Raw genomic sequence first — 57,671 nt, 5'->3', positions numbered from 1 at the left:
TCTCTCCGTGCTTCGAGGGTGTTCACTTCAAGCGGCAGCGGCGTCGCGAACCTGTTCGGCCGCGGCATCCAAAAGCGCCTGGGCGAGATCGGGATCGTTGACGACGCGCGATAGCGTCACCGCGCCGACCATCGTCGCGAGAATGGCCATGGCCTTGCCGCGTGAGGCCTCCTGACCGGTCCCGGCAATGAAGCGGTCGAGCACGTCGAGATGTGCCCTGACTCCCGCTTCGAATTCCGCCTTCACCTCGGGGCCTTGCCGGGCGGCATCCGAGCCGAGCGCCACCATCGGGCATCCGTCCAGCTTCTCTCCGCGATGGTCGCCGCTGAGGTAAAACGAGATCACCGCGCCGAGCGGATCGTCAGGGTGTGCCGCGGCCGCGTCCGACCATCGGCCGGAAGCGCTCTCCAATGCGCGCCTGGACGCCTCAACCGCCAGATCCTCTTTTGATGCGAACTGCTTGTAGAAGGCGCCCTGGGTCAGCCCGGCGCCCTTCATCAGATCCTTGAGACCGATGCCATCAAAGCCGCGCTCCCTGAAGAGGCGACTTGCCACATTGATTACAGTTTGGCGGTTCTCGGCAGCCTGTGTGCGACTCACTCGCATCGTGGATCTCCATTTGGATTTCGTTCGACTTCTATATCCAATATGGATTTCAATCGCAATCTATCAATCTGGGTCGGTCGGATTCGGCCGCGAACCGACGAGAGATTTCGGTTTTTGAGATCACGTTCCCGTCATTTCCATAAATTAGATTGCGATCGACCTCTAAAAAACTTATAGAAGTCATACGAAATCTAAATGCAAGGAGACGGTCATGAAGAGGGGTATTGCGGTGCTCGCCGGTATTCTGGTCCCGGCTGGGGTGGCGACCTTTGTTGCTCTTGCGATTCCCGCTCATGAAGCCTCCGCGGTCATCGACCCCAGGCAAGAGCCTCCCATGGTCCGTCTGGTGACGGCCACCCGGGTCGGCGGATCTGAACGTGGTTTCACCGGAACGGTCGGCGCGCGAGTGGAAAGCAATCTCGGTTTTCGCGTTGCCGGGAAGATCGTCGAACGGCTCGTCAATGTTGGTGAGCAGGTCAAATCCGGCCAGCCGCTGATGCGGATCGACGAAACCGATCTCCGCCTGGCAGTCACAGCGAAGCGCAACGCCGCCGCCGCTGCGCGTGCAGTTGTCGTTCAGACCGACGCCGACGAGCGGCGCTACGCCAATCTGGTCAACGACGGATGGACGTCAAAGCAGCGCTACGAGCAGGCGAAGGCCGCATCGGACACCGCCAAAGCACAGCTTGCCGCGGCGGAAGCCGATGCAGGGGTTGCCGAGAACCAGGCGACTTATTCGGTCCTGGTTGCTGATGCGGACGGAACGGTTACCCAAACGCTTGGTGAACCCGGACAAGTCGTCTCCGCCGGCCAGACGGTCGTCCGGCTGGCACAGTCCGGTCCTCGCGAAGCCGTGGTGGCGCTTCCAGAAACGATCCGCCCGGCGATCGGTTCGCTTGCGGAGGCTAGTCTGTATGGAAGCGACGGGCGCCGCCATACCGCACATCTTCGTCAGTTGTCGGATTCCGCCGATCCGCAGACCCGCACCTATGAGGCCCGCTACGTGCTCGATGGTGAGGCCGCGGCGGCACCACTTGGCGCGACGGTCACCATTCGGCTTGCAAGCCAGGACAGTCAGCCGGAAGTCCAGGTGCCGCTGGGAGCCGTGCTCGACGACGGCAGAACGACCGGCATCTGGGTCTTCGACGGTGCGACCTCGACCGTACGCCTGCAGCCCGTCAAGCTTCTGCGTGTGACCAGCGAGACGGCCATTATCTCCGGATCGAAGTCCGGTGACCAGATCGTTTCGCTCGGCGCTCATCTCCTGCACGAAGGTGCTCACGTCAGGACTGCCTCGGACAGCAGGAGCAACTGATGACCTTCAATCTTTCCGCGCTCGCTGTTCGCGAGCGGGCCGTTACTCTGTTCTTCATCCTCCTGCTGGCGGCCACGGGCGTCTACGCCTTCTTCCAGCTCGGACGGGCCGAGGACCCGTCCTTCACCATCAAGACCCTGACAGTCACCACCGTGTGGCCGGGCGCGACGGCACGCGAGATGCAGGACCAGGTCGCCGAACCCCTGGAGAAGCGGATTCAGGAGCTGACCTGGTACGACCGGGTGGAGACGACCACGCGGTCCGGTTATGCCTACATGACGCTGACGCTGAAGGACAGCACGCCGCCCTCGAGCGTGCAGGAAGAGTTTTATCAAGCCCGCAAGAAGCTGGGAGATGAAGTCCGCAAGCTGCCCTCCGGCGTGCTCGGCCCCTTCGTCAATGATGAATATTCGGATGTGAGCTTCGGACTCTACGCCCTTAAGGCCAAGGGCATGCCGATGCGTGAGCTCGCAAGGCAAGCCGAGACCATTCGTCAGGACCTCCTGCACGTGCCCGGCGTCAAGAAGATCAACATCCTCGGCGAGCGTCCTGAGCAGATCTTCGTCGAATTTTCCTATGCCAAACTGGCAACCCTCGGCGTATCGGCAACGGATATCGTTGCCACTCTCCAGCGGCAGAACACGTTGACCCCGGCAGGCTCGATCGACACCGGGGGGCCGCAGGTCTTCATCCGGGTCGATGGCGCTTATGACAGCGTCCAGGCGATCGCCGACACGCCGATCGTTGCTGCCGGGCGAACGCTGAAGCTTTCCGACATTGCCGAGGTCCGCCGCGGCTATGAGGATCCTCCCACCTACATCATCCGACACCAGGGTGAGCCCACTATCATGCTCGCGGCGGTGATGCAGGAGGGCTGGAATGGTCTGGCGCTCGGCAAGGCGCTGGAGGAGCGGTCCGCAGCTATCGCTCGGACACTGCCGCTCGGGATGAGTCTGGCCAAGGTCAGCGACCAGGCCGTCAACATCACCTCGGCGGTCGACGAATTCATGATGAAGTTCGCGATGGCGCTCGGCGTGGTGCTGCTGGTGAGCCTGCTCAGCCTCGGCTGGCGCGTCGGCATCGTCGTTGCAGCGGCCGTACCCCTGACGCTCGCCGTCGTGTTCCTCATCATGCTGGAGACCGGCCGGTTCTTCGACCGCATCACGCTCGGCGCCCTCATCCTGGCGCTCGGTCTTCTCGTCGACGACGCCATCATCGCCATCGAGGTGATGGTGGTGAAGATGGAAGAGGGCATGGACCGCATCTCGGCGGCGGCCTATGCGTGGAGCCACACCGCCGCGCCGATGCTGTCGGGAACACTGGTGACGATCGCAGGCTTCCTGCCGGTGGGCTTCGCGCGCTCGACGGCCGGCGAATATGCCGGCAACATCTTCTGGGTCGTGGGGTTCGCCCTCATCGTCTCGTGGATCGTCGCAGTGATCTTCACGCCCTATCTTGGCGTCAAGATGCTGCCCGCGATCAAGCCGATCGAAGGCGGTCATCACGCGATTTACGGCACGCCCAACTATCAGCGCCTGCGCGCGCTCATTACCCTCGCCGTGCGCCACAAGTTCCTGACCTGCAGCATCGTCGCCGTCGCCTTCGCGCTTTCCGTGGTCGGCATGGGGGGCGTCAAGCAGCAGTTCTTCCCGACCTCCGACCGCCCGGAAGTGCTGGTAGAGGTTCGTCTGCCAGAAGGCACCAGCATCGAGACGACGACGGCCACTGTCGAGAAGCTCGAGACCTGGCTGCATGATCAACCCGAGGCCAGGATCATCACGAGCTATATCGGCCAGGGTGCGCCGCGCTTCTTCTTCGCGATGGCGCCGGAGCTGCCGGATCCGGCCTTCGCCAAGATCGTCGTGCTGACGCCCGACGCGGAAGCGCGCGAGGCTTTGAAGCACCGGCTCCGTCAGGCAGCGTCACAGGGTCTTGCAGCTGAGGCCAATGTGCGAGTCACCCAGCTCGTGTTCGGACCTTACACGCCGTTCCCGGTGGAGTTTCGTGTGATGGGGCCGGATCCCGCGCAATTGTACGCGATCTCCCAGAAGGCGCTCGAAGTCATGCGCAGCGTTCATGACGTGCGGCAAGCAAATCGCGATTGGGGCAATCGCACGCCCGTGCTCCGCTTCATCCCGGATCAGGATCGGCTGAACCTGATCGGCCTTTCTCCAGCCGAGGTGGGCCGGCAGCTTCAGTTCCTGCTGACGGGCATCACGGTGACACAGGTCCGCGAGGACATCCGCAACGTCCCCATCGTGGCACGCAGCGCCGGTGGCGAGCGGCTCGACCCATCGCGTCTGGCGGATTTCTCATTGATGAGCCGGGACGGCCGAGCGATTCCGCTCGACCAGGTCGGCCATTCGGAAATCCGTCTGGAGGAGCCGATCCTCAAACGCCGCGATCGCATACCCGTCGTCACGATACGCTCGGACATCAATGAAGCGAACCAACCTCCGGAGGTCTCCAAGGCGATCAAGACGGCACTTCAGCCGCTGATCGCATCCCTTCCGTCCGGTTATCGTATCGAATTGGGCGGATCGATCGAGGAGGCCACCAAGGCTAACGACGCGTTGGCGACGATCTTCCCGGCCATGATTGCTGCCATGCTGATCGTCATCATGCTGCAGGTGCGATCCTTCTCGACGATGGCCATGGTCGTGCTGACGGGACCGCTCGGCCTTGCCGGCGTCGTGCCGATGTTGCTGATCTTCCATCAGCCGTTCGGATTCAACGCCATTCTGGGCCTGATCGGACTGGCGGGCATCCTGATGCGCAACACGCTGATCTTGACCGAACAAATCAAGGAGAACCTTGCGGCCGGACTTGATGACTATCACGCCGTCATCGAGGCCACCGTGCAACGCACGAGGCCCGTGATCCTGACGGCATTGGCTGCGGTGCTGGCTTTCATCCCGCTCACGCATTCCGTCTTCTGGGGATCGATGGCCTACACGCTGATCGGCGGCACGGCGGTCGGAACGGTTCTGATCCTTCTGTTCCTTCCCGCGCTCTATGCCGCGTGGTTCCGGATCAAGCCCACCGCGGATGATATGCACGAGGTTTCGCACGAGAATCCGGAATCACGACCGGCATTGGCTGCTGAATAAGGCTCCGTTGATCCAGTGGATCGTCCGGTCCGAACGGGAAGAGAGTTCGACGAGGCCCGCGCGCGTATCCTGGGAGCGGCGGACGAGCGTTTTCGCCGAGTCGGTCACTACAGGACGCCGGTGGCCGACATCGCCGCTGAATTACGATGATCGTGCGACGAATGCCCCCCTGCGTGACACTGACGTAAGACGGCATGCAAGAGGACGTTAGCGGCCAAGACGATGGTCGATCTGGCAGGGACTGCCAACAATCGTTGCCTGGGCAAGACCAGCCGCTCCCTGAGTAAACCCACAGCGGAAACTGCCAGGCCTTTACCAAGGCCGCCAAAGCAGTTGTGAGGAGCAGCGATGCGTGGTTAGACGTGGAAGAGAAAGTCCTGACCGTCCAGAGTATTCGCAGTGACGCTCGTCAAGACGATTTCCATATCCGCCGATCCCTGGCTCTGTGCAGCGGTCGAGCTGTTGACGTAGACAATTGCATTCGCGCCGCTCTGAATCCACGCGATACTATGCGCCGCGACTTGGGCACTCCCGGTTACCAATCCTTGGACAACCGACACTCCCGCGATCGCCGAGGTGTCGATGATATCCGCACCATGAACGAAATCGCTGATCGTATCGTGGCTTGCTATCGTAGAGTCTGAAACCGCAGCGAAGACGAATTGGTCGTTTCCCGCTCCTCCTATCAACGTGTCGGCGCCTCCTCGTCCCTGGATCACGTCATCTCCTGCTTGCCCATCCAACGTGTTGTTGCCGGCATCGCCGAAAATGAAGTCAGCGAAAGCTGAGCCCCTGACGGCATTCACGCCGGTGAACGTATCTATCCCGACACTTGCGAGGTCACCGGAGGCCGTTCCGTGGGAGTTGCCGGCTGCAAGATCGACGGTCACCCCATCCAGAGCATTATAGAATGCAATGCGGGTATTGCCGTTACCGGTAATGCCATCATTGCCGTCCATTCCCTCAAACTCGTTGAGAGTCCCGAAATCGCCGGCATTTGCACCCGAGGTACCAAAATTGGTCGCGACAAAAATATCGTCGAAACTGGTCCCGCGGATTGCCTCAATTGATCGAAGAGTGTCTGTCCCGATCGAAGCGTCGCCGGTCACCACGCCCGAAGCCATATCGACTTGAATGCCTGCCGCAGAACCGTCGTTGTTGTAGAACGCCCTGTCGAAACCAGTTTTACCGTCGATGAAGTCATTGCCGCCGCGACCGGCAAAATCTTCCGCTGTACCATTAGGATTGTTAGAGCCGGTGATGGTGTCGGCGAATGACGACGCTGACACCGAGCCAACACCTGAGAAGGTATCGGTGCCGACGGACCCATCGCCGGTTACGGTACCCGACGCGCCGCTGGTGGTGCTGGTCCAGCTATTGAGGCCGAAGGTGATCGTCACGGGACCGGTCGCATTGGCGTAGGTCAGACGCGTGTTGCCGTTGCCGGTGATGGCATCGTCACCACCAAGTCCTTCGAACTGGTTGAAGGTGCCGTTGTTGCCGACGTTAACAGCGCCTGCGAGGCCGTAGCCCGTGGCCACATAGGTATCGGCAAGGTTGGTTCCCTGGATAGCCTCGATCGAACGCAGCGTGTCCGTGCCGATCGAGGAGTCGCCCGTAGCCGTGCCGGTCGCCATGTCAATGCTGACACTGCCGGTCGAAAGATAGATGTTGTGGTAGCTGGCGGCATCGAAGCCGCCGCGCCCGTCGATCGTGTCGTTGCCGCCAAGTCCGGTAAATGTCTCGTTGATGCCGCTTCCCGACAGGGAATCGCTGAACATCGTGCCCATGATGGCATTCACGCCGGTGAACGTATCGCTTCCAACCGAGGTGTCCCCGGTAGCCGTGCCGACTGCTATGTCCACCACAACGCCCGCGGTCGCATTGTTGAATCCGATGCGCGTGTTGCCGTTGCCGGTGATGATGTCGTTGCCGCCCTCGCCGGTGAACTCGTTGAAGGTCCCCAATGACCCCGAGTTCGTGCTGGTGCTGCTAAATCCGGAGGCGTTGTAGGTATCAGCAAATTTGGTGCCGCGGACAGCTTCGATCGACACAAGTGTATCAGCACCAACCGTGGCATCCCCTGTCAGGGTGCCAGCAGCGAGATTGACAGCGATACCTGACGTCGTGGTCGGATCGTTGTTGCAGTCGACGCGGTCGAACCCGCCGCGACCGTCGATCGCGTCGTTGCCAGCGAACCCGGCAAATACCTCGACCGTACCGAATCCATTGTTGCTTCCAAAAAGGGTATCGGCGAACGAAGAGCCCCAGACTGCGTGGATCCCCAAGCCAACAAACGTGTCGTGACCAACGGATCCATCTCCATCCGCCGTTCCGGCTAAGATATCGACAGTCACACCGGCGGTCGCGCTCACATAAGAAACCCGCGTCAAAGCCGCGCCCAAAGGGTTCACGGCACCTAGAATGGTGTCATTGCCGCCCCGACCCTCGAACTCGTTAAACCCGACGGGCGTACCGGGAGTACCGGTGGCTCCCGCGAAACCGGTCGCATTGAACGTGTCCGCAAAATCACTGCCAACCGCACCTTCGATCGCGACGAGCGTATCGGTACCCACTCCCGGACCGGATGCCGTGCCAGCCGCAAGGTTGACGGAGATCCCGCCCGTGGCATCGGTGTAGACAGCGCGGTCGAAATCGGCTCCGCCATCGAGCAGATCGTTGCCGCCAAACCCCTGAAGCCGATCATTTCCTGCAAGACCGGAAATTGCATCTGCTTGGCTCGTTCCGAGCAGCACATCCGAGCCGGAGGTGCCGTTAGTGACATCGGGAAAGATGAAGTCGCTTTGCTGGAGGCTTGTTACACCAACCAACGTCAGCGTATTTCCACTCCCGAAATTGATTGTGGTATTGCCAGCACTCACCGTCGATCTCGACTGAACGTCTGCGAGCGTGAAGATGCCGGACAACCCTGTCAGATCGATGGTGTCGCCCTGGGTACGATCGAAGTCGGTGATGGTGTCTGCTCCGCCCCCATCGGCGTAGACGAAGGTGTCGGAGCCGTTCCCGCCGGTCAGGGTATCGGCGCCGCCGCGGCCGTCGATCCGGTCGTCGCCATCCCTCCCGTCGAGCGTATTGGCGTTGGCATCGCCGAGAATGACGTCGGCAAAAGAAGAACCGCGGACGGCATTCACGCCGGTGAACGTGTCTGTCCCGGTGCCCGCGGCGTCACCAGATGCCGTCCCGTGAGCGTTGCCGGCGGCGAGGTCGACGGTCACCCCATCCAGAGCATTGTAAAATGCGATGCGGGTATTGCCGTTGCCGGAGATAGTGTCATTGCCGGCCATCCCCTCAAGCTCGTTGAAAGTACCGAAATCGCCGGCATTGGGCCCGGAGACGCCGAAATTGGTCGCGACATAAGTGTCGGCGAAGGCCGTCCCGCGGATTGCTTCGACCGATCGGAGGGTATCCGTTCCGATCGCAGCGTCGCCGGTCACCACGCCCGAAGCCATATCGACTTGAATACCTGAAGCCGAGCCATCGTTGTTGTAGAAAGCTCTGTCGAACCCACCCTTGCCGTCGATGAAGTCATTGCCAGCGCGACCGGCAAATTCTTCCGGGGTGTTGTTTGGATTGTTCGAGCCGGTGATGGTGTCGGCAAACGACGACCCCGATACCGAGCTGACACCGGAGAAGGTGTCGGTGCCTACAGATCCATCACCAGTTGCGGTACCCGACGCGCCGCTGCTGGTGCTGGTCCAACCATTGAGATTGAACGTGATCGTCACAGGGCCGGTTGCACTGGTATAGATCAGACGGGTATTGCCGTTGCCGGTGATGATGTCGTTACCGCCCATTCCCTCAAATTGATTGAAGGTGCCATTGTTGCCGACGTTAACGTAGGGGAGGCCGGTGGCGGGATCGATCGCCCCGGTGACTCCGAAATTAGCCGCGTCATAAGCGTCGGTGAAATTAGTGCCCTGAATGGCTTCGATTGAACGCAAGGTGTCGGTGCCGCTCGAGGCGTCGCCGGTCACCGTTCCAGCTGCAAGGTGAACGCTGATCCCACCCGTCGTGAAGGTGAGGTTGGCATATTGCGCCGTGTCGAATCCACCTTTTCCGTCGATAAAATCATCCCCGGCAAGGCCCATGAAGTTCTCGTTGGCGCCGCTGCCCAAAAAGTTGTCGGCAAACATCGAGCCCACGACGGCGTTGACGCCGGTGAGTGTATCGGTTCCCACCGAAGCGTCGCCGATCGCAGTGCCTGCCAGAAAATCGACCGTCACGCCGGCGCTTGATTGCGTATATTGGATTCGGGTGTTGCCGTTGCCGATAATGGTATCGTTGCCGCCCATGCCTTCGAAGTTGTTGAAGGTGCCGCTCGATCCGGCATTGGTGCTAGTGCCGCTGAAACCGGTGGCATCGTAAGTATCAGCGAAGTTGGTGCCGCGGACGGCTTCCACCGAACGCAGCGTATCGGTCCCAATCGTCGCATCGCCAGTGACGGTTCCGGCTGCAAGATTGACGCTTACGCCCGTGGTAGTGGCGGCATCGTTGTTATAGACAGCGAAATCATAGCCGCCACGGCCGTCGATCAGATCGTTGCCGGCACGAGCGTCATATTGCTCGAAAGTGCCGTTGGGATTATCGCTGCCTCGCAGCGTGTCTCCAAATGCTGACCCAATGACCGAATTGACGTTGGTGAAGGTATCATTGCCAACTGACGCATCGCCGTTCGCCGTTTCCGCGCCGAAATCAACGACGACTGCCGCTGTCGCACTGATATAGGAAATCCGGGTCAGTCTCTCTCCGGAAGGATTGATCGTGCCGGCGATGATATCGTTTCCGCCCATGCCTTCGAAACTGTTGAAGCCAATTGGCGTACCAGGCACCCCGGAATTGCCGCTGAAGCCGACCGCCGAGTAGTGATCGGCAAAGTTGCTGCCCTGGATGGCTTCGATACCGATCAACGTGTCGGTGCCGACACCTGGACCCGTCACGGTTCCTGCCGTCAGATCGGCGGTGATGCCGCCGGTCGCGTCGACATAAACCGCTCGATCGACACCCGACAAGCCGTTGATTATGTCACTACCGCCAAAGCCCTCGAATACATCGTTTCCGGCAGTCCCGGTCAGGGTGTTGTCGCCGGCGTCGCCGAGAATAGCGCCGGGCACGCCCACCAAATAGACCACTGCGCCGCTGGTCGCGGTGTTGCCGGCCGCATCGCTCACCCGTGCGGTCAGCGCGTTCGGGCCGTTGCTGAGCGTGACCGTGGTGCTCCAGCTGCCGTTGCCCTGCACGATCGCGGTGCCGATCGTGGTGGTGCCGTCCAGGATGGTGACGGCTGCGCCCGAATCGGCGACGCCAACCGTGCCGGTGATGGTCTGGCTGGCCTGGTTGACCGGCCCGCCCGCGCTGGTGATCACAACCGCGGGTGCTGCCGTGTCCAGCGTGAAGCTCAGCGCTGCAGTCGTCGAACTGTTGCCGGCGGCATCGCTGAACTGCGCCGCGACCTGCTTGGTGCCATCGGCTCCGAGATCGCCGGCGGTCACCGTCAGGCTGACGCTACCTGCCGTCACGTCGGCCGGCGTGATCACATGCGTGACCGGATGCGCCAGCGGCGAGTCGCCCAGCAACAGCTGAACCGTATCGCCGATCGCAGCGGTCGGGTTCAGCGCCACCGTGAAGCTCGGCGAGGTCGCTGACGTGATGTTGTCCGTGCTCGAGCTGCCGCTGTCCGATCCTGCCGTCAGGTCTGGCGAGCCGCCGGTCGGCGCTGCCGTATCGAGCGTGAAGCTCAGCGACGCCGAACCGGTGTTGCCGAAGCTGTCGGTCTGGCTCGCCACGATGCTGTGCGCTCCGTCCGCCAGCCCGCTCGGCGTAAACGACCAGGCGCCTTGCGCATCGGTGGTCACCGTCGTCGCGATCGGGCTGCCGTCGATGGTGAAGTGCACCACCGTGTTGGCAAGGCCGGTGCCGCTCAGCGCCGGGTTGGCGGTGATATGGTCGGTGGCCAAGCTGCCGGTGTCGGCGACCAGGGCCTCGGTCACGGCCAGGCCGGTGGTGCTGAGCGTATAGACCACTGCGCCGCTGGTCGCGGTATTGCCGGCCGCATCGCTCACCCGTGCCGTCAGCGCGTTCGGGCCGCTGCTGAGCGTGACCGTGGTGCTCCAGCTGCCGTTGCCCTGCACGATCGCGGTGCCGATCGTCGTGATGCCGTCCAGGATGGTGACGGTGGCGCCGGCATCGGCCACGTCGACCGTGCCGGTGATGGTCTGGCTGGCCTGGTTGACCGGTCCGCCCGCGCTGGTGATGGCGACCGCGGGTGCTGCGGTGTCCAGGGTGAAGCTCAGCGACGCCGAACCGGTGTTGCCGAAGCTGTCGGTCTGGCTCGCGACGATGGTATGCGCTCCGTCGGCCAGCCCGCTCGGCGTAAACGACCAGGCGCCTTGCGCATCGGTGGTCGCTGTGGTGGTGCTGAGAACACCATCGATCGTCAGATGCACCACCGTATTGGCGAGCCCGGTGCCGCTCAGCGCCGGGTTGGCGGTGATATGGTCGGTGGCCAAGCTGCCGGTGTCGGCGACCAGGGCTTCGGTCACGGTCGGGCCGGTGGTGCTGAGCGTATAGACCACCGCGCCGCTGGTCGCGGTATTGCCGGCCGCATCGCTCACCCGTGCCGTCAGCGCGTTCGGGCCGTTGCTGAGCGTGACCGTGGTGCTCCAGCTGCCGTTGCCCTGCACGATCGCGGTGCCGATCGTCGTGGTGCCGTCCAGGATGGTGACGGCTGCGCCCGAATCGGCGACGCCAACCGTGCCGGTGATGGTCTGGCTGGCCTGGTTGACCGGTCCGCCCGCGCTGGTGATCGCGACCGTCGGCGCCGCCATGTCGAGCGTGAAGCTCAGCGACGCCGAACCGGTGTTGCCGAAGGGATCGGTCTGGCTCGCGACGATGGTGTGCGCTCCGTCGGCCAGCCCGCTCGGCGTAAACGACCAGGCCCCTTGCGCATCGGTGGTCGCCGTCGCCGCGACCGGGCTGCCGTCGATGGTGAAGTGCACCACCGTGTTGGCAAGGCCGGTGCCGCTCAGCGCCGGGTTGGCGGTGATATGGTCGGTGGCCAAGCTGCCGGTGTCGGCGACCAGGGCCTCGGTCACGGCCGGGCCGGTGGTGCTGAGCGTATAGAGCACTGCGCTGCTGGTGGTGGTGTTGCCGGCCGCATCGCTCACCCGTGCGGTCAGCGCGTTCGGGCCGCTGCTGAGCGTGACCGTGGTGCTCCAGCTGCCGTTGCCCTGCACGATCGCGGTGCCGATCGCGGTGGTGCCGTCCAGGATGGTGACGGTGGCGCCGGCATCGGCCACGTCGACCGTGCCGGTGATGGTCTGGCTGGCCTGGCTGACCGGTCCGCCCGCGCTGGTGATCGCGACCGCGGGTGCTGCTGTATCCAAGGTGAAAACAACAGGTACGCTCGTGGTAACGTTGGAGCTTGGGTCCAAAGCCACGATGCTGTGGTCGCCATCACCTGCCAGAGTGACTGCCATGCTCCAAACGCCGCCAGAGCCAACAGTAACCGTTCCAATTTGCGTGGTGACGCCGTTATAAGTGTCGTACAGCGTCACTGTGCTTCCAACGAAGGCGACATCAACCGTTCCGCTGATCGTCTGATTTCCATGGTTGATTGGACCGCCAGCGCTGCTGATAATTACCGGTACGAACGAGGTCACGACAGCAGCTTGCGAGGTGTCCAAAGTGGGGACGAGCGGCTTCGATGCGGACGTAGAATCTCCCGTGATGGAAGCGAGGGTCACAAAAATTGGAGTGATCGATCCGCCACCGGCTTGGCCCCTCATGTCGTCTGCAACAACAGTAGTCGGAGCCTCGGTAGGTGACGGGGGCGGGCTCCCAGCGAACTTCTGCAGCGACTTTGTATCGGCATCTCCTCGCTTGCCGTCGCTAGGTGCCGGAGTATCTGGAGCGATTTGCTTCCCGATATCGTAGGTCGTCAACACCTGCTGAAAAGCGCTGAATTCCTGCGCAACCTGGCCTGGGCTCTTACTGATGGATTGGGTGATCACCTCGAAATTGGCAGTTGGGGTGATGGTCAGCGATGGACCGTCGCTGGTAACTATCCCGATTGGATCCCCCGCGGTACAAACCCCTTGAAGCAAGTTCGTTGGGACGCATTTGAAGACCTGCACGGAATGAACCTGACCGTCTTGCTGATCGGCAACGGACACCGAGACCTGCCCATCCACGGCATCGACGTTAAGAAGGACTGCCGTCCCGCGAATTCCAATCACGGCAGTCGGCGTCGCGACCTGCATGTCACCCGTTTTGGCAACCTGGCCAGCGACAAAAGTAGCCGCACCCTGGACGAGCGTGAACAGCGAATGGTTCGAGCCACTCGTCAGACTAACTAAGGTGCCGCTCGCACTAGTCTGATCTTCATACCCCAATTGGTTCAACATGAAGCGGGCGTTGGCACTCAGGTTGAACGTTGTGCCGTCAATCAGAACGAGACCGAGGTTAGAGCTACTTCCCGTTTGCACGACATCGTTCTGATAGACGACATCCCCATTGTTCGCCTCGATAGTAACGCCGTTGCGAACGATGCTGGCGCTTCCGGTTATGGTCGCGACATGGCCAATCACCTTTCCAGCGGCGGCATTTCCTCCGGCTTGCGCAAAGGTTTGATGGCCGGTGAGGGCTTCAACGACTCTCGCATCGAGCACCGCGCCATCCGCCGAGCTGAGCGGCGAACGCTTCTCACCGAGAAAGTAATGGGGAATCGTGACCCGATGGTTAGGATCGGAAATGATGAGATCGTGGCCCGAACGTGCATATTCCCCCGAGAACAGGAGATGCGCGTTTGGAATGATGAGTGCGTGAGTTGGGGCGGGCTCAGGGAAACTAAAGGGCTCCCAAGCCACCTCAGATCCGGCAACATCGGACTTTTGGCTTAATGGGGTATTCAAGCCGTCGCCCCATTCATGAATTTGCAAATTAACTAATTAAACATTAATAACCATATTAACAACACTTCGCAAGTTAATTGAAACGAGCTTTTACGGGCGGCAGTGGATTTGTTTGAAGTCTGTAGTCATTCGATACGCGATAACCGCGAGCCGGGATTGGCGAGAGCCGCGCTTAGGTATCAAAATTCAAGCTGACATATGCTGGATCTAACTCGCATGGTACAATCGCGAATATTTCGCCGCCTGGACCTGTTCGAGGTACGCCGTCAGCTGGTGCGCGCGCGCAACCGGCATTGCAGTAACGGGGTCATTGTAAGGCGCATTAACGGCCTGCTATGCCGAATTTACCACTTGGATGCCATCGATCCCAGCCAAGGTGAGCGGATCCGCAAAGCTGTTCAAGTTGCCCTCCGAGACACATCCGAAGGTTAGTCTGAGCTAAGTCTCCGGATCAGAGAGGCCACCGCTGCCCAGCCTGTCTTTCAGCTTTGGAAGCGACAGCAAGCGCGCGGGGGCGTCACGGCGCATTCTCGCACGGCCGAGAATTGCCGGCCTTTAGCACCGGATCCGATTGGCCATGATTCGATTGGCCATGCCAGCTATGAGTTGTATATCGGCCCGTCTCCGCTTGCGCAGATACTCGCCGCCGCACGGATCTCTGTGCATCCCCGCTGGCGGTGCAGTGGCGCACTGAATGTCGGATAACCACTGTTAGCTTTATTCTGCGGCGTTGAAGCTGGGCAGGCAGTTGCAAGCCCGATTGGCAACTTTGGCCTCAATGGCCATCTGAAGCGACGAGGCAGACAGGCGTGCCGTGGCCGATTGTTCTTCGGTCAGGCGTCTTTCAATGTACTGCCGCTCAACCTCGGTTAGCGTCGTTTGGAGCAAGCGCACATAGCGCTCAATGTTCTTCTGATGTGCGCTCAAACGAACAATTTTCTCGTCGATCATCTTCCATCCCAGCGGGCGCGAGTGCAATTGAAAATAAACGTTGAAAAAACAGATTTAAATATCTTAAATTAATATCGATGATTTAAAATGGCAGATAAATCTCTGCCCGTCAAGAAAAGATAGCTTCGATGAAATCGATCTACTCGCAGTCCTAATCCTGTTCGCGTTTCCACCGTCGCGCCGCTCTATTCGCCTCCAGCGCTGGCTCAGCAAAACGCGTCCGCTAAAGCCAAGGTCGCTAAGAAGGGATGCAGGCCGGGCGCAAAATACGCCTGCTACTAAGTAGTGTCGCTATTGCCACCTCTTCGCCGGTCCGAAGTAGCAAATGGGAGCACGAAACAACGGCCGCCGCGGGTGAAAGCCGCCGGGAATCCTTGTTGGAAAGCGCTGATGATGAAAGCGGCAACCACCGCGTTCGGTGCTTTGGTCAAGAAACCGTTGCCCTGAGGATCGGATCGATTTAAAATTTGGTGCAGGTGCCAGCGATGCAAAAGCCTCTCTCAATCAAGGATCAATTTGTTATTGGTTCTCGCATCGAGGTAAAGCCCTCTGCGGGACCACGGTTGTCTGGCAGAACTGGGACGTTGATTGGTGCAGGATATCATCCCAAAAGCCTTCGTATTGTATTGGACGGTTCAAAAATACCGATAACCCTTCACTTTGCATACGTAGCAATCGTAAGTCGGTGATTCTGCGGAGCGCAGTCCTCTGCGCTGGGAAGATCCCAAAAGGTGTTAGGCTGGCGATCTGCCAATCAAGTAGGCCAGCATCCTGATGGTCAACCACAAGACCGCGAAGTCGTTGGGAATAGTCGTCCCCTCCTCAGTTTTGGCTCCTTACCTTAGTCGCAGGCGATCGAGCTTGCGAATGCGCTTGAGGTGCGCAAACAGCATCTCGATATTCTTCCGGAGCCGGCGCGAAGTGCGGCCCTCCCATGATTTTGCGATCTCGCGCGCCAACCGGGGCAACGATAGACGTCCCCGACGTGATCATAGGTGAAGTCGTCGCGCGAGAGGATCCCGTCTGTACGGGCCGACTTGTCGAAGACTGGAACGTGCGGTTCGATGCCGTGCTCATAGACGAGCCAGGCAAGCATCTCGGCCGAGCCATAGCCGCTGTCGACTCGGATAGAGATCAAACCTTGAACCGGCAGAGCGAGCGCTACGCCCGGGAGGGCATTGATCTGAGCCTGTCGACACTGGCCGACCAGGTCGGCGCCTGCGCGGGGGCTCTGCAGTCGCTCTATGGGCTGATTGTGCGACATGCCTTGGCCGCCGAGCGGCCGAATGGCGATGACACCACGGTGCCGATCGGCCGCTTGCGCTGGAAGGACCTGACGATCTGTGTCTGAGCCACCGCCCTCTCGGCCGCCAGTTCGTCTTCGGTTGCGGTCGCCTCCATCTCTTCGAGCTGAAGCTCCATCTGCTCCAGGAGACGTGCCTTGCGCTCCGAGCGGCTGCCGTAAATCTGGCGATGCAGCTTCTCGATCTCGAGCTTGAGGTAACTGATCAGGGCCTCGGACGCCTTGGCATTGGCAGCTTCCGCCTTGGCGCTCGCCGCGACTGCTTCCGCTTGGAGGCGCGCGGCGCGCTCCGCGAGGCGATCCGCAAGCTCAAATCCTCATCCGACCGATGTCGGCCGCCACGTCTCTGGTGGGGGCCGACAGTCGATCCCGGACAGCAGATAGCCGAGCTGCGCCGATGAGATCGTCACCACACCCTCGGCGGGGCTGGGCCAGATGAAGCGACCCCGCTCCAGGCGTTTTGTGAACAGGCAGGCGCCCTGGCCGTCATGCCAGATCACCTTCAAGAGATTGCCGCGACGACCGCGGAAGCAAAACAGGTGACCGCCTAGTTCGCAGACTACAAACCTGATTTTACCCGGACGGGAATGCGTTTGGACGAAACGGTTGTTCGTCGCTCGACCTGCGCCTTCGCGTCCAGCACCTTATTGCCAGCTCCTGCGGCGCGCGGCCGGCTTACCTGGTCCGAAAGGCTGGTGCCCTTGCCGGGCGTTCCAATCGGCAGACCATTTCCTTCGGCCCGTGCTGCTGGCGGGGAGATGTTTCGGGTGGACGACGGGCCAATGATCAGCTGGTCCTCATTGCTCGTGCCGGTCCCAAGCGCGCCGATCGGCAGACCATTTTGAGCGTGACCGACCCCGGCATTTCTTGCGGCCTGGGCTGCCGCCCGCGACTTCGCCGGCGTGGCGGGCTGAACGTTGGGATTTCTCGGTTGGCCGTTAGTGCCCAGATTTGCGCCCGTGGCGGTGTCTTTCGTCCCCATTCCTGGGGGCGCTGACGGACCAACGTTGCCTGCACTCGTCCCCATCCCAGCAGGCGCCGACGGGCCAGCGTTGGCACTGTTCGCTCCCGTCCCCGTGCCCGCACCCGCGGACCCCGCATTTGCGCCGCCTGCTTGCGCCAGGACCAAAAGAGATGAACTCGCGACGATCGCGGCGAGAACCAAAGGGATGGCATGAGACATCGGACAATCTCCTTGGCCGAGCCATTAACTATGACAGGGGAACGAGGTTCCTGTTAGCCCTTGCTCTTTCAGCCGCCACAGTGCAGGCCGAAAGCCCAAATGACGCATCGGTTTGCTTTTGCGGTAGCAAGATACGCAGCCTTAGACGTGAAAAAGGTCCTTAAGGTCAACTATTCGCAGTTGCGCTGGTCAAAACAATTTTCGTGTCCGCCGTAACTTGCGTCCCTCCGACCGCAAAACACCTCGGTGGATCAGTTGATCCTTGAGGCTCATCGCCATGATGGCTTTGACGCTCAATTCCGCCTCCGCCTGAAAAAGTCGACCGCATCAAAATGCTTTGAGTGGAGTGGTAGAGTTTAAACTCAACCCTCTGCAACGACGCGTGCGCAAATGTGCTAACAGGGGCAACGAGCCACGTCGCACAACTACGGGCCGCGAGGCCCGTGCGCTGGTTGCGCTGCGAATCCTTTGCGCAGCGTCAAGGCTGGATGGGCGGGATCACCCTACGTATCACCCGTAAAACTCCCAAGTGTTGGCAGCTACAGGTTCAGATTGACTTGTCTCGATCCTCGGGCCCGCAGCATGAAAACACCGAAGCCGAAACAATGGACGATCAGCGAGATCCACCAATTGATCAAGCTGGCCCGGGATGGAGCTGGCGCATCAAAGATAGCGGCGGAGCTTAGCCGGCTACGCTGGTTCGGTGAGACGAATGGCGCGGGCGAACGGAATAGTCCTTAAAAAGTAGGGGCTGCCCTACGGCCGTATAGTAAGCCATGGTCTTGCCGCGCAAAGCGCCGCAGAGCAGGTGGCTCACTTTCCGCGCCACCGCCAGCACGGACTCGCCGATGCAAGCTCACGTCATGTCCTGCGCGATTTTGGTCAGGGCCTTGATGTCCTTCGGAAAGCGCGAACCGCTGAAGCCCCGGTCCGCATGCAGGAACTTGGTGCCAATGCGATTATCGAGATCGATGCCGCGCGCCACCTCCTCGCGCCGGGTATTCCTGCGGAGAACAGGACTCCACGGTATCCGTCCGGTGAAGGCCGCCTTGCCGAGTGAGGCGTGTTGTTGAGAACTGTCCTTATGGACAGTGATAGGCGCAGTGCCCAAGTCGAACGGCTCGAAGTAGTGGATACAGGCCGGCGGCGGCGCCGGTCCGAGGATGAGAAGCTCAAGATCGTCCTGGAGAGCTTACAGGCGCCGCGCCAGGCCGCGGCGACGGCGCGGCGATATGGCGTTTCGCGCTCGTTGCTGCTGCGATGCCGGCGAGCGTTTCGTCCCGAGCCGACGGATGCCGCAGATCAGCACACGAGCTTCATGCCGGCGATGCTGGTACCGGAATCGGGGGCGACGCCTGGTCCAGAAGTGGTCCCGTCTTCGCGAAGGGGTTTTAGGCAGAGCGTTAGGCAACGCGAGCGCTTCTTACGCCGCCGTTGGTGACGTTCGTAGAGGCGCTAAGGAGATGAAGGCAAGGGAGCCAGCGTTGGGGTGGACCGGTCGCGCTTCGATCATCGGGAGCGGCTTCGGGACGCAACGTTGCCCCATGTTCGACCGCGGCAAGGAAAGCGCGGCCTTCGTCCGTGATGATCCATGCGCCCTGCTCACGCGCCACGAGCCTTTGGCCAAACAGATCGAGGTTGGGAGCGAATTCAGCAAGCCGCTTCATACGCAATCCCATTCCGGGCCGCTCGTATAGAAGATCGCGGGAAGGTCGCGATAGGTGAGGGGGACCTGTTACCGTCGAACGGGACACGCCCCAGGTTGCACGCCGATCTCCCGCGAAGGCACGGGGTGACTGGCTGGAAAACCTACGCCAGCGCAGGCTTAAACAGGCGTTCGGCATTCAAACGAACTGCCGCCGCTGACCGCAACCTCAACGTGCTAAAGGGATACCGAGAACGAGTGCTCTCACCATGCGTTGAAGTTGGCGACGAGTTGCTTGTCCAAGGACAAGCTTTCCATGCCACTGGAAAGCAAAATACCGCTTCGGTTATGGTGTCCACTCCCGGGCATGTTTCGTTTGTGGTGCAAGAAGTGGCCGATCTCGTGCGCCATTACACCAATGAACGCTTCGCCAAGATCGAACACGGGTGGATTACCCTGGTCAACAACCACGAATACCTGCTCATCAGGCAGATACTCCCCAGCCGCCTCAGTATCCGTTGCATCATAGTCGCCGACGAGAAAGCAGGTGAGATCGGCGCCGCGCCTCTTCAATGGTACGATATCCTTTCGAAAAACATCCCGCGAAATTTTTGGTCCCAAGGCTTTCTGGACCGTAATCCATTTGGCATCGACCAGCGTGAAAAAGATATTGGTCTGAGCCCCGAACACCCAGTTCAGCCTGGTGAGGAACCATGGCACGTCATCCGGCGTCCATTTCGTGGCGTTGACCACTTTGCCTGACTGATCGAGGTGCTTGAGGAATCTGAACGCGATGGTGAAGTCTTTGCGCGGCAGAATGGCGACCTCCAATTTGATGGCCGTGTTGCCGCGCGCGGCTTTGAGTTCGGGAATACCGACACCTTTGGCAACGACCTTGAGGCCGCGCGCACTGCCGTCCGGCCGCGCGGTGCCATATAGCGCTGTACGCAGGCGCTGCAATTGATCGTCGCGCTCCTGGCTTTTTTGCTCTCCATAGCGAGTGTTGATGTATTCCTGAGCGACGCGTTCGACTTGCTCGAAGCGCACATCCTCAACCTGTAACCGATCGCGATCATACGATAGGCGAACGTCCTTGCTGTCGCGCAGGCAGACCAGGTTGAAGCCTCCCCGAGGAACGATCACGAAGCTTTGCGCCGCGTACACACCAGAATCCTGCAAGAACTGAGCGAAGCTTGCCATAGCTTTCCCCACCCTTAAATCACGATAGTGTCGCGTCCGGTCCGCCGCGCCAGGGATAACCCATCCGTGATCATTGCTCGCCGGGCTGGGCCAGCAACATACTGGAAATTAGCCATGCGGGGCAATGTGCTGGCGTCGATTTTGCGGTCTGGACTTCGTTGGCGGCTGCGGGGGCGAGCGAGTTGTACGTCGAGTGGAGGCTATTCTGACGGTGGATGTCGCTAGCTATTAACGCCTTATGGCGATGACGGGCGCGGCGCGCTAGCGACGCAGAAAACCGTCTGCCAAGACGTCGTAGACCCAACGATTGCGAGCCACGGCGGGCGCATCGTGACGAGCGCCGATGACGAGTTGCGGCGCATTGGGTATACTGGCGATGCGTGCCGCCTGCTCTTCGATGGAACCATGCCTGGCGTTAGCGACACATCGAAACGCGAGCAACACAACTGCCGATTTTCATCGGGGGGCGTCAGATGCTTTCGGCTGGATGCGGGCCGCACGTGAAGGAGATACTGGCAAATCTTCCCGACTACACCGACCGAAGTCCAGTCAGGAGTAACCCGCCGTTTCTTTTGCCGGAGCCTAGCCGGACTACTATTGCTCGACCACGCAAGGGAGATAGGTCATGCCACTGACCGAAGGCGACGTCCTGGACACACTCAGTGACTCGGTAGCGCTTGGCATCGAGTTTTACGTCGACAAGATCCATATCAAGGGCGAATACTTGACGACAGTTCGCGATCACATTCGTGCCGGAAATATATTGGTGAAGGGCGGAACTCAGGATCTCGCCTTCTACGATCAGGCTACGGATGTTCTGTTGACGCAGAAGAAGTCGCCTCCCGCAAATGATAGCGATCGGGCGCTGCTCCTGCATGAATGCGTCCACGCCATGATCGACGTCTATGATCCCGACGGCGCTGTTACGCGCCACATGGGCGAACTGGCGGCCTACCTCACTCAAACGACATATAGCGTTCGCTGGAATCCGTCGTCTAAACGCAGCGGCACCGCCCCCTGGGACAAATTCTGGGGCGACCTCTACGCCACGGTGCGCGCCAACAAGCTCGACACCAGCGCGGGCAACGGCGTCCGGATCCCGTCGGCGACGCTCGAAAATCTGCGCCGGCAACTCGCTGCGCTGCCTTTTGTGAACTATGGAAATTTCGCCAAAGAAGCGACGGGCGTATCGGATGGGCTGACCCGCAGGAACTTATTTCTGTCCAGCGATGAACCCGTGTCCATGCGATCATCGAGCGTTTCCCACGAAGCTTATGTTGATCCGAGCGATGACTATTTGATACGCGCCCTGATGGAGGTCTACGCGAGCACCGATGTTAGAGGCTATGGCAGCCGCCTGCGCCGGCTACGTCGTGATTTTCTCTATTGCTCGCTGTCTCGCGCCCATGAGCTCGGGAAGAGGTTCTCGGTGCGGAAGCGTGGAGACCGGCTCTCCGAACTGTTTCACGATCGCCTGTCGCATGGCGGCCGCGCAATTCTTCTCCGTGTGCTTGCGCTGCGAAGCTGACCAGCACGCCGGACAAGTCGGAAAAATAATCTCGAGAAGACGAATGCGCTACCGCACCGCGTCGGATTCTCGGCGTGGTCGTGCATCATTTAAGCAGACTCCGGATCACTCCTTTGCAGCAGATTCTAGTCCAGGTGCCTTGCGCGCAGATCTTGAAGGTCCTTTTTCAATGCCACCAGATCCAGCCCGCGAGGAAAAGTGAGGCGTCCAGAGCGGATCACGAGCCGGACGTACGGATAGCGCTCCTCGGCAAGCATCGGAGAACTGATCTTGTACTTGTGCCAATCTTCAACGATGTGTGCCTGTTGCTCGACGTTGTATGAGTCCCAGGAATCGCCCGGCGTGTACTCGTAGCCGGCACCGATTGTCTGCGCCCAGAAGGAGCGCGCCATCGTCCAGTTTGAATCGTTGAACGCCTGCCACACGTGGGTCATTTCGTGCACGAAGAGGTCGCAAATGCGACCGAAGTCGTCGCACAAGAGGCCGAAGGTGGGGCTAGGCGATGCCATGTTACTGAACGCGACATTGCCTAGATTGATGGCATACCGCATGCTTGGCACCATGGGATTGCTTCCCCTAAAGAACGGTCCATCGTTGGTCCACGGTCTTCCGCCTGCTCCCAGGCCATTGGTAATCGCAATTGTCTCCCACGGCGGCAGCGTCGGACCAAAGACGTTGCGCGCGAAATCCCGTTCGCTGACGTCCAGCACGCGCGCGAAGTCGGGTCGGCTTCCTTCACATGCCGGCGGGGTCGGAGCTGCTGGGGTGGGCGCAACCGGTGGAGTGGGCGCAATCGGCGGGGCAGGCGGCGTACCCGGCGGCAGATAGATGAATCCCCCTCGCCACCCGCCTTTCCCGCCGGTCGTACCGGAAGAGAACGCAAAGTTCTGGCGGTCGGGCGACATCGTGCGGCAGCCTACATACTCGGCCAGGTACCAGTTCACCTGTCGTGTGGCTTGTTGGAAATCGCGCTGTTTGACGAGCTTGATGCCGGGAAAATTGAACTCGATGAGGTCCCAGGGGTCGATGCCGATCCGCTTGGCGAGGGATATCCAGGTCTCGCCTGCCGTCACCGCATGCCGGAGTCCTGATGGCGGTACATAGCTTTCGACGACAGGCTTCAACGGCCTTTCCTGGTTCGGCAATGTAAGACCTCTCTGCTGAGATCGCCGCTACCTCGAGGCGGTTCGATGGGTCCATTCATTCGGGCCACGAACTGGCCGTGGCAAATCGAGGAGCCTCATTCGTAGCTTGGAGGCGTAGACACGGAGCAATGTCGAACGAGCAGTACTTGCTTTAGCGCCGGCCTTTTGACTTCGAGCCGAGCAGATCATGCGTGCCGCTGACGCTCACGGTTCCGGAGCACTCGAAACCGCCGAAAACTCCGCAGGAGCCGGTGACCGTAACGCGCAAGTCTTTGCGCTGGTACATGTCGACTGAAATGCCCAGGCGCGAAAAGTCGTTCGCGCTGTTCGGCAGGATCAGGTCGATGTGCTCCGCCGCCCATTGCGGTATATGCTTGTTGCTCTTCCAGAACAGTTCATTGCCGGCGTGATGCACGAAGTTCGGCCCGACCGTAAGGGCACCGTCCACGCCCTCGAACACGAAGCCCGTTTCGTCGATGTGCACGTTCACCCGATCAGGTGCTACTGCGAAATGCAGCGAGGTGATGTCCTGGGGCTGCGGGTCTTTGCCGAATTGCGAGCCGTAGGCATCGCTCCATTGTCCGCGGTCGCGTCCGAGCCCGAAGCCGTGCCGGCCCGGGAGATCCCGCGTTGAGAGTGGCTTGTCGGACAGCTTTGGGCGCCAGATCTCCCGAAACCCCTTGCCGATCGTTGCCGCCATCGACAGATCGAGCGCCCAATGCGACGCCTTCTCCGGACTTTGCCCTTCGGCGAACGCGTCGAATCCGTCCGTCGTCTTGGCAATGCGCAGCTTCTTGATCAGCTCTTCCCAGTCCTTTGGCAGGAAGGTGACGCCGTCGAGCGTGGTCGTCGCGGCTGCGACACCATACTTCTCGAGTTGGTGTCGGATGTAGGGCTTCTCGTCATAAAGGCGCACATTCGGGTTGGCGCCGGCAAAATAATTCTTCAAATCGATCTGCGGCCGCAGCATGGTCAGTCGCGCCGCGATCTTCCGGTAAGTGTCGGTCGTCGTCGGATCAGTCGTCGTCATGGGGCGCTCTCCGCGGCAATCCTCGCCGCAGATTGGTCTCGCCCGGACGGGTTCGGGTTCAATGCCGGCTCGTTCGATGAAGCTGGCGCCCGGCCCAGGTCATTCGAAGTCATGTCGCGCCAGCGCAGTGTTTGAACCCGCCGATCGGAAACGGCGACCACCATCCGGGGGGTAGTGTGAACAGTGAGGACGGTCAATGTCACTGCGGAGCAGGGTATTAGACGTACTCAATGGCCCGGCGGTCGCACGCATGCGCTTACGCTTGAGGTCGTGTCGGTGACGGGCCGGCTGGACGCGGCCTATATCGTCCACGAGAGCCTGCATGCGGCATACGATCTGTTGCGCACCGGCCTTGATGCCAATGCGGAAGAGGCGTCTGCCTATGTCTGCACGGCGCTCTATTGCCGCATGACAGGCCTGCCCCGCCCTCGCTGGGCCAACGGACCGATCTACGCCAATGCCGCAGAAGTCGCCCGAACACTGCTGTCCCAGTATCAGAAGGGCGATCCCGGGATTCCCCGGGTCGGGGAGCATGAATGGAAGATGCTGCGCGCAGGTGTTGGCTTTGATCCGGTCTATACCAGCGGACCCGGCGGTATTCTCACGGGATGGCTCCTCGGCCAGCAATATACCCACGACGGCTAGATTGCCGGGGGGCGCATCCGTTTCAGGAAATGGCAGGACCTTCCAACTCCTGCCGTTCATCGCCAACGGAGCCGTGCGCTTGAGCGCGTCACGCGACCAGCAGGCCCAGCTTGCCTACCATCGCAAGCGAGCGTTGAACGCTTTCTCGCGTTGACAGCAGCAACGGCTCGGCTGGCTGCCCGGCTCCATCCTTCTGGTCTATCCGGATGGTCGGGCCGAATTTTTCGGTCATTTCGGCCGTGATCTGGTCGATGGTCCGCGCACCGTCGAGCAGTTGCAGGAAATCCCTGGTCCGGTCGTCCTCCAACTGCACTGTTTGGTGGAGGAGGTTGGTGACGAGCGGACCTGTTTGCGCTTGTCTTCGCGCGAGCAGGCTCGCCTGCGGATGCTCGGTAGCTTCCTTCACCAAAAAGGGACGCGACAGCAGGAACGAAACCTCGCCGCTGCAAGCCAGGATGAACATCGCCTCAGTCAACACCTTTTGGTCATCAGCTGCCTGCTGATCGCCCAGCAGCGCGCGGGCGGCATCGAGCAACTCGTCAAATGATAATGCTCGCGGCCAAGCTCGGCCGAGACATAGATACGCGGCCTTCAAGAGCGGATTGGTTACCGTGACCCTGCTGCCGTCCTGGTTCTCGAATTCCATCGCGGAATCGTCGGTCACGCAGGAGTCGGAATGGATCGGGTTGGTCGGGCTCAGCAAATGGAACCGGGTAACGAAATCGAGGTCGATCTGGCGGGATAGCGAAATGCTGTCGTGGCAGAGCAAGGTGCGCCGAAAGCCGTTGCCGTCGATGAAGTCCTGATATTGATCGCGCGCCATGAACTCGCTTTCCGGGAAGCGCTGCAGTGTTGCGCGAACCTCCTCGGAATAGCCGCCAAGATAGCGTCGTGAGAAATCAGCGTCGCCCAGATATTGCAGGCCATGGCGGCTTGCGTCTTCGGCGACCTCATGCAGCAGGAAGGCCTCGGCGCCATCATCGAGATCGTCGTGAAATAAAAGCTCGTCGGGGGACTTGAGGACGCGGTTGTACTGGTCGCGCATAACCGCGCCGTGCACCGAGTTGGGCTTCGAGCCGTCGCTCAGGAACTTCAGGATCGCGCGGGCCTGTCCTACCTTCTCCTTCATATCGGTGAGGCGGCGGGTGTGATACCGCATCATGTCGCGGGCCATATCGCGAAGGTGCGAGAACGGGTGCGCGTTATAGCTGACGTAGCACACCCCGCGCGGAGCCAGGTTCTGCTTGAAGATCATCATCATCTTCTCGCGCACCGCCGGCGGCACCCAGGAATACACGCCGTGCGCTATGATGTAGTCGAATTGCCCGAAGCTTGCGTCGACATTCATGATGTCGCAATGGAGGAGCTTGATATTGCTGAGACCCAATGTGGCGAGATTTTGCTGGCCGCGCTCGATCGTCACGCGGCTCAAGTCGACACCGACGAACGTGCTGTTTGGATATTGAAAGGCCATCGGCAACAGGTTGCCGCCAACGCCGCAGCCAAGCTCCAGCACCCGGCAACGCTCGACTGGAGCCGGCTCCATGCCGTAAACGGCGGCAATGGTAGCAAGATGGTTCGGATGAGTGAGCCCGTAGACGTGGCCGGGGTAGTAGACTTCGTCGTATGGCGTGGGACCGGTGCTCGGGTGGCGATGCTCGGTTTGAATGTTCATCGTCCTCAATTCCACGAATATGCGAACTTGTCGTTCTCGATCGAGACCCGCGCTTGCTTGACTTCTTCCTTGGCAAGGGACTTGCTGAGAAATTCGCGCGACAGCTCCGGGAGCAGGGTGTTGGTGATGATATTGTCAATCATTCGCCCGCCTGAATCCGGATCGTTGCAACGCGACACAATGTGCTCTACGACCGCGTCATCGTAGCCGAAGGACGCGTTATGATTGTCGCGGAGGCGTCGTCCGATCCGGTCGAGCTGTAACCGAACGATCCCGGCGAGCATCTCGTCGGATAGCGGGAAGTACGGTATCGAGACGATGCGTCCGAGCAGTGCTGCGGGAAACACCTTTAGCAATTCTGGCCTCAGCACCTTGGCGAGCTCTTCCGGCTCGCTTCGATACCGCGGATCGCGCGAGAGGCCCATGATCAGATCGGTGCCGACGTTGGTGGTCAGGATGATCAAGGTGTTCTTGAAGTCGATCCGCCGCCCGTTGCCGTCCTCCATGGTCCCCTTGTCGAACACCTGGAAGAAGATCTCGTGGACGTCGGGATGAGCTTTCTCCACCTCGTCGAGCAGGATAACGCTATAGGGCTTGCGCCGAACAGCCTCCGTGAGGCGTCCACCTTCACCATAGCCGACATAGCCGGGAGGTGCTCCCTTCAAGGTCGAGACGGTGTGCGCTTCCTGGAACTCCGACATGTTAATCGTGATCATGTTCTGCTCGCCGCCGTAAAGGGTCTCGGCAAGCGCTAGGGCGGTTTCGGTCTTGCCCACTCCGGACGGACCAGCCAGCATGAACACGCCAATCGGCTTCGACGGGTTGTCAAGCTTGGCGCGGCTGGTCTCAATCCGCTTGGCGATCATCGTCAGCCCATGAGACTGGCCGACGACGCGCCGGTTGAGGATCTCCGGTAGCTTCAGCACGGTTTCGATCTCGTCGCGCATCATCCGGCCGACGGGGATGCCCGTCCAATCAGAGACAACGGACGCCACCGATTGCTGGTCTACATGGGCATAGACCATCCGCTTTTCCGGATTGATGCTCTCAAGCGTATCGAACTTTCCGCGCAGCTCCGCGCGCCTGACAGTCGGATCTTCGCCTTCTTTGGGCTGGGACAGAATTGCCCGAGTGCTCCGGATATCCTTGACGAGTTCCTGCTCTGTGGCCCAATCGGATTCGAGGTTTGTCTGCTTGTCCTTCAGTGCCGCAATGTCCTGGTCGATCGCCGTGATGCGGTCGCTGTCCTCAATCCCAAGATCGCTGTCGCTGACGAGTGCTGATCTCTCAGCTTCACGAGCGGCAATCGCAACGCGTGCATCCTCGATCAGGGCCGGCGTCGCGCTCTGGCTGATGGCCACGCGTGCCGAGGCGGTGTCAAGCAGACTGACCGCCTTGTCCGGCAACTGCCGCGAAGGAATGTAGCGGTGGGACAGGTTGACCGCTGCGACGATTGCAGCATCCGAGATGCGAACGCCGTGGTGCTTTTCCATCGGACCGAGAAGTCCGCGCAGCATGATGCAGCAGGTCTCCACGTCCGGTTCGTCGATCTGGATCGGCTGGAAGCGTCGTGTAAGCGCGGGATCTTTCTCGATATACTGGCGGTATTCTGCCCATGTGGTGGCAGCGATCGTGCGCAGTGTGCCACGGGCGAGGGGAGGTTTCAGTAGATTGGCCGCATCACCAGTGCCGGCCGTGCCGCCGGCGCCGATAAGTGTGTGGGCTTCATCGATGAACAGGATGATGGGGGTAGGTGAGCTCTGGACCTCGTCGATCACCGACCGCAAGCGCTGCTCAAACTCACCTTTCATGGAGGCACCGGCCTGCATCAGGCCGATGTCGAGCGCACAAAGCCTTACGCCGCGGAGCGGTGGCGGCACGTCGCCGGCGGCGATACGCTGGGCGAAGCCCTCGACAACTGCGGTCTTGCCAACGCCAGCCTCGCCGGTGAGGATTGGGTTGTTCTGCCGCCGACGCATCAACACGTCGATCAGTTGGCGGATTTCTTCGTCCCGGCCAAGGATCGGATCCATATCGCCCGATTTGGCCTTGGCGGTGAGATCCTGGGAGAACCGGTCGAGTGGCGTCGTTCCCTTGGGACCCGCTTGGGCCGCGCCTTCCGTGCTGGCACCGACCAGGCCCGAACCATCCATCGGCCGCATGGTCTCCTCGTCGGAGCCGGCCCAGACGGCGCGGCGCTCCGCGGCTAGTGCGTCGACGTTGACCTTGGCAAATTCTTGCGAGAGGTTGTTCAGCGTGCGACGAATATCGTTCGATTTCAGGCCTGCCACAAGCAGATGACCGGTGCGGATTTGGGTCTCGCCAAAGAAGAGTGTGGCATAGTGCCAGCCGCGATCGAGCAGATCGATGACCGAATTGGCGACGCCCGGCATGTCGGTCTCGTTCTTGCGAAAACCGTTGATCACGCCGGCAAGGTCGGACAGCAAGCGCGCCCGGTCGAGCTTGTAGTGATCGACCGAGAGGCTGAGATCGTTGCGTTCCTGCTGCAGGATGTGAAACAGCCAGTGCGCAAGCTCGACGTTTCGATTGCCGGCGCTCTTTGCGTGGCGCAAGGCCTGTATGAAGGCATCATAGCCGGCCCGGTTCAGCTTGCCCGTTACAGCTTCAATGCTGATGTCGGTCACGGCGGCTCCTCCTGCTCAATTCCTCCGCGGATGCTTGCCATCATGCGGAAATTGCTTCAAATTCCATAACATTAGGCGATCAGCGCGATGGATAGGTTCAAATCGCCGCGGCATTGACTGCGGCGCTCCGGCCGGCTCTCAATCGCTCACCGAGCTGAAAGCGGGCATCGCGGCGATATTCTTCCGTGGAGGCCCAGTTTGGCGAGACCCAGGTGGTCCATCCAAGTCGCCCACTCTGTCCAAGCCTGACCGGCACGACCTCTCCCGCCGGAATGGCGAGCTCGACCTCCCACTCCAATTCATCACCGATATAGAAGAAAACGGCGTCGGCCAGTGGCTCCGACAAGTTGGGGGTTTCGGTCGGCAGGAATTGTTCGTACTGAGCAAAAGTTCTGACAAAGACCCGAACTCTGATCTTGTCCTCGACGCTGAACACACGCGACCCGAGAAGGGCGTCATGACCGAGCCTCGCATGCGTTCCGCCGAGCCGGCTGCAGTGACTTGGATCGAATGAGAGCCAGGTGCCGACGAATTCGTCGATCTCGACTTTGACTTCGAACAGTCCTTGCAGGAACCGAGTCAACCGTGATGCACACTTCGCCCGGGGCGCGACCAGTCCAGCGAAGCTGAGCTTCGCCATGTCAGGTACCGTATCGCGATCGGCGAAAACAGCGGAGCCTAAGCCGGTGAAGGAGCCGACATAGGCGATGAAGCGATCCTCCGCGGGGCGGTCATGCTGCGCGATCGGGCGCGCATCGGCCCAGGCACGAAAGAAGAGTTGCAGGAAGCGTCCGTTGAGGAGATCGAGAAAGCGCGGGAAGGCGTCATCACGCATCAGCCACCAACCGAGGCTTTCATCGGTGGTGGCGATCGGCAGCGCGCCCTGCGGCCCCAGAAGCCCGAGAAATTTGACGAGTATCCTGAGCCGGCCGGCATGGTCCTCAACCGCCGCGAGGTTCGAGGCGGGGAACTCCAGATAGGGCACCTGGCCGAGGTCGACATATTCGTCGCGACGAGCGGCACTGTCACCGATCCGCGGTCGATCCGGGTTGGCGCGCTCGAACTGGCGCAACGTATGGAAGAAATCGAAACGCCAAGGTTCGGCCTTCATCTGCTCGATCAGCGTCATAGCGGCCTCCGCGTGCCCATGCGCGGTGGCCATCGCATGATCTCGCCGCGCTCCGGCGTCGAGACGACCGTTTGGGTGAAGGTGTTGAAGCCGGAATAGTCGGCGAAGAAGCGCTCCAGTACCGCACCCAGCAGAAACACGCCGCTGCCCTCGAATGCTTTCTCGTCAAGCGTGACGGTAATCTCCAGGCCCCGTGCTGCACCGCTGCCGGTGCGCTCGCGGACCCTCCGCACGACAGGACGGCTTTCTATGCTGCGTACGCCGCGAATCTTGCGCTCCGTGGCGTCGTCGAACTGGTCGGCGAACAAGGACAGCATCTCGCGCAGCGCTCCGGCGTTCTTGCCGCCACCGCGTTCGACGAGGCCAAGATAGTTGAGGCTGAGCATGTTGATCAGCCGCCAGCTGACAACCCCACTGTTGGCGATTTCGCTGCGGCTGCGCAGTTGGGCGACCACCGGCTCGCGTGGCGGCGTGGGACCGGCGACGCACATCAGATCAAGGGAGGTGTCGTCCAGCAGGCGAAAATCGGCGCCGCCCTGGCCAACCGGCAAATGTTCGGTGAGATGGCGATTGGAGCAAAGAGCCCGAACGCTCAGTTCGGCAACGGAGCCTTGGCCGCTCAATTCACCGGGCTCGAGCAGTGACAGGAACATGTCCGTTCCGGTGTAGTCGGAGGAGGCTCCGTATGTCTTCTCTTCCACTGTGCGGCGCCGAGGTAAGCGGCGGACGGTAAAATAAAGCCCGTCGACCGATCCGCTGGTCCGGTCGACGGCGGCCGAATAGAGCGGGCGCACGGGCCGCTTATCCTTCTCTGCCGGAAGGTGCGCGTAGACTTCGAGCACCTGGTGCGGTTCGTATTCCAGATAGCGGCTGCGATCTGGCACCACATGGTACTCGTAAGTATTCGACTTGACGGGAATGCGATCGCTCGTCTTCTCGAACAGATTGATCGCCGGCGCAGTATAGAGCCTGAAGGTCTCGGCGCGCACCGAGGCGGCAAGCCGCGAATTGTGCTCATCGAATGCGAAGACAATATCGATCGATTTGCTGCGCAGCCGCGACATCACACTGCGAAGTCCCGTCAAGTTGATGCCGAGGAACTTGCGTGGAAACATGAAATATTCCCGCAGCAGCTCCGAGCCGCGAAAGATCCGGTTATCGTTGGGAAAGAGCGACTCGTTTTCGTCGAAGCCAATTTGCTGCACGCAATCATGGGGCGCACGAGCCACCACCGGATCGCCGAAGTCGTCGAGATGGCGGAAGTAGACTCCCTCGCAATTCGAGATCAATTGCTCGTAGAGCGCGATGGCGTCGGATTCTGCGCCTGACAGGTAGATCGGAAGTTCGCTAACGCGGCAGCCTGAGAACCAGGTTTCCGGCTTGGCTCGGGCCTCTGCGTCCGGCAGTTCCTCATCGAGCCGGGCCGCGGTACGATGGGTCAGCGACAGCTTCAGCCCCGCGATGACGTCGCCACCGACCGGGATCCCGAGCGCCTGCAGAGCGCCCGCTGTTGAGAAATACTCCGCGCTGGTGACGTCAAACGGCCAGAGCACGATGTCGCGGCAAAGTCGAAATCGGCAGGAAAGACTTCGTTCTCTCTCGCGGTAGGTCGCGTCGAAGTAGGCGCCGCGTACAATCTTCCTGCCGTCGCGCAGTGCCGGGTCGGCATAGGGTGGCCGTGCGGTGACCAGCATGGCCGATGGTGTCGGCGCAAGATAGTTCGGTACCAGTTGCTCAAGCAGGTTTGCAGTGAATTCCGGGAATTCGTGCTTGAGCTTGAGCTGAACGCGGGCGGCAAGAAACGCGGCGCCTTCCAACAGTCCCGTGATCATCGGGTCCGAGCGGTCCCGGATCAGGCCGCCGAGGCGCTCTGCGATTCCTGGATATTCTTCGGCGAAATCTCCCGCCTGCTCGTACAGCAATGACAGTTCACGATTGTAGAAATCGAGGAATTCGCGATTCATGCTAAAGTCGATTGATCTGGATATCGCCGCTGTCGAGGTCGACGTCGGCGACAAATTCCACGGGGACGTTGAGCGGCTCAGCCTTGAGGTCGGCGTGAACGATGAAGCGCAGCTTCAGCTGCTCAGGACCAACCGAGCCGTCGCGACGGACCCGGATCGTCTTGCGATCGAGTCTTGGCTCGTACGTCGTCAGAGTCTCGCGCAGGGCGCCGGTGAGTTCGTCGTCCGTTACCTCGTCGATCGAACGGTGGGCAATATCGGGGAAGCCGTAGTTCAGGATCGAGGTTCGAACGCTATCGCGCCCGCTCAGATCCAAGGTCGATTCCAGAGCAATGGTATTGAGGAGCGTTTCAAGGTCTTGGGAGACCTCCCGCCGCAACAAGGTTTCCGAGATCGGAAAGCGGCCTGCGCTGCGCCGCCCGGCAATGACCCGCTCACCGAACTCATCGCGCAGATTAAGCTTCTTGCGCGCATCGCGTGCGTCATGGGCCGCGCGAAATGCCAGCATTAACGGGGGAGAGAGCCGATCCCTCTTTGGAGCAATGGTCATTTGCCGTCCCCAAGATGCCAGGCCCGCTATGCCCTTTCGCGGAGCATCAGCTGGCCCCCAGAATGATGTCGCCTCGGCAGGCGGTCAGGCCCGCAACAAGTCCCGCCGAGACGTGCAACCGCAATTGCACCGCCTGGCGCCGGTTCGCGCTAATCGGAACCGGCGCAAGGTGAGGGGCCGACAATCAGGCCCATTCCTTGTTGGCCGGAACGTCCCAGCCAAACACCGGCGCAGCTCCAGCGGCACCTTTTTCCGACTGGGTCTTGTAGGTCATCTTGACCTTCGCGAAGTTCAGACTCACGTTTTCCGTGAGGCGATCTTCGCCGTGCGATCCGCCCGTCGATACACTGGTGACCAGAATGTGTTTCATCTCGATCTTGAGATACTCCAGCGGATTTTCACCCGCCTTGCGGACCGTGAGGATCGCCGTGTCGATATGCTTGCCGTTCGCGCAGACCTTGAAAAGCTCCGGCGTGGCCTTGTCGACGAAGTGCGTAAAGTGGAGATCCTGGACGTTGACCTTGCCGGCGCCGCCGCCCGAACCGCTGTGGAAAGTGCCAGTCTGGCTCTCGCCGAACGACCAGCTCAAAATATCGATTTCGTCCTTATGCTTGTCGTCCAGCGACTCGCCCTTGATCGGATCGAGTTTCAAGAAGATATCGACAGCCATAGCGTAGTCCTCTCAAATTTTTTGCATGTTTACGGTTGCGATGTCACGGCGTCAGGAACCGGGGCCGGGCAGGCGTGAAACCAGACTGAGGCCGACGTCCATCGCCTCCAATTGAAAGTGTGGACGAAGAAAGAAGCGCGCGTTGTAATATCCCGGGTTCTCCTCGTTTGCGATGACTTCAACCTTCGCAGCGGCCAGCGGCTTGCGCGCTTTCTGAGCTTCTGACGAGAGGGCTGGGTTGGCATCAACGTATTCATTGATCCAGGTCTGCAGCCAAATCGTCAGCTCATCCTTCTCCTTCATGGATCCGATCTTGTCGCGAACCATGCACTTCAGATAGTGCGCAAAGCGAGACACTGCGAACATGTAGGGCAGTCGGGACGAAAGGTTGTCGGACGCGGTTGCATCCACGCCCTTCTCGCCGAAATATTTCTTGGGCTTGTAGAGCGACTGGGCGCCGATGAAGGCGGCCTTGTCGGTGTTCTTGCGATGGATCAGCGGGATCAGGCCCGCCTTCGCAAGTTCGTGCTCGCGGCGATCGCTGATGGCGATCTCTGTCGGGCATTTCAGGTCGACGCCGCCGTCATCCGTCGGGAACGTGTGCGTCGGCAGATTGATGACCTCGCCACCGGACTGCACCCCGCGAATACGCGTGCACCAGCCGAACTCCTTGAAGGCGCGATTGATGTTGACCGCCATCGCATAGGAAGCGTTGATCCAGCCGTATTTGTCGCCGGTGTGGCCGTCGGTTTCCTCTTCGAAGGCGAACTCTTCCACGGGCTCCGATTTTGCGCCGTAGGGGAGGCGACCCAGCACGCGCGGCATGCACAGGCCGAGATAGCGTGAGTCGTCCTGATCGCGCAGTCCCTTCCATGCGGCATATTCTGGTGTGTCGAACACCTTGCCGATGTCACGAGGATTGGACAGTTCGGTCCAGGTGTCCATTCCCATCAGCGTAGGCTCAGCGCCGCTGAAGAAGGGGGCGTGTGCGGCGCCGGCGATCTTGCTGAGATCGCGGAGCAGTTGTACGTCGGTTGGGAGGTGGCTGAAATAGTAATCGCCGATCAGGCAGCCGAATGGCTCGCCACCCAACTGGCCAAATTCATACTCGTAGATCTGCTTGAACAGCGGGCTCTGGTCCCAGCGTGCATCGGGATAAAGCCGCAGATTCCGATACAGCTCGCTTTTGGAGACGTTTATCACCCGGATCTTCAGGTTGGCGTCGGTCTCGGAATTGAACACGAGGTAGTGGAGGCCGCGCCAGGCACTTTCGATCGCCTGGAACTCGGGTGTGTGAAGAATCTCGTTCATCTGCGCAGTCAGCTTCTGGTCGATCCGCGCGATCATCTCCTCGATGGTATCGAGCACGTCCGACTTGATGACGCTCGAGTCTTTCAGCGCCTCTTGAACGAGCGTGGATACCGCGTTTTCGACCTCGGTCGCTGCACGTTCAGTGCGCGGTTTGAAGCTTTGCTTCAGCAGAGTGGCAAACTCGTCAGCTTCGACGGTCTTGACCTGGGTGGTGCTCTCTTTGTGGACAGCTTCTTTTGCCATGGTCCCCGTTCCTTCCTCAGTTCTCGGTGCCAGGTTCGGTTGACTGGCTTGTCGCGCGTTCCCGAAGCGCCGCCATCAGTTGAGGATCGGCGAGAAGTTTTTTCAGCTGGTCCTCGGCGGCCACCTTGCCGTCCATGTACCGCAGCAGGTTGGCAAGTTGTTCGCGCGCCTCAAGCAGCTTGGCGGTAGCCGGCACCTGGCGGGCGACGGCCACTGGGGTGAAGTCGGCCATCTTGTTGAAGCGCAGATTGACCGAAAGTTTTTCATCCGATCCATCGCTGAGACGGTTGGCGACACGGGCCGTCACGCCGGGCTGGATTGCCGCCATGCGGCTGTCGAAATTGTCCATGTCGAACTCGAGGAATTTGCGCTCCTCGACCTTCGTCTTCTCGACGCCAGGGTTATTGCCGGAAAGGTCGGAGAGGACGCCCATGACGAACGGCAGTTCTATCAGTCGCTCGGCGTCATAAGGATCTTCGTATGTGATGTGCACGCGCGGTGCGCGGTTTCGCCGAATGAATTTTTGACCGCTGTCTGTAGCCATGGTTCCCTCACTACGAAATCGCTTTAAACATCGAATTTGCGCGACGCAGATTGACTAGGGCGCTTCAAGTTGCTGCGGTCGGCAAACATCTTGTGTCCAGTTAGTGCCCTCGAGCGAAAGCTCGGTTCAACGCGATCTGTCGATTGTTTTAAGCGCTCCCTCCGGTAAAACATCATTCAAAAGGCTGAGGAAATCTCGTTGTGCAAGGTCGCGCGCGCGATCGACCAAAAAGGGGATGGGGCTCGACGGCTCTGCGCTTCGGAAAAACGACGCCACCTTCGTCAGCAGGCCCAAGGCTTGCGCTCTGCTTTCTACTGAAATTTCAACATCTTGAATGCTGCTATCGGCGGTCGATGAAAGCGAAGTGGCGAGTTCCGCCATCCGCTCGATCGGCAGGTCGAAAACCTTGTCGCGCCCGATGTTGATCGCAGCGCTCTCCACGTGCGAAGGCACAAGCATCCGCATAACCTCAATAAATGATTTTCCCACCATCTCCTGCGCCTGACGCACGAGGAGCAGTGCGGGGCTGGACGGTTCCATTCGGGCGAAATACTCGGCCGCGGCTGCAAGCGCCGCGGATGCCTGCGCGGATGAAGCCAACACCCTGGTCGTGTCTGGCGGTGCCTGTGCATCGACGGGACCGACAGCTTCGGCAGTTGGGGCGATCGCGGCCGGATCGCGCAACGCGACAAGACCCGCAAGCCAGGCAGCCATGCCGTTAACCATGCCGGAGAGCCTGTCGAGGCTGATCGGTTGCCTCGAGTTCAACTTCTCGTGCCAGGTTTGCCTAATGCCGGCGATTTCCGCAGCGACCGCGGAGCACCGCGCGCTGGTTGCCTTGAGGGTGTCGAGATCTGTCTCGCTGACGATGCGCTCGATGGCCGCCAGATCAGGCCCATCGGCGTCGGCGTCGCCGGCGGGAATTTCGCCCATGGCGACTTGATAGGCACGGTAGTTGAGGTTGCCGTGTCTACGGTTCTCGATCAGGGGAAGGAACTGCAGCGGGTTGATGACGGTCGGGAATACGTCGATTGCTTCGACCGTGACGGCGCGAAGCGCGTAGTCCCCATCCTCGCCTTTTGGATGCACCGCTTCCCAGTGCTCGCTGAGCAGCAAGCTGGTCGCCTTCAGGCAGCACAAAAAGCCGTCGAGATCGCGGTTGAGGATTGAAAATTTGGCGAGCAGCAAGTTCAGGCGCAGGTCGCGGGTACGCGCAAGAAGGGGCTCGGCGGCGGCAAACTGGCCCGCAAAGTCGACTGCCTTTGGATCGAAGCGCCCACGCTCACCATTGGCATTGACGACCTCGAAAAACGACATCGGGAGCAGGGATTCCGCACTTGCGAAGAAGTTGAGGTACTGAACGTCTCCGATAGCGTCGAGATCCGGTCCGCAGGGATCGTCAGCGGCAATGGGCTGCGTCAGGGAGGCGATATCAAGCATACGAAGACCATCCATCCGCTCGGTCACGGCCCCGCTGCTGGGCCCGTGACGACTTCCGGATCAAGCAGCGGATCGTGATCCGAACATCTCTTATGAGTCAGATGCCTGCTGATCTTGGTTCATTCCCGAAGATCATGCCATTTTTGCGTGAACCGGCAAGCGTTTGGAGCCGACTACTTGATGGCTGGGGTGGTTCTTTGCGCGGCTGTTGAGGAGCGTGAGAAGGCCCGACCCCGGGGCTGACGTCCCGGCACTGCCAGTGGCGTGCAGGATTTCCGTGGTTATTGCATCACGTTTGATCAGCTCTGCGCTGCAGGTCATTCGATCGGAGGAGGGAGTTTAAGCCCACATGGGCCAGCTTACTCAGGATACCCGTCTCTGCGAACTCAAGACACCTCTTGGCAAGGACGTTCTGGTTTTTGCCGGATTCGAAGGCTCGGAAGGTCTCAGCGAACTGTTCGAGTATCGTATCGAGTGTCTCAGTGAGGATGCCGACCTCGACTTCGACCGTGCCATCGGTCAGCAGTGCACGTTGACCATAAAGCTGCATGAAAAGGAGCGCGAGTTCAGTGGCATTCTGACGGAGGCCCAGTGGCTCGGGGTGAAGAATGATTATTTCAGCTACCGGATCGTGTTGAGGCCCTGGCTATGGCTGTTGTCACGGACCACTGATTGTCGGATCTTTCAGGACAAGAAGGCGCCCGACATCATCAAGGAAGTCTTCAACGAACGTGGCTTTACCGATTATGAATCCAAGCTGACCGAAGAGAGTTCCTGTCCGAAGCTGGAATACTGCGTTCAATATCGCGAGACCGACATAAACTTTGTGTGCCGGCTGATGGAGCAACACGGCATCTATTACTTCTTCAAGCATGAGGGCGGCAAACACACGCTGGTGTTGGCGGACTCCAAATCGTCGCACAACCCTGTCAAAGGGCTTGCCACGATTCCCTACATCCCGTTGACGGGTGCTGATCGTCGAGGCGAGCAGCACATCTATGAATGGGTCTCGGAGCGTCGTTTTCGTACCGGCAAGATCGAGCTCAACGACTACAACTACCAGAAACCCAACGCGCAGATGATCAGTGACGCCAAGGGCTCCGAGCATTACACTCGGTCGGAGATGGAGTTTTACGACTATCCCGGGAAGTTCAAGGAGAAATCCGACGGCGAGCGCTACGCGAAGATCCAGTTGCAGGCAGAGCAGGCGATGGATCGGCGTCGCCGCGGCAACGGCGACGCCGTCAACCTGTTCCCCGGCGGGCTGACGAAGCTCGAAAAGCACTCCAAGGACTCGCAGAACGTGGAATATCTCGTGGTGCGAGCCACGCACTCGTTCTCGATCGAATCTTACCGCACTGGCGGTCCCAGCGACGCCGGGCAACATGTCTATTTCGGCAGCTATGAGTTTCTGCCAAGCGATCGGCCGTTTCGAGCGCTGATGATGACGCCGAAGCCAAGGATCAACGGCATCCAGACCGCCAAGGTGGTGACCAAAGACGACAATTCGAACGAGGAGATCGACGTTGAATCGCTGGGCGAAATCTATGTTCGCTTTTTCTGGGATCGGAAGAAGAAGCGATCGTGCCGGTTGCGCGTGGCTCAGGTTTGGTCTGGTAAGCGCTGGGGCGGTCAGATCATCCCGCGCGTCGGACAGGAAGTCGTTATCGAATTCCTGGAGGGGGATCCGGACCGGCCGCTGGTGATCGGCACCGTATACAACGACGAATACAAGCTACCCTATGATCTGCCGTCGAAGAAGACGATTGCAGGATTGAAGTCCGACTCCACCAAAGGTGGCGGCGGATTCAACGAGTGGAACTTCGAGGACAAGAAGGGATCCGAGAAGATCACGGTCCATGCTGAGAAGGACCACGACGTGACGGTCCGCGACACCGAGACGCGGACTATCGGCGAAGCTGCATTCGGCGGTGACACGCGCAAGACCACCCTCAAGAAGGGCAACGATAAACTCGATATCGAATTGGGCGGTCAGCACATCACGCTGGCCATGGACCAGTCTGTCAATGCGGGCATCAGCATCACGCTCATGGCCAATGCCAATATCACCCTGCAGGTTGGTCCCAGTCAGATTATCCTGACCCCGGCGGGCATCGTCATCAACGCACCGACGATCGCCATGACAGCGCAGGCTGGCATGGCGCTTGCGGCCGGCGGTCCGCTGGTCGCTCACGGCACTCCAACCCTTGTTGGCTGACGGTCATGGGGCAAGTTCGGTTCGGCACGGTACAGGATCTGTTTCAGGCCTATCCCTTGGCGCGTTATGATGTCGGCAGCGCCGACGCTGACAAGCCTTCGCTGGATTTTCTTCAGGAGGCCGCCGACGCGCGGAATTGGCACCGGGCCGTGTCTTACTGCGCCTATCTGCTCCCCAGGCGCGTGGCAATTGCCTGGGGATGTCGCTCCCTGCGACGGATGTTCGACCATTTCGACGCCAGCGATAGCAGGTCGCTGGACATTGTGGAGACCTGGGTCCGGCAACCGGACGAGCAGTCCCGGAACAAGGCGCTGGCTGTCGGCAATGCCAACGATCCTGAGCAGCCGGCGACGTGGTTGGCGCTGGCGGCCGGCTGGTCCGGCGGAAGCGTGGTTCCCCCGGAATTTGCACCCGTGGAAGCCAAGCCAGATCAGGCCGCGCGGGCGGTGCGTGCAGCCCTGCTGATTGGCCTCTGCCGGCTGCCCCGAGACTCCCGGGGCCGGATAATGACGTCATGCCTGGAGGATGGTATTCAATTGGCACGCGGCGAACCGCGCCCTCCGCGCTAACGAGACGATGTGATGGTGCTTCGCTTTAACATCGAGAACGAACCGAATCTTCCGGACGGCGGACCTGTGTCGTTTACGGTCACCGGCAGGCGTTCGGTCGATATTGGCCGGGACCGTCATCTCGACTGGACGCTGCCGGATCCGGCGCGGACGATTTCCGGAAAGCATTGCGAAGTGCACTTTCGCGACGGCGGCTATTGGCTGCACGATGTCTCGACCAATGGCACCTTTCTCAATGGTGCCGACCAGCGCATGCGGGGGCCGCACCGCTTGCGCGACGGCGACCGACTCACGATCGGCCACTACATCATCGGAGTTTCGCTGGAGGATGAGGCTGGCGGGCGCAGCTCTAACCATGAGGCGCAACTGCACCAACCCTCGGTCCAGCAGCATGCCGATTACGGAGAGCTTTGGACGGCCGATCGTGACGTTCCGCCGCCGATCGATCCACAACTCTTGAGGAAGCCACGCGAGGCTGCGCGGCCCGTCAATCCGGAGTTCTTGGACTGGGCGGCGAGCGTCCCGGCGCCGGGTGTGGACCCATTCCGACGGTCATCGCTGGCGTCTCCATACCAACCGTCCGGGCAGGACGATGACGTGAACTGGGCAGCCGGTCCGGTCAGCGCGCCGAAACCGCAAGTCGAGCGCCCGCCAGTCATGCCGACCCCACGCCGGCCGTCGGTGTGGACCGATGATGAACCAGCCGCTGCCCAGCCGCCAGCATCGCCATCACCACCGCGGCCGCAGGTTGAGGCGCCGCACCCGGCGCAAGTCGCAGATGAGGGACCTGTCACGGCCAAGCCAATCGGCGGTACCGAGTTCGCGCGGCAGGTGGCGCGCGCTGCAGGATTGCCGGACAATTTCTTTGCCAGCAAGTCCGATGTCGAACTCGCCGAGCAGCTTGGCATCATCTTGCGCATGACCGTGGATAATCTGATGGCGCTGTTGCAGGCGCGAACCCAGGCCAAGCGGCTAACCCGCAGCACCAGCCACACCACCGTCCAGGCCCTTGAAAATAATCCGCTGAAATTCTCGCCGACCTCGGAAGAGGCGATGCGCATTCTGTTTGGGCCGCCGACGCGTAGCTATCTCGACGCACAGCGCGCCTTTGCGCAGGGCTTCAGTGATCTCAAGTCGCATCAGTTGAAGACCTACATGGCCATGCAGCACGCTGTCCATGAGCTGATTGCGGGCATAGATCCCACTCTGATGGCGCGCGAACTCGAGCTTCAGCGTGGCGCAAACTCCTGGCTCGGCACGAACAAGAGCAAACTCTGGGACGAGTTCTTGACGCGCTGGAAGGCGCATCTTGGCCGCGACAACAGCGCGCCGATCGAGACGTTTATGTTGCATTTCTCTGACTATTACGACCGCGGTGACGAACCCGGTTCAAGGTAAGCTATCGGCGATCACGCGGTTGCCGACAATTTTTAAGTGGATGTAGGAATGTCTTGGTACAGCAAGGTTTTCTGGTCGGAAGGCCTGTTTCTGCGGCCGCATCATCTGCAGCAGAACGACCGCTATATCGAACACTTGCTGGAAAAACGCGTTCGCTACACGACACCGTACCCCTGGGGCTTTGCCCAGCTGGAGATCGATAAGGATCTTACCGAACAAAGCAAGTTCGCGGTGCGCAATGCGTCCGGCGTCATGCCGGACGGTACGCCGTTCGATATCCCTGCGGACAGCCCAATTCCCGACGCGATCGATGTGCCGGAGACGGCCGCAGGCCAGATCGTCTGGCTGATGATGCCGGTCGCGGCACCAAACACCCGCGAGATCGACGAAGATCGCACCGACAGCGCCAGTCGTTATGTTCGTACTTCGGAAACCTTCATTGACTCGACCTCGGCGCTACGCATCGAGGAAGAGATCGACATCGCTTATCCGCGCTTGTCGTTCGAACTGCGCAAGACCAGCAAGCCCGGATACATGGGCCTTGGAATCGCGCGCATTCTCGAGGTGCGCGACAAGAACATCCTGTTCGACGACAAGTTCGTGCCGCCGATGCTGGTCTGCGCCGCGCATCCGATCATCGATGGCTGGCTCAACCGCGTCATCGGCTGGGTCGAGACCAAACTAGACGAGCTGGCGCGTTACGCGGTCGATCCGTCATCCGGCGGTGGGTTGCAGAGCGTCGACTATCTGGTGCTGCAAGTGCTGAACCGCACCATTCCCGTGCTCACCCATTTCCAGCGCTCCGGCAGCGTGCATCCCGAGCGCCTGTACGAGGAATTGCTGAGGTTCGCGGGTGAGCTTGCCACATTCGCCACGGCGGAAAGACGGGCGCGAAACTATCCGGCGTACGATCATGACGATCTCGAGAACGTCTTCACGCCCTTGGTGAGCGACATTCAGGACTTCTTGAGCGCGCGGCTGGGCCGGCGGGCGATCCGCCTGGAGATTATCGAGCGCGCACAGAATGCGTTCGTATCGCCGATCCGCGATCGAGCGCTGTTCCGAAATGCGACCCTGGTGCTGGAAGTTGCCGCACGGCGGCCGCTCGTGGAGATCCAGAACGATTTCCCGCACCTGTTCAAGGTCGGGCCGAACACCAAGATGAACGAGATCGTGCACGCAAACTTGCCGGGCCTGACGTTGGCGCATTTGCCGACGCCGCCGCCGCATATCCGGGCCATCACGGATCACGTCTATTTCTATCTCGACCGCAAGTCGCCGCTGTGGCCCGAGTTCAGCACGGCGGCCTCGATCGGAATGCACTTCTCCGGCGACTGGCCGGAGCTTGAGCTGTATCTTTGGGCGATCCTGGAAGACAGGCCATGAGCGACAGGGACAAGCCGGTCAATCCTTTCGGTCGGGGAGAACGGACGATCATCCGTCCCAATCCCGGCGGGAAGTTGCCGCCGGCGCCGACCTCTCAGCCTCCGCCGGGCGAGGGGCCTGCGGCACGTCCGGCCTATTCGCCATCCCCCGTACCTTCTCCCGGCGCGCCAGCGCCACCACCATCCTTTTCGCCCGTTCCGCAGGGCTCGAACTACGCCTCCGCCCCGACCAGCCATCCAGCCGAGGAATGGATCTCGACACCCGCGCAAGGCCAGGTGCCGCAACCCATGTTGCCGCCAGGGCCGCCGCTGCGCGTTGACGATCTGGTCGCGCCAAATGCCAATCCGGTGATGCGCGCGGCGGGCCCGTTGCTGCAACTGCTCGGTCGGTTGCGGGTGGCGCTCATGCGCGCGTCATTCGCGAGCCTGATGGAGCAGGTCGCAGACGCGCTCAAATTCTTCGAGAAGGACATCCGTTCGGCGGGCATTTCCGAGCACCAGGCCAACACCGCTAAATACATCCTGTGTGCCACTGCCGACGATATCGTGCAGCACATCCCAACCGAGGAGCGTCACGTCTGGACGCAATATTCGATGCTGAGCCGGTTCTTCGGCGAGCGCGTCGGCGGCGTCCGTTTCTTTGAGATCCTCGACCATTTGAAGGTCGATCCCCTGGTCAACTATCCGGTCCTCGAACTTCAGCACGCCTGCCTTGCGCTTGGTTTTCAGGGCATTCATCGAACGTCAGGGGGCGGACTTGCGAACTTGCAGCTGATCCAGCGCAACCTCTATGAATTGCTGCGCCGGGTCCGGCCGAAGACGATGAGTGACCTGTCGCCCAACTGGCGCGGGCAGGCGCTGGCGGGGCGCCGGCAGCGTCTACGCGTTCCGGTCTGGCTCGTGGCGGCCGTCGCCGCCGCGCTGCTGACCGGGTCCTATTTCGTCCTGCGGACGCTCCTCGCTGGGCGGGCAGAGAATGCTGCCGAGGTGGCGCTCGCGCTCCATCCGGCCGGCCCGATCGAGCTCAAGCGCCAGGTCGTTGCACCACCGCCGCCACCGCCGCCTCCGCCGCCACCGGATCGCATCACCCAGTTGCAACGCATCCGCAACGCGCTCGCGAAGGAGAACACCGCCTGTGCCATGACGGCGGACCAGACTCCCAGTTTCATCGTGATCAGGGTCTGCGATCTGGCCTTGTTTGCATCGGGCCAGGCGACCATCCTCGACGGCTTCAAGCCGATCGCCCTTCGCGTCGCAGCAACCCTCGACAAGGAGCCGGGACGGATCCGGGTTGTCGGCCATACCGACAGTTCGCCGATCCGCACAGTCCGCTTCCCGACAAACTTCGAGTTGTCGGTCGAGCGCGCCAAGGCGGTTGCCGCGGCACTGAAGCCTGGCTTGACCGATGGTTCGCGCGTCGACGTCGAGGGCAAAGGAGCCGATGCACCAATCGCCAGCAACACGACACCCGAGGGACGCGCCAAGAACCGGCGCGTCGAGATCTTTATCGAGCGCAGCGAATAAGCAGATACCGCCGGGTCAGGTGGTTTGCGACAGGTACGAATAGATGCTTGCCAAGGACATTCTCCGCATTGTTCTCTACGGACTCGGGCTCAGCTCGCTCGGAGCGGTGATCTATTTCGCCGGTCCCTTCATCGCCTTCGGCGACTGGCGGCCGCTGGAGAACCATATCGTCCGGCAGATCGCTATTCTGCTGCTCACCACGGCCGTGGCAGGCTTCGTCGGCTTCAATCTGTTCAAGCGGCGCAAGGGTGCCAAGGAGATTGCCGATGGCATTGCTGGTGCAGACCAGCCCGTCAGCGATGAACCGGTGCTCAAGGAGCGCATGAAGGATGCGCTCGCGACGCTGAAAACCGCCAGCGGCAACAAGTCGGGCTATCTCTACGATCTGCCCTGGTACGTCATCATCGGTCCGCCCGGCGCCGGCAAGACCACGGCACTGGTCAATTCCGGGCTCAAATTCCCGCTCGCGCGCGGGGCGACGCCCGCGGCGATCGCAGGGGTCGGCGGTACCCGCTACTGCGATTGGTGGTTTACCGAGGAGGCGGTGCTGATCGATACCGCCGGCCGCTACACCACCCAGGACTCCAACAGCAAGGCCGACAAGGACAGCTGGCTGGCGTTCCTGGACATCCTGAAGAAAAGCCGATCGCGCCAGCCGATCAACGGCGTCCTCGTCGCCATCAGTATCGAAGACATCCTGACGCTGCCGAAGCAGGAGCTCGCACTTCATGCCGACGCCATCAGGATGCGCCTGCTTGAGTTGCATCAGAGGCTTAAGGTCAGCTTCCCGGTCTACGCGCTATTTACAAAAGCCGATCTCGTTGCCGGCTTCACCGAGTATTTCGCCTATCTGGGGGAGGCCGGCCGCCGCCAGGTCTGGGGTGCCACGTTCCAGACTGCCGACAAGACCCAGAATCTGGTGGGGCAGATCCCGGTCGAGTTCGACCGTCTGCTGGAGCGCCTGAGCGAGGAGACGCTCGACCGTCTGCAGGACGAGCCGACGCCCCAGCACCGCGTGCAATTGTTCGGCTTTCCGGCACAGATGGCGCGGCTCAAGCCGCAGATCCACGATTTCCTCAACCAGATATTCGAGCCGACGCGCTATCACGTGAACGCGAACCTGCGCGGTTTCTACTTTACCTCGGGTACGCAGCAGGGCACGCCGATCGACCAATTGATCGGGTCGCTGGCACGTACGTTCGGCGCTGAGGAGGTCGGTTCCGGATCCTATTCGGGCACGGGCAAGAGCTTCTTCCTCGCCGATCTGATTTCCAAGGTCATCATCGGCGAAGCCGACTGGGTCTCGACAGACCGTGCCGCGGTGCGCCGCGCGCTCATTCTGAAAACCGCGGCCCTGTCATTGATCGGCCTGGTCTCGATCGGGCTGATCGCAGCCTGGCTGATGAGCTACAAGCGGAACTCCGATTTGATCGAGCAAAGCCTACAGGCGGATAGCGAATATGCGGCCGCCGGCGCACCACTTATCAAGCAGACGCTGATTGCCGATCATGATCTCGACAAGGTGCTGCCGCTACTCTATCGGCTGCGCAATGCCCCGGCAGGCTATGGATCGCGCGGCGGGTCGGTGCCTCTGTCGGCTCGCTACGGGCTCAGTCAGCACGCCCGGCTGCTGTCGCCCTCGAAGGCGGCCTATCATACGGCGCTTGAGCGCATGTTCCGGCCGCGCCTGCTGTATCGCCTGGAGGAGCAGCTCAATGCGCGCATAAACGAACCTGCCTTCGTCTACGAGGCGCTCAAGGTCTATCTGATGGTCGGCGGCCTGCAGTCGCCAGACCGTGAGCTGATCCGCTCCTGGATGCAACGTGACTGGGCGGATAACCTCTATCCTGGCGCCACCAACGCGGAAGGGCGGCGTCTGCTCGACGAGAACCTCGTGGCAATGTTCGACCTCGAGACCGAACAGCAGCCGCTGGTCGAACTCGACGGCCGGTTGATCAAGCAGGCCCAGAGTTCCTTGGCGCGCCTGAGCGTGTCGCAACGCGCCTATGAGTTTCTGAAATCGGAGGCTCGCGCATCGAACGCTGGCGACTGGATCGCCAACCGCCATGGCGGACCCGACATGGGTGTTGTGTTCGAATCCACGACGGGGCGTCCCTTGGACGCCGTGCGGGTACCTGAGTTCTTCACGTATAACGGCTTCCATCAGAAGTTCGTTGCCCGGCTGTCCGGATTGTCTGAGCGGATGAAGCGGGAGCGATGGGTTTTGGGGGAGGCCGGCCAGCAGTCGGCCATCGACCAGCAGTACGACAATCTGGCCGGCGATCTGCTAAGCATTTATTCCAACGATTTCGTGACGACCTGGCGAACGGCGCTCGGGAGCCTGCGCCTGAAGAAGCTGCTCGCCGACAAGCCGAAATATGAGGTGCTGCGGGCGCTTTCGGCGCCGACCTCGCCGATGCGGCAAATTCTGGAATCGGTACGCGACGAGACGATGCTAACCAAGGAACGGGCGAAGCCGGCGAGCGCTTCGGCGCCAGCTGCCGCACCGGCGCCAGCACTCTTCACGAATGCCCAGGATGGACCGCCTGGCGCGATGATCGAGGCACAGTTCAAACCTTACCACGCGGCGCTCGAAGGCGAGAGCACCCGTCGGCCGATCGACTCGACGATCGCGAACCTGAACGACATCGCGCAGAACCTGACGCTGATCATCGAGAATCCCCAACTGACCGCACAGGCCACTGCTGCGCTTCAGACCCAGGTCGCAGCGCTCCGCAACAATGCCTCGCGGATGCCGCCGCCATTCTCCGACATGCTGCGAGCAGCAGCCGCGGAGTTCGAAGGCAGCATTGCGGCTTCAACCGCCGGGCAAATCCTTCAAACGTTGCGCGATCAGGTCACGCCGGTGTGCCAACAGACCGTGACCAACCGCTACCCGTTTATCCGCAGCAGCAGCCAGGAAGTCCCGCTGGCGGATTTTGCCAAATTGTTCAGTCCGAACGGCGTGATGGACAAGTTCTTCACCCAGTACCTGGCACCTTATGCCGACACGTCGCGATCGGACTGGGCTTGGCGAAAGGAGAGCCCCGTTGGTCGGTCGTTCTCGCCGGATACGCTCAAGCAATTCCAGAATGCGGCCTATATCCGCGACGCCTTCTTCCAGACCGGTGGCGGCGTACCGGCGGTATCGTTCGCGATCCGGCCGCCTGGAGCAGCCGGGCCAGGCGTGACCGTCAAGACCGAGATCGGCGGCACCACGATTACGAGCCCAACCACACCGGGACCAGCGACCTCCTCCTTGTTCGGCGGTCCGCAACCTACGCCACCGCCACAGCCACAGAGCAACTCGCCAACGACGGTCCTTTGGCCGGGCCCCGCGCCGCGAACGGCAATTTCAGTCAGTAACGACACCGGCCCGCCATCCGTGCTTGAGCGCATTGGCCCCTGGTCGTTGTTTCGGATGCTGGAGGCGGGCTCGTTAGTGGTGAAAGCGGAAACGGCCAGCGCGACTTTCATCGTCGCCGGGCGCGAGCTTAGCTATCAAATTTCGACTGGATCGTTGCGCAACCCGCTGAACTTGTCAGTGCTGCGCGAGTTTCGTTGCCCGACCGGGATATGACCATGCGTTGCGGGCTATTCGGCAAAATCGGCGCAAAGCGCGATTTCATCGCGATCGCGACGCCACGCAGCTTCCTGGAAGCCTGGGAGCCGTGGGTCCAGGCTGCGCTGTCAGCAAGTCGCCACCAGCTTGGCCCAGGATGGCAGCAGGCCTTTCTGACCGCTCCGGTCTGGCGGTTTTGGCTCGGCGCCGCGATCTGCGGCACGACAGTGGCGGGTGCGATCATGCCCTCGCTTGACGGGGTGGGGCGATACTATCCCTTGACTCTGCATGCGGTGACCGGCGAGGCCGTCTCGCTGCCGCCGCCGAGCATTGATCCGCAGGACGACTGGTTCGGGCAAGTGGAGGTGTTCCTACTTTCGACCCTGGATGGGGCCGCAACCTTCGAGCAGATCTCCGATGCATTGGATCGGCTTGCGGTGCCACGACTGCAGGAGACCGTCGCCGGCGATCCGCCGATCACTTCGCTTGATACTGCGGCAATGGGGAGGGCTTCGGCGGTCGACGCCTTCGCGGGGTCGTTTGCAGCACTTTGTGCTGCCAACCCGCAGGTCTACGCCGCGGCGAGCTTCTGGTGGACCGCCGGAGGTGAAGGCTTTCCGCCAATGGCGCTGAGTTGCCGCGGATTACCAGATCCGTTTCACTATATCACGCTGCTGACCGGTGATCTCGGCCTTGCGGCATCCGGGAATGGATGAAGCGCGATGGTGCATATTCCGTCCTTGTTCGATGTTGGTAGCGTCACCCATGCCGGACGGGTGCGGGAGCGGAACGAGGATTCATGTTTGGTACGAACCGACGTTGGCTTGTGGGCGGTCGCCGACGGTATGGGTGGTCACGAGGCCGGCGATCTCGCCAGTCGCATTGTAGTGCAGTCGCTTGACGCGATCGGCACGCCAGAATCAGCCGCAGACCTGTTGGCGGAATGCGAGGAGCGGCTGTTCAGCGCAAACCAGCAGATACTGGCGCTAAGTCATGAACGACAGGGTGCCACCGTTGGGACCACAGCGGCGGTTCTGCTCGTTCGCGATAGCTACTATGCCTGCCTATGGGCGGGTGACAGCCGGGTCTACCTGATCAGTCGCGGCGCAATTAGCCAAGTGTCGCATGATCACAGTGAACTGGAGGAACTGATCGCCGAAGGTGCGCTGTCGCGCCAAGACGTAAATGATTGGCCAAGCAATGCCATTACTCGTGCCGTCGGTGTCGCCGATGATCCAGAATTTGAGGTGGTGACAGGCCCGGCCGAACCGGAGGATATCTTTGTCGTCTGCAGCGATGGCCTGACCAGGCACGTACAGGACGAGGAGATCCTGCAGCACGCGGCTACGCGACGCGCCCAGGCGGCTTGCGATGACATGCTCGCGCTGGCTCTTGATCGTGGCGGACTTGACAACGTGACGATTGTGATCGTGCGATTGCTGACGCCACGATCTCAGGAGGCGACAAGATCTCCGCTCAATCGGGAGCCGCAACCATGACCCCGAACGATCCGTTCCGATCGTCCTATCAGGGCATGCCGCCCGGCACCCGTCTCAACGGCATTTACGAAATCGAAGCGGTGATCGGCGCGGGCGGCATGGGTGAGGTCTACAAATGCCGTGAGATCCAGACTGGATCGCCTGTTGCGGTGAAAATGCTGCTGCCCGACATGGTTGAAAACGAGGCGGCGCTCGCGCTGTTCCGTCGAGAGGCCGCAGCACTTCACAATCTTCCGCATGATGCGATCGTTCGCTACTTCCTGTTTACCGTGGAGCCGGTGCTGCAGCGACCATATCTCGCGATGGAGTTTGTGAATGGCCGCTCGCTCTCGAACATGCTTGACGATGGACCATTGACTTTCGAGGCGCTGATCAAGCTGATGCAGCGCGTCGCATCGGGACTGGAGGCTGCGCATGGGCACGGCATCATCCATCGCGACGTTTCTCCGGACAACATCATCGTTCCGCTCGACGACGTCAGGCGGGCCAAGATCATCGACTTCGGCATCGCCCGGTCGACCCAGATGGGTGACAAGACCATCATCGGCTCGGGCTTCGCTGGCAAGGACAACTACGCATCGCCGGAACAGGTAGGGTTGTACGGCAATGACGTGACGGCGAAATCCGATGTCTACAGCCTCGGTCTTGTGCTGTTCCATGCGCTGACCGGACAGAAACTCGACATGGGCGGCAGCCAGTTTCAATTGGTGGAGAAGCGCCGGCGAGTGCCCGATCTCGGCGCGGTGGATATGCGCATCCGGCCTTTGCTGGAGCGGATGCTGCAGCCTGATCCGGCATTGCGCCCGACCATGGGGGAGGTCAACAGCTGGACGCCGGCCGGTTTGGCCCAGACGCCGGCCGCGCCGTTATATGGCTTCGATCCGCTGCGGCGGCCGGAAAGCGCGGCGCCGGCGCCGCAGGACAGGATGCCGTCGACCGCGCGGAGTCCGCGCAGCCTCCGGCTGGGGGCGGGCGTCGCGGCTCTGTTGCTGCTGGTCGGCGGCGGATATGCCTTCTACAAGCTGGTCTGGTCAGCGCCCGGCACCGCGGTCTTGCCGCCGCCTCCGAAACTCGCTGGAACAATGGTGCCGCCGAAGGTCGAGCCCGCAGGACCGCAGCCCGGACGCCAAGAGCCGGAGAAGTTGTCCGCGCAGCCGACAGCGACGCCGTCTCCGGCACTCGATGGGCCAAGGCGAACTGAGCGCATCCGCAAATACGTGGCCCAATATTCCGGTGGTGACTGCTTCTTCGTCTTGCCGATTGCCGTGAGCCCAAATGCCGCTGTCATCGAAGGGTTCGGTGTCTCGACCGCCCCATTCGACACGTTCGACAAAGCGTTTCGGCGTGAGCAGGGTTTCGAGGCTTCGATCGGCGTCAGGCAAGTGACCCAGGCGCAATGCCCAGCCGTCAAGTTCTTGAGTCAGATCGGGAGCGATCAGGCGCGAATGCCACGTATCACCCTGTCAGCGACAGAGCTGAAGGGAGGTGAAACCCTCAATGGGACCATTGAGAACTTTGCCAACCGCGTGGTGGAGTTGCTCATGGTGTCGGATCGCGGCGAAGTCCAGAGTCTGTCTTATCTTCTGAAGCCGGGCATCGACTCACTTTCATTTACGCTCCCGACAGCGCGCGCGAGCGGTCCGCAATTGCTGTTGGTCGTGGCGGTCCCGCAGGTCCTGGACTCATTGCGCCAGCCGCGACCGATGGCTGCCGACACGTTCTTCCTGCAGGCGCTAAGCGAGGCTCAGCGCAACAAGTTGACTGTCATCGCGGCCGCGCGCTACGTGCTGCTCACCAATTGACCGGCACGCTCAGAATATTCCGATCACCAGGATTTTCAGGTCGGCATCCGGCTTGAAGTCGCTTGCCGTATATTCAAGCGTGTTTCCAGTAGCAGACGATGCCTTTAGCCGCCCAGGACAGAAGCTCACCAACCGGTCGCTGCCGCCTGGGTCGATAGTCAGCTTGAATGACCGGATCGGTCCGGCCCAATTCGCGCCGGTCTTGAGCACGTATGATATGCGCCGCTCCTGCAAATTCGCGCTGTTGATCTGGTTACCGCCCGCGCGCTTGTCGAGCTCGGCGAGGAACGCATCCTGGACGCAGTATTCTTTCCGGTAGCGCGCGACTTCCTGACCAAGTGCGCTGCTGCGGCGCAGGTTCGAGCGTAGAATGGTGTCAGGACTGGAGCCGACGCTCGGCCGGTACTGGTGTTCAACCGTGACGGTGCGCATGGGCGGAAACACCTGCTGGCGCACAGCCGAGGTCTTGATAACCCAACCCGGCGCATACTGCTGGCGACCGTTGTCAGTCATCCCGGCCGGCATCAGAAGTCCGTCGTCCGCGAGCCGGGTCCGGGTCGCCGCGGGCAGATCGCTTACCCGGATCTCGCGGCCACCAATCGGCAGCAGCGGCAACTTGAGTTCGCGGAGCAGGGCACTGACATCCCTGTTGCCAACCATGGCGCGCTGATCGACGGTCAGCGGCGCCGGGCTGCCATCGACCTTGGTCTCGAAGTCGACGAAATTGATCGGATCATTTGACGGCAGTGCAATGTTCTCAGCCTCCGACAGATCGATGTCGGGCAGCGGAAAGGCAACGGTAAGCGTGACCGGCTTGGCGGTGACGTTGGTGAATTGATAGCGAACGCTGATCCTGTCGAGTGCGATACGAAGGTTCTCGCTCTCCATGCTTACGTCATTGGTGCGTACCAACTTGAGCCCGCCAATCGACAATTCCGCAGCCGAGTCGTTGGCGCGTGCCGGCCAGCCCGTCGCAACCAGCAGCGCGACCATCAAGGCCCGTATCCGGAACGACGATCGGGTGGAGGGTGCGTTTGGCAAGCTAGTCTCCATGCGGCGTCGCAGCATTCGCTGGCTCCATCCGATGCAGGTCAATCGATCGGCTGATAAAGATCGCCCCACTCGGACTTCCAGACCCCATCTGGATCGCACACTACGAGCGCGAGCTTTACGTCGTTTGCCAGCCGCACCGCGCCTCGAAAAGCATCCTGAGCTGGTAATTGCGCGCTGACCTGATCGGTGGTCAGCCGTCCCCGGCTCGCGGCGGCCGGCAGCACGATCGATCCGGAGGCGCCATCATTGTCGCGCTTCAGGAGCAGAGTGATCGCGTCGGGCTGGATTTCATTCACTTGCTCAAATCTGTTCCGGGCCATTGTTTGCACCGCAAGCTGAAGAAATTTCGGACAATCACCGTCCAGTGATAGAATTGAACGTGATTGAGTTTGCTCACCACTAATTGACGCGCTGCATCAACGACATCTCCGATTAGTCGATCCGACGCGGCGATCGGTTCGGGGTACATTGAGGCGAATATGCTTCGTCCAAATTGTTGGATCTGGGTCTTCATCGTTGGCGCTGGCATTTTCGGAACCAAGGCCCACGCCGATGACACTGTCGTCCGCAGCTTTGCCGGCGGTTCGGCTGCTTCAATGGTTGGCATCGTCCCAGCCAGCGAGGACGTGGAACTCGCGGGACCGCAAGCACTCAGCGCCGACGGGCAGGGTAACCTATTTGTGCTCGATCAGATCAACGGTCGCATCCTCCAGTTTGACCCGAAACAGCCAAATTCCGATCCCGACGTCCTCAAGATGCCGAAAGACGTCCAACCGACCGATCTCGTCGTCCACAACGACGACATGATGGTTTGGGACGGTGGCGTACGGACGCTGAAGGCAGCGCCGGGGCAGTCCACGCGCGGCCTTGGTGGTGATGTGATCCAGCTGGAGGAGGTCTCGAGTCGCGGCGCGGACGATCGGGTCGCCGTCTCCGCTTTTGCCCAGATGGGATCACAGGCGCCCGGCAGCGCGACCGACTTGCTCGACCAGAACACCCGCGCGGCCATCATCAAGACGACGCGGCAGCCTGACCGGCAATATGTGGCTACCCGAAGCAAGGGCTCGGTGATCGCCGACATCATTCCGGACAAGGGCAATGCCAGCGTACGGGTCGAGATACAGACCATGGTCACCAACGAGACGATCGGCCAGCTCGGCCTGCGGGTGCGTAATCAGCTCGGCACGGTAGAGTTTCTCGAGGTTGACAACAGTGACCGCTTCTACGTGCTGGCGGAGGACGTTCCACCATCGGGAAAGGCTGCCTCCACGTTCGTCGCGCGCTACGCCGCGAACGGGCGTCTCGAAGGAATCTATGAGCTTCCTCTGGAAAATACACCGCTGACCCGGCGGTTCGTAACGGTTTCGGGCGATGGCGATGTCTATTTCCTGCGGACCAAGCCGGACGGCATTGAAGTGGTTGGCGTCGGCTTCAGGCCTCTGACCAACGCTTCGACTATCGACGTGCGGCCGCCGCGAACGTCAGCCGCGCCGGCACCGCGATCCGACGTCAAATTTGACGCGGCGGCCGCCGTGAGGCCGTCCAACCGCCAGCAGGCGATCGAGACAGCGTTCGCGTTCGAGGGCATCCAGTGGAAGCTGACGCAGGCGAACTACGGCAACGATCCCGACAGCCAATGCAGCGGCTTCAGCCGTGTTCGTCGGCCGTGGTATCTGCAGGGAAAAATGAACCAGGAGGTGCGCGGCGTACCCTATTGCTGGGGCTGCCACGGTTCGCTCGCGAACTTCCGGCAGCGAATCGAGAGCGGAACGCTGGCTGGCAATGTGTGCACTCGCAATGCGCCACGGCCGGATGTGGCTGGCGTCGACTGTTCGGCATTCGTCAGCGCCGCGTGGGGGCTCTCCGTCCATTATACGACTGCCGCTATCCCCGCGATCGCAGCGCCCGTGGCAAATCCTTGGGACCTGAGGCCCGGCGATGCGTTCAACAAGCCGGGCTCGCATGTGATGTTGTTCCTGCGGTTCACGCCTGATCGCAAGGCCGAGGTCATGGAATCCTCGACCGGTGGCTGCAACGGCCGCGTCTGTCGCAACGTCTATCCGTTGGCGAGCCTGCTCGCGCGCGGCTATGTTCCGGTCCGCTTTCGGGCGTTCGCGGACGATCAGACGACGGTTTCAGCGGGCGCCTATCAGGACACCCAACCGCCGGCGGGCCGTAAAACGGCAAGCAAAAGGCGCTGAACCCAGTGTGTCTCCAGAGCTACAAATTAGGTAGGCATGATGTCGAGGTGGATCACGATGCGGATGCCCAGAGGACTTGATTGCGGGATCGGGCGGCTATGCGCCACCATCGGGCTCGCTGCGTTGATCGGACTGACAATCCCGCAGGCGCATGCGGCAGGAGATTTGTCGATCAGCAATCCAGACGGGGCGGCGGTGCGCGCGCTCGTGATCGGGATCGACGACTACCAGCACGTGCGCAAGTTGAAGGGTGCGGTCGCTGACGCCACGGACATCGTCACCAGCCTGAAATCCATGGGGGTTGGTGACGTCGTCGAACTGACTAACGCCCAGGCCGACAGGGCAGGCGTCCTGCGCGAGATCAGTGCACTGGTGGAGCGGACCAAGAACAACGACCTCATCTTTCTGTCGATCGCCGGTCATGGCACCCAGGAGCCGGAGCGCGTCAAGGGCGCGGAGCCGGACGGCATGGAGAACGTGTTCCTGCTGCCAGGCTTTGAAATCACGCCAGCCGGGTCCGTTGAGCGTGTTCTGGGCAGCGAGTTCAACCATTTCATCCGGCAGTTCGAGCTGCGCGGAGCGAGGGTGATCTTCGTGGCTGATACCTGTCACGGTGGCGGTATGGTGCGCGATATCGATCCGCGTGCCGCTGAGATGAGCTTTCGGCAGGTCCCGCGCTACACGTTGCTGGTCGACGAATTGAAGCCGGTGTCGGACAGCAACGATCCGAAGTCCGAACTCGACCTTGACCACACGGCGTTCCTGGCTGCGGTGGACCGCTACACCAAGGCGCCGGAGGTCCGCATCCCTGGCATCGATGGCCTACGCGGGGCTCTCAGCTATGCGGTCGCGCGTGCGGTGGAAGGTAGCGCGGACGTCAATCACGATGGGAAGGTGACGCTAAAGGAGCTTTTCAGCAATGTTCGGCAGGTGGTCTATCAGCTCTCGGACCAGCGCCAGAACATCGTGACCATATCATCGCCAGCTCAGACGCCGGATACCGACGTCGCCTTCGGCTTGACGCGCGGTGTCGTCCTGATTCAGGGGCCGGCCGCGCGAGCGGCCTCGGATCAGGCCGGAGCCGGGGTGCCCGTCGAGGGACAGACGCCCGCACCGTCGGCTGTCACGGCCAAGGCACCAGCCGTTCCGACCCTTGTCGGGGCGACCAAGGAACTTCCGACTGGCAACGCGCCGGGGCCTCTCCGTCTCACTGCACCAATCCGGCTGGCGGCGCTCGACGGCAAGACGAGCTATTTTGTGAGCGTGAAGCCAAAAGATGTTTCCGTGCAGGCTGTGCAACCGACGGACAATCCCGACCTGATTTGGGATCCTGTGTCGCACGACGTGATCGCTTGGGGTGATGTGGTCGCCTATGGGATGGACGTTGCCAGCCTGCCGACGGTGATTGGTCGGACAGCGGCAATTCGTGAACTCAAGCGCGTTGCGACCCGGTCGCCGCAGGTGATGCGTATTTGGCCAGACGATCGCCAACAACGTGCTGGCCAGACCGTCGAAGTTGACCTATCTGATGTGGCATCGAGGGCGGTGCTGCTGTTCAATGTGTCTGGCGATGGCACCATCCAATTGTTGTATCCGGTAGGTGCTGATGCGGCGTTGGCCCGATCGGCGAGTTTACGCCTACCGCTCAGGGTCGGCGAGCCGTTCGGTGCGGAACAGATCGTTGCGGTGACCTCGCAGCAACGCATGGTCGATCTTGAGACGATCCTGACGCAGTTCAACCGGCGTCGCGCCTCGGGGCAGGTGATCAAGAGTCTCGAACGTTACTTGCCTGCGGACGCACGAATCGCCTCGATCGGCTTCTTCAGTGCTCCCTGACTTTTAGGGAGAGCAGGCCATGCCGTCATCGCAGCCAATTCGTCAGCAGCGACCATGGCTCTCATTCCTGCTGCTGCTGGCGGGTAGCGGAGCTGCCTCCGCAGCACCGTTGCCGTCGGCATCGCTGCATGTCGGCACGACGTATGCACCCTGGCTTTGGCCCGTACAAGCGACGCGCAGGCAGGCCGATACCGCCAGTGTGTCCCTTCAGATCCTGCCGGGTCAGACCGTCAACCTCGGCGGCAAGGTTTCGTTCGGCGTCACCGCGAGGAAGCCGGGATATCTCCTTCTCGTCGACGTCGACGCGGAAGGGCGGATGTCCCAGATCTTTCCGACTCCCGAGCTATTGGCACAATCGGACGGACGCGACATCAATCTCGTCAAGCCCGGCGCCGAATTTGTCGTTCCGACCCCGGCGGCAAGGCAGCGTGGTTTTGAATATGTCGTCTCACCGCCGACCGGATCAGCAGTGATGATCGCCATCCTGAGCGAGCGGCGGGTGCAATTGCTCGATTTGCCAGACTTGCCGCGCAAGCTACAAGATCAGGCCGAGGCATTGAGCTATATATCGGCCTGGACCAGTGAGCTGCGAGTGCCGGACAATGGCAGCGGAAAGCTGGTGACAAACAATTGGTCGTTCGACCTCAAGTCCTATTCCATCAAGTGAGCCCGGTAAGGCTAAGGCCTATGAAGGCTAAAGCTTGCTCAGCCGACTGAAGAAGCCGCCCCGGGCGATCATGTAATGAATGTCCTTTGGAAAGGGAAAAGCGCTGCGGACGTTGGAAATCGCGCCCTGAAGGAATTCCCCGTGCTGTGGCGCCGGCTTGTGGTGCAGACGCGGCTGGTCAGCGACCTGCGGTATCATGAAGCGATCCACGAAAGCCGGGTCGAGATCGTTGACCCTGACCATCTGGCCAAATGCCGGGAATAAGTCGTAATGACCGACCCTTACGCTGAGGTTCTTGAGAGCAGGACGTTGTGGCTGCGCTTGATTGCCATCGGCCGTCGCTAGCCCGCGCCCCACCAGGTCCAGCTTCACCGATTGCGGGAGAGTTGATGGACCGTACACGATCTCGAGCGCGCGGCCGCTCTGTCCAGACAGCCACTGGTACCAGAAGGTCGCATCGTCGGGCCGCGCATTGGCACCGTAGAGGCAGTCAAATCCCCAACAAGCCGTCAGCTTGCCCTGATACTTTCCAAGGCTCCCGACGAGATTGCGCATGCCGTTACCACCGCCGGAGTGGCATGCGATGATGAGCTTGCCGATCTGGAGCTGAGGAATGGACGTCGAGGAGATACCCAAGAACCTGGCAAGAGCTCCAAGGATCTCCTCGAGATAGCGTTCGCCCCAGTTCGCGCTTGCCAGGTCAGACACGCTGTAGTTTCCGGCAAAGGTGTCGCCAACGGCATATTCGTAGCCTAGGAACGGCGCGATAAGCACCACGTCCTTGCCGGAATCCCGGACCTGTTCGCGCAGCCGCGCTGGATCGTTGTGGAACAGGAATTCATGGTTTTTGACGTAGAAGCCGTGAAGCCAGATCACCACATCGAACTTGGTGGCGGCTGCTGGGTGTTTTGGCGGAAGATAAACCGCCGTCGGCTTCATGCCGGGTGCCTGCCGTTTCGTGAAGAGCGTCACCCCTGGAAAGGCGTTGGCGTCCTTCAGCTCAAGTTCACACGCCGCCACGCAGGTCGCTCCGCTTCGGCCAAGTCAGGCACGGACCTGCTCGACGTGATGTTGTGCTCAGCTGCCGGCCACGTTCGCGATACCAAATCGCCGTGGCCCCATGGCCTTCGAGACGCCGTGGCAGCCGCGCGCGTTGCTAGTGGCAGGACTCGACATTACCGGTGTTGCCCCCGGG

37 protein-coding genes and 4 pseudogenes (1 of these 41 running past the window's edge) are annotated in these 57,671 nt (G+C 60.9%); 17 read left to right on the top strand and 24 right to left on the bottom strand.

All coding sequences use genetic code 11. The annotated features are described in order from the left end of the window. Window positions 1-27: 27 nt before the first annotated feature. A complete protein-coding gene (locus IVA80_RS31415; protein ID WP_247438732.1) occupies window positions 28-606 on the bottom strand; it encodes a TetR family transcriptional regulator in 579 nt (192 codons plus the stop codon). A 211-nt stretch (window positions 607-817) separates the two neighbouring features. On the opposite strand from IVA80_RS31415, the gene IVA80_RS31410 reads away from it, so the two are divergent. Then, the gene (locus IVA80_RS31410) at window positions 818-1,921 is read left to right on the top strand and encodes an efflux RND transporter periplasmic adaptor subunit (RefSeq protein WP_247438730.1); all 1,104 of its coding nucleotides are present in this window, start codon (window positions 818-820) and stop codon (window positions 1,919-1,921) included. Continuing rightward, window positions 1,921-5,031 carry an efflux RND transporter permease subunit gene (locus IVA80_RS31405; protein WP_247438729.1) on the top strand — a complete coding sequence of 1,037 codons (3,111 nt, stop codon included), beginning with the start codon at window positions 1,921-1,923 and terminating at the stop codon, window positions 5,029-5,031. Before IVA80_RS31410 ends, IVA80_RS31405 begins: the two co-directional genes overlap by 1 nt. A gap of 356 nt (window positions 5,032-5,387) precedes the next feature. Here IVA80_RS31405 and IVA80_RS31400 read toward each other — a convergent pair whose 3' ends face one another. The 3 genes and pseudogenes from IVA80_RS31400 to IVA80_RS31390 form a co-directional block, all read right to left on the bottom strand. Beyond that, window positions 5,388-13,961, bottom strand: a complete 8,574-nt coding sequence (locus IVA80_RS31400; RefSeq protein ID WP_247438728.1) for an Ig-like domain-containing protein — start codon at window positions 13,959-13,961, stop codon at window positions 5,388-5,390. Window positions 13,962-14,678: 717 nt separating this feature from the next. Continuing rightward, window positions 14,679-14,912 (bottom strand): hypothetical protein, encoded by a 234-nt coding sequence (locus tag IVA80_RS31395; protein ID WP_247438727.1) that lies wholly within the window; start codon window positions 14,910-14,912, stop codon window positions 14,679-14,681. An 839-nt stretch (window positions 14,913-15,751) separates the two neighbouring features. Beyond that, a pseudogene (locus tag IVA80_RS31390) lies at window positions 15,752-16,038 on the bottom strand (transposase); the annotation flags it as partial. Window positions 16,039-16,041: 3 nt separating this feature from the next. Here IVA80_RS31390 and IVA80_RS31385 point away from each other — a divergent pair. Next, window positions 16,042-16,224, top strand: a pseudogene (locus IVA80_RS31385) (transposase); the annotation flags it as partial. Here IVA80_RS31385 and IVA80_RS31380 read toward each other — a convergent pair. The 5 genes and pseudogenes from IVA80_RS31380 to IVA80_RS31355 all read right to left on the bottom strand — a co-directional run. After that, window positions 16,224-16,505, bottom strand: a pseudogene (locus IVA80_RS31380) (IS66 family transposase); the annotation flags it as partial. The pseudogenes IVA80_RS31385 and IVA80_RS31380 overlap by 1 nt on opposite strands. A 27-nt stretch (window positions 16,506-16,532) precedes the next feature. After that, window positions 16,533-16,754 (bottom strand): IS66 family insertion sequence element accessory protein TnpB, encoded by a 222-nt coding sequence (gene tnpB / locus IVA80_RS31375; protein WP_256467546.1) that lies wholly within the window; start codon window positions 16,752-16,754, stop codon window positions 16,533-16,535. A gap of 20 nt (window positions 16,755-16,774) precedes the next feature. Then, window positions 16,775-17,197, bottom strand: coding sequence for a hypothetical protein (locus IVA80_RS31370; protein WP_247438726.1), 423 nt, complete (start codon window positions 17,195-17,197; stop codon window positions 16,775-16,777). A gap of 973 nt (window positions 17,198-18,170) precedes the next feature. Then, a pseudogene (locus tag IVA80_RS38500) lies at window positions 18,171-18,389 on the bottom strand (UDP-glucose 6-dehydrogenase); the annotation flags it as partial. Window positions 18,390-19,307: 918 nt separating this feature from the next. After that, complete coding sequence (locus IVA80_RS31355) at window positions 19,308-20,243, bottom strand: hypothetical protein (protein ID WP_247438724.1); 936 nt, start codon at window positions 20,241-20,243, stop codon at window positions 19,308-19,310. A gap of 625 nt (window positions 20,244-20,868) precedes the next feature. Between IVA80_RS31355 and IVA80_RS31350 the strand changes: the two genes are divergently transcribed. Beyond that, a complete protein-coding gene (locus IVA80_RS31350) occupies window positions 20,869-21,771 on the top strand; it encodes a hypothetical protein (RefSeq protein ID WP_247438723.1) in 903 nt (300 codons plus the stop codon). Window positions 21,772-21,896: 125 nt separating this feature from the next. On the opposite strand, the gene IVA80_RS31345 is transcribed toward IVA80_RS31350, so the two are convergent. Beyond that, window positions 21,897-22,895, bottom strand: a complete 999-nt coding sequence (locus tag IVA80_RS31345) for a hypothetical protein (protein WP_247438721.1) — start codon at window positions 22,893-22,895, stop codon at window positions 21,897-21,899. A gap of 172 nt (window positions 22,896-23,067) precedes the next feature. After that, window positions 23,068-23,946 (bottom strand): hypothetical protein, encoded by an 879-nt coding sequence (locus IVA80_RS31340; protein WP_247438719.1) that lies wholly within the window; start codon window positions 23,944-23,946, stop codon window positions 23,068-23,070. Window positions 23,947-24,222: 276 nt separating this feature from the next. Between IVA80_RS31340 and IVA80_RS31335 the strand changes: the two genes are divergently transcribed. Continuing rightward, entirely contained in the window at window positions 24,223-24,591 is a 369-nt protein-coding gene (locus IVA80_RS31335; RefSeq protein WP_247438717.1) for a hypothetical protein, read from the top strand. A gap of 88 nt (window positions 24,592-24,679) precedes the next feature. On the opposite strand, the gene IVA80_RS31330 is transcribed toward IVA80_RS31335, so the two are convergent. From IVA80_RS31330 to IVA80_RS31290, 9 genes are all read right to left on the bottom strand, one after another. Further along, on the bottom strand, window positions 24,680-26,266 hold the full coding sequence (locus IVA80_RS31330) for a class I SAM-dependent methyltransferase (protein WP_247438715.1): 1,587 nt from the start codon (window positions 26,264-26,266) through the stop codon (window positions 24,680-24,682). Between the two features lie 5 nt (window positions 26,267-26,271). After that, entirely contained in the window at window positions 26,272-28,911 is a 2,640-nt protein-coding gene (gene tssH / locus IVA80_RS31325; RefSeq protein ID WP_247438712.1) for a type VI secretion system ATPase TssH, read from the bottom strand. A 97-nt stretch (window positions 28,912-29,008) separates the two neighbouring features. Continuing rightward, window positions 29,009-30,073: a type VI secretion system baseplate subunit TssG gene (tssG, locus tag IVA80_RS31320; RefSeq protein ID WP_247438710.1), complete on the bottom strand. Its 1,065-nt coding sequence runs from the start codon at window positions 30,071-30,073 to the stop codon at window positions 29,009-29,011. Further along, entirely contained in the window at window positions 30,037-32,004 is a 1,968-nt protein-coding gene (tssF, locus tag IVA80_RS31315) for a type VI secretion system baseplate subunit TssF (RefSeq protein ID WP_247438708.1), read from the bottom strand. The genes tssG and tssF overlap by 37 nt, the downstream gene beginning before the upstream one ends. 1 nt (window position 32,005) lies before the next feature. Next, window positions 32,006-32,554, bottom strand: a complete 549-nt coding sequence (gene tssE / locus IVA80_RS31310; RefSeq protein WP_247438706.1) for a type VI secretion system baseplate subunit TssE — start codon at window positions 32,552-32,554, stop codon at window positions 32,006-32,008. Between the two features lie 184 nt (window positions 32,555-32,738). Then, complete coding sequence (locus IVA80_RS31305; RefSeq protein ID WP_247438704.1) at window positions 32,739-33,224, bottom strand: type VI secretion system tube protein Hcp; 486 nt, start codon at window positions 33,222-33,224, stop codon at window positions 32,739-32,741. Between the two features lie 51 nt (window positions 33,225-33,275). Further along, window positions 33,276-34,778, bottom strand: a complete 1,503-nt coding sequence (gene tssC, locus IVA80_RS31300; RefSeq protein WP_247438702.1) for a type VI secretion system contractile sheath large subunit — start codon at window positions 34,776-34,778, stop codon at window positions 33,276-33,278. 16 nt (window positions 34,779-34,794) lie between these two features. Beyond that, the gene (gene tssB, locus IVA80_RS31295; RefSeq protein ID WP_247438700.1) at window positions 34,795-35,322 is read right to left on the bottom strand and encodes a type VI secretion system contractile sheath small subunit; all 528 of its coding nucleotides are present in this window, start codon (window positions 35,320-35,322) and stop codon (window positions 34,795-34,797) included. A 126-nt stretch (window positions 35,323-35,448) separates the two neighbouring features. After that, window positions 35,449-36,762 (bottom strand): type VI secretion system ImpA family N-terminal domain-containing protein, encoded by a 1,314-nt coding sequence (locus tag IVA80_RS31290; protein WP_247438697.1) that lies wholly within the window; start codon window positions 36,760-36,762, stop codon window positions 35,449-35,451. Window positions 36,763-37,111: 349 nt separating this feature from the next. Here IVA80_RS31290 and tssI point away from each other — a divergent pair, with 349 nt between their 5' ends. Genes tssI through IVA80_RS31245 form a run of 9 tightly spaced genes read left to right on the top strand, consistent with a single transcriptional unit; the run spans window position 37,112 to window position 50,719 of the window. Then, window positions 37,112-38,980 carry a type VI secretion system tip protein TssI/VgrG gene (tssI, locus tag IVA80_RS31285; protein WP_247438695.1) on the top strand — a complete coding sequence of 623 codons (1,869 nt, stop codon included), beginning with the start codon at window positions 37,112-37,114 and terminating at the stop codon, window positions 38,978-38,980. Between the two features lie 5 nt (window positions 38,981-38,985). After that, window positions 38,986-39,549, top strand: a complete 564-nt coding sequence (locus IVA80_RS31280) for a hypothetical protein (RefSeq protein ID WP_247438693.1) — start codon at window positions 38,986-38,988, stop codon at window positions 39,547-39,549. A gap of 12 nt (window positions 39,550-39,561) precedes the next feature. Then, on the top strand, window positions 39,562-40,947 hold the full coding sequence (tagH, locus tag IVA80_RS31275; protein WP_247438691.1) for a type VI secretion system-associated FHA domain protein TagH: 1,386 nt from the start codon (window positions 39,562-39,564) through the stop codon (window positions 40,945-40,947). A 48-nt stretch (window positions 40,948-40,995) separates the two neighbouring features. Further along, on the top strand, window positions 40,996-42,333 hold the full coding sequence (gene tssK / locus IVA80_RS31270) for a type VI secretion system baseplate subunit TssK (protein ID WP_247438689.1): 1,338 nt from the start codon (window positions 40,996-40,998) through the stop codon (window positions 42,331-42,333). Continuing rightward, entirely contained in the window at window positions 42,330-43,856 is a 1,527-nt protein-coding gene (tssL, locus tag IVA80_RS31265; protein WP_256467545.1) for a type VI secretion system protein TssL, long form, read from the top strand. The genes tssK and tssL overlap by 4 nt, the downstream gene beginning before the upstream one ends. A gap of 43 nt (window positions 43,857-43,899) precedes the next feature. Continuing rightward, a complete protein-coding gene (gene tssM, locus IVA80_RS31260) occupies window positions 43,900-47,436 on the top strand; it encodes a type VI secretion system membrane subunit TssM (protein WP_247438687.1) in 3,537 nt (1,178 codons plus the stop codon). Further along, entirely contained in the window at window positions 47,433-48,134 is a 702-nt protein-coding gene (tagF, locus tag IVA80_RS31255; protein WP_346348039.1) for a type VI secretion system-associated protein TagF, read from the top strand. The genes tssM and tagF overlap by 4 nt, the downstream gene beginning before the upstream one ends. Window positions 48,135-48,140: 6 nt before the next feature. Continuing rightward, on the top strand, window positions 48,141-48,917 hold the full coding sequence (locus IVA80_RS31250; RefSeq protein ID WP_247438684.1) for a protein phosphatase 2C domain-containing protein: 777 nt from the start codon (window positions 48,141-48,143) through the stop codon (window positions 48,915-48,917). Next, the gene (locus IVA80_RS31245) at window positions 48,914-50,719 is read left to right on the top strand and encodes a serine/threonine-protein kinase (protein WP_247438682.1); all 1,806 of its coding nucleotides are present in this window, start codon (window positions 48,914-48,916) and stop codon (window positions 50,717-50,719) included. Before IVA80_RS31250 ends, IVA80_RS31245 begins: the two co-directional genes overlap by 4 nt. Before the next feature lie 9 nt (window positions 50,720-50,728). On the opposite strand, the gene IVA80_RS31240 is transcribed toward IVA80_RS31245, so the two are convergent. Together IVA80_RS31240 and IVA80_RS31235 are read right to left on the bottom strand one after the other, a co-directional pair. After that, on the bottom strand, window positions 50,729-51,712 hold the full coding sequence (locus IVA80_RS31240; protein WP_247438759.1) for a DUF4424 domain-containing protein: 984 nt from the start codon (window positions 51,710-51,712) through the stop codon (window positions 50,729-50,731). Between the two features lie 98 nt (window positions 51,713-51,810). Next, complete coding sequence (locus tag IVA80_RS31235) at window positions 51,811-52,068, bottom strand: hypothetical protein (RefSeq protein WP_247438680.1); 258 nt, start codon at window positions 52,066-52,068, stop codon at window positions 51,811-51,813. A gap of 183 nt (window positions 52,069-52,251) precedes the next feature. Here IVA80_RS31235 and IVA80_RS31230 point away from each other — a divergent pair, with 183 nt between their 5' ends. Genes IVA80_RS31230 through IVA80_RS31220 form a run of 3 tightly spaced genes read left to right on the top strand, consistent with a single transcriptional unit; the run spans window position 52,252 to window position 56,476 of the window. Beyond that, window positions 52,252-53,973: a hypothetical protein gene (locus IVA80_RS31230; RefSeq protein WP_247438678.1), complete on the top strand. Its 1,722-nt coding sequence runs from the start codon at window positions 52,252-52,254 to the stop codon at window positions 53,971-53,973. 57 nt (window positions 53,974-54,030) lie between these two features. Continuing rightward, window positions 54,031-55,809 (top strand): caspase family protein, encoded by a 1,779-nt coding sequence (locus IVA80_RS31225; protein ID WP_247438676.1) that lies wholly within the window; start codon window positions 54,031-54,033, stop codon window positions 55,807-55,809. Window positions 55,810-55,828: 19 nt separating this feature from the next. After that, the gene (locus IVA80_RS31220; protein WP_247438674.1) at window positions 55,829-56,476 is read left to right on the top strand and encodes a DUF4384 domain-containing protein; all 648 of its coding nucleotides are present in this window, start codon (window positions 55,829-55,831) and stop codon (window positions 56,474-56,476) included. Window positions 56,477-56,503: 27 nt separating this feature from the next. Here the strand turns inward: IVA80_RS31220 and IVA80_RS31215 are convergent, their stop codons facing one another. After that, window positions 56,504-57,496, bottom strand: a complete 993-nt coding sequence (locus tag IVA80_RS31215) for a hypothetical protein (RefSeq protein ID WP_247438671.1) — start codon at window positions 57,494-57,496, stop codon at window positions 56,504-56,506. 136 nt (window positions 57,497-57,632) lie between these two features. After that, window positions 57,633-57,671, bottom strand: partial view of a caspase family protein gene (locus IVA80_RS31210; protein ID WP_247438670.1) — the 3' end only. The gene runs 1,824 nt beyond the window's last position; 39 of the gene's 1,863 nt are visible here — the last part of the coding sequence; its start codon lies off the right edge, out of view; it ends in the stop codon at window positions 57,633-57,635.

Source organism: Bradyrhizobium sp. 139, assembly GCF_023074175.1.
Taxonomy (GTDB): Bacteria; Pseudomonadota; Alphaproteobacteria; order Rhizobiales; family Xanthobacteraceae; genus Bradyrhizobium.
This window is presented reverse-complemented; position numbering and strand designations above follow the sequence as displayed.

Coding starts and splice junctions, on each gene's coding strand:
- IVA80_RS31415 (WP_247438732.1), bottom strand. CDS start 606: ATGCGAGTGAGTCGCACACAGGCTGCCGAGAACCGCCAAACTGTAATC.
- IVA80_RS31410 (WP_247438730.1), top strand. CDS start 818: ATGAAGAGGGGTATTGCGGTGCTCGCCGGTATTCTGGTCCCGGCTGGG.
- IVA80_RS31405 (WP_247438729.1), top strand. CDS start 1,921: ATGACCTTCAATCTTTCCGCGCTCGCTGTTCGCGAGCGGGCCGTTACT.
- IVA80_RS31395 (WP_247438727.1), bottom strand. CDS start 14,912: ATGATCGACGAGAAAATTGTTCGTTTGAGCGCACATCAGAAGAACATT.
- IVA80_RS31370 (WP_247438726.1), bottom strand. CDS start 17,197: ATGGGGACGAAAGACACCGCCACGGGCGCAAATCTGGGCACTAACGGC.
- IVA80_RS31355 (WP_247438724.1), bottom strand. CDS start 20,243: ATGGCAAGCTTCGCTCAGTTCTTGCAGGATTCTGGTGTGTACGCGGCG.
- IVA80_RS31350 (WP_247438723.1), top strand. CDS start 20,869: ATGCCACTGACCGAAGGCGACGTCCTGGACACACTCAGTGACTCGGTA.
- IVA80_RS31340 (WP_247438719.1), bottom strand. CDS start 23,946: ATGACGACGACTGATCCGACGACGACCGACACTTACCGGAAGATCGCG.
- IVA80_RS31330 (WP_247438715.1), bottom strand. CDS start 26,266: ATGAACATTCAAACCGAGCATCGCCACCCGAGCACCGGTCCCACGCCA.
- tssG (WP_247438710.1), bottom strand. CDS start 30,073: ATGGCCACCGCGCATGGGCACGCGGAGGCCGCTATGACGCTGATCGAG.
- tssF (WP_247438708.1), bottom strand. CDS start 32,004: ATGAATCGCGAATTCCTCGATTTCTACAATCGTGAACTGTCATTGCTG.
- tssE (WP_247438706.1), bottom strand. CDS start 32,554: ATGACCATTGCTCCAAAGAGGGATCGGCTCTCTCCCCCGTTAATGCTG.
- IVA80_RS31305 (WP_247438704.1), bottom strand. CDS start 33,224: ATGGCTGTCGATATCTTCTTGAAACTCGATCCGATCAAGGGCGAGTCG.
- tssC (WP_247438702.1), bottom strand. CDS start 34,778: ATGGCAAAAGAAGCTGTCCACAAAGAGAGCACCACCCAGGTCAAGACC.
- tssB (WP_247438700.1), bottom strand. CDS start 35,322: ATGGCTACAGACAGCGGTCAAAAATTCATTCGGCGAAACCGCGCACCG.
- IVA80_RS31290 (WP_247438697.1), bottom strand. CDS start 36,762: ATGCTTGATATCGCCTCCCTGACGCAGCCCATTGCCGCTGACGATCCC.
- tssI (WP_247438695.1), top strand. CDS start 37,112: ATGGGCCAGCTTACTCAGGATACCCGTCTCTGCGAACTCAAGACACCT.
- IVA80_RS31280 (WP_247438693.1), top strand. CDS start 38,986: ATGGGGCAAGTTCGGTTCGGCACGGTACAGGATCTGTTTCAGGCCTAT.
- tagH (WP_247438691.1), top strand. CDS start 39,562: ATGGTGCTTCGCTTTAACATCGAGAACGAACCGAATCTTCCGGACGGC.
- tssK (WP_247438689.1), top strand. CDS start 40,996: ATGTCTTGGTACAGCAAGGTTTTCTGGTCGGAAGGCCTGTTTCTGCGG.
- tssL (WP_256467545.1), top strand. CDS start 42,330: ATGAGCGACAGGGACAAGCCGGTCAATCCTTTCGGTCGGGGAGAACGG.
- tssM (WP_247438687.1), top strand. CDS start 43,900: ATGCTTGCCAAGGACATTCTCCGCATTGTTCTCTACGGACTCGGGCTC.
- tagF (WP_346348039.1), top strand. CDS start 47,433: ATGACCATGCGTTGCGGGCTATTCGGCAAAATCGGCGCAAAGCGCGAT.
- IVA80_RS31250 (WP_247438684.1), top strand. CDS start 48,141: ATGGTGCATATTCCGTCCTTGTTCGATGTTGGTAGCGTCACCCATGCC.
- IVA80_RS31245 (WP_247438682.1), top strand. CDS start 48,914: ATGACCCCGAACGATCCGTTCCGATCGTCCTATCAGGGCATGCCGCCC.
- IVA80_RS31240 (WP_247438759.1), bottom strand. CDS start 51,712: ATGGTCGCGCTGCTGGTTGCGACGGGCTGGCCGGCACGCGCCAACGAC.
- IVA80_RS31230 (WP_247438678.1), top strand. CDS start 52,252: ATGCTTCGTCCAAATTGTTGGATCTGGGTCTTCATCGTTGGCGCTGGC.
- IVA80_RS31225 (WP_247438676.1), top strand. CDS start 54,031: ATGCGGATGCCCAGAGGACTTGATTGCGGGATCGGGCGGCTATGCGCC.
- IVA80_RS31220 (WP_247438674.1), top strand. CDS start 55,829: ATGCCGTCATCGCAGCCAATTCGTCAGCAGCGACCATGGCTCTCATTC.